Raw genomic sequence first — 57,671 nt, 5'->3', positions numbered from 1 at the left:
CATACCATAATAATTTAACATAGGTCAGCGTTCAGTGCAATAGTTTTAACATAACCTTTCAAGAAAAAAACCTTTACAGGCATTTATGCTGTATGAAACGTAAAAATAGAATACGCTTTCTTATACCATTGTGTCTAAACTAGACGAAGATGAACGTTTTCTTTTATAATCTCAGTTAGTGTAGTACAATATAAATTAGTCAAAAAGAGCCAAGGGGGCATTTCTATGTCAATTGAATTAAATAACGAATTCGGCCAAATTGATATTTCAACGGATGTACTTGCACAAATTGCTGGAGGCGCTGCTGTAGAATGTTACGGTATTGTCGGCATGGCATCTAAACATCAAATTCGCGACGGTCTAACTGATATTTTACGTAAAGAAAACTTTGCTAAAGGTGTTGTTATTCGACAACAAGCAGAAGATTTACATATTGATATGTATATAATCGTAAGTTACGGTACAAAAATTTCAGAAGTTGCGTATCAAGTGCAATCTAAAGTGAAATATACAGTGAACAAAACATTAGGTATGAGCGTGAAATCTGTCAATATTTTTGTACAGGGCGTTCGTGTAGCGAATGTGTAAGAGGAGGAACAAAATCGAATGCAGTCATTAGACGGATTAAAATTTGCTGAGATGGTGCAAATGGGTGCGCACCATTTGTACCAAAATGCAAATTATGTAGATTCATTAAATGTATTTCCAGTACCAGATGGAGATACAGGTACAAATATGAACTTATCGATGACTTCAGGTGCGAAGGAAACAGAACTTCAAGCATCAGAACATATCGGAAAAACGGCTCAAGCTTTATCAAAGGGCTTACTTATGGGGGCACGTGGAAACTCAGGCGTTATTTTATCGCAATTATTCCGCGGCTTCGGTAAATTTATTGAAAAAGAAGCAACAATTGATGCAAAGCGCTTTGCGGGTGCTTTCCAAGCAGGTGTAGATACGGCATATAAAGCGGTTATGAAGCCTGTAGAAGGAACAATTTTAACTGTAGCTCGAGAAGCGGCGAAAAAAGGCGTTGAAGTAGCTGAAACGGAAAATAACATCATTGCTGTTATGGAAGCATTTACTAAGGAAGCAAAGGCCTCACTTGATCGTACGCCAGAATTACTTCCTGTATTAAAAGAAGTTGGTGTAGTCGATAGTGGTGGTCAAGGTTTGCTATTTGTTTACGAAGGTTTCCTTGCTTCACTGAAAGGCGAACCACTACCTGAGAAAAATGATGCAACTTTAGATGATCTAATCAATGCGGAACATCACCGTGCACAAGACTTCATGAGTACAGCGGATATAGAATTCGGTTACTGTACTGAAATCATGGTACGTATTGAAGATGACAAAGAACCATTCGACGAAGAGAAATTCCGCAATGAATTAAATCCTCTGGGTGATTCTTTACTTGTTATTTCAGATGAGGAAGTTGCCAAAGTGCATATTCACTCAGAACAACCAGGTTCAGTATTAGCAATGGGTCAAAAATATGGTAGCCTAATTAAAATTAAAGTTGACAATATGCGCGAACAACATTCAGCGATTGTCGGTGAAGACCGTAAAGCATCTACTCCAGTGAAAAAAGCGGAAAAACATCCATATGCGGTAGTTACAATTGCAATGGGTGAGGGTGTAGCTGACTTACTACGCTCAATCGGTGCTTCTTACGTAATTGAAGGTGGACAAACGATGAACCCTTCTACAGAAGATATCGTTAAAGCAGTAAAAGCAATTGGTGCTGAAAAGGTATTAATTTTACCGAATAACAAAAATATTGTGATGGCGGCGGAACAAGCTGTTGAGCTTTTAGATATTGAAGCGGCAGTTGTACCGACAAAAACGATTCCTCAAGGGATGGCTGCGATTCTGTCCTTCAATCCAGAAGAAGCGGTTGAAACAAACCAAGCGAATATGACAGAAGCTTTTGCACACGTGAAAACTGGTCAAGTAACATTTGCAGTTCGTGATACATCGATTGATGGCGTTGAAATTCATAAAGATGACTTCATGGCACTTTCTGAAGGGAAAATTGTTCTTTCAACTCCAACATTAAAAGATGCAGCTGAAAAAGTAATCGTTGACCTAGTTGATGAAGATTCTGAAATCGTGACGATCATTTATGGTGAAAATACGACAGAAGAAAATGCAACTGAACTAGCAACATTTATCGAGGAGCGTTATCCAGACGTAGAAGTTGAAGTTTTTAACGGTAAACAAGGATTATATCCATATATTATTTCAGTAGAATAGTCTTTGCTACATTGTGAATAATAAGATTGAAGCAGTGCACAAATTGTGTACTGCTTTTGCTTGTTACTGAAGGAATGCTATCAATGGAAATATAAGTGGAAGTGCTAGTGAATGATATAAAAGTGTATTTATGCAGAAGACGATTTGAAAAGCAGACTATGTTTAATAGCTTTCTGAAATGACTGTATATTGAGGGCGGACAATATTTGAAACGTATTAAAAAGCAGGAAATTATAGTGGTGTAAATGTTCTGAAAATTGATGAGGTAGTGCTTTACTTTTATATCGTTTATCAAGCATGATATAACTAAAGCTCAATATTATTATTCAAATAGAATAGAGGGGATATAGTATGAAATTCACATCGGTATTTGATATTATCGGACCCGTAATGATTGGACCTTCTTCCTCTCATACGGCAGGTGCTGCACGGATTGGGCGTGTAGCGCGAGATTTATTTGGACGACAACCAAAATGGGCGAAAATTCACTTGTATGGATCCTTTGCAGAAACGTATAAAGGTCATGGTACGGATGTGGCGCTCGTTGGAGGATTATTAAATTATGATACATTTGATGAGCGTATTAAAACAGCCTTTGCAGATGCAAAAAAAGCGGGGTTAGACTATGAATTCATTCCAGAGACTGCTAATACGGAGCACCCAAACACAGCGCGTCTTGTAATTGGTGATGATGAGGGTGAAATGTCCGTTGTTGGAATTTCCATTGGTGGCGGTAAAATTGAAGTAAGTGAGGTCAATGGCTTCAAGTTACGTTTAACGGGTGGCATGCCAGCTATTCTTGTTGTGCATGATGACCGTGCAGGTTGTATTGCGAATGTAGCGAACTGTTTAGCGATGCATGAGGTCAATATCGGCCATATGGAAGTGTCTCGTATCGAACGTGGTTTAACGGCGTTAATGGTTATTGAAGTAGATCAAAATATTGAAGATAAAATACTGCAGCAAATTTCGTTAATTCCATATATTACAAAAGTGTCGAAAATTAATAATTAGGGAGGCGTGGCAATATGGATGTGTTATTTCACAATGTGCGTGAGCTCGTCGCGCGTGCAGAACAAGAAGGAAAGCAAATTTCAGAGTTAATGATTGAACAAGAAATGTTAATGAGTGGTCGCTCTCGGGAAGAAATAATGGCTCAGATGGACCATAATTTAACGATTATGGAGGCGGCAGTTGAGCGCGGTTTAAAAGGTGTACAGTCGGTTACTGGCTTAACGGGTGGCGATGCAGTATTGATTCAAAATTATATTGCGCAAGGGAAATCGCTGTCAGGTGATTTATTATTAGATGCTGTCAGTAAAGCGGTAGCTACGAATGAGGTAAATGCAGCCATGGGAACAATTTGTGCTACACCTACCGCTGGCTCGGCAGGTGTGGTGCCAGGTACTCTATTTGCAGTGAAAAATAAATTAAATCCAACACGTGAGCAAATGATCCGTTATTTATTTACGTCAGGCGCTTTTGGTTTTGTTGTAGCAAATAATGCTTCGATTTCGGGTGCAGAGGGTGGTTGTCAGGCGGAAGTTGGATCTGCAGCAGGGATGGCAGCAGCAGCCATTGTAGAAATGGCTGGCGGTACACCTCAGCAGTGTTCAGAGGCATTTGCAATAACGTTAAAAAATATGCTCGGCCTCGTTTGTGATCCTGTAGCTGGTTTAGTAGAAGTCCCTTGTGTTAAGCGTAATGCAATGGGCGCGGCAAATTCCCTTGTAGCTGCCGATATGGCACTAGCGGGTGTTACAAGTCGTATCCCTTGTGATGAAGTGATTGGTGCGATGTATCGTATTGGCTTGTCGATGAGTCCGAATCTAAAAGAAACGGCGCGTGGAGGCTTAGCTACGACACCTACAGGAAAGGCGCTAGCAGAAAAGATCTTTGGAGGAGCTGTCGTGCAAGGTGACTGAATTGAGTAGTCCAGTCTCCGAATTGAAGGGGATTGGGAAAGAAACAGCAGGACACCTGGAAGCATTGGGCATCAAATCAATTTCAGATTTATTATGGACATTTCCGCATCGGCATGAGGATTTTCGATTAAAAGATTTAACGCAAACGCCGCATAATGAACGTGTAACGGTTGAATGTAAAGTAGAACGTGAGCCAACTGTCCTATTTTTAGGACGCAATAAATCACGCCTACAAGTAACGGTTTTAGCAGGAAGACATTTAGTGAAAGTCGTTTTTTTCAATCAGAACTATTTAAAACAAAAATTAGTACCGGGATCGACCATTACAGTGACCGGCAAATGGGATCGTGGGAGACAGGTTATTAATGGGACGAGTGTGAATTTTGGTCCGAAAACCGATCAAGTAGATTTTGAGCCGGTCTACAGCTTGAAGGGTACAATTCCACAAAAACGTTTCCGCAAATATATGAGGCAGGCACTTGATGAATTTGGCGCGAATTTGCAGGACGCCATTCCAATGCATTTACAAACAGACTATAAGCTGGTATCGGTGTTAGAAGGACTAGAAGGAATTCACTTTCCCAAAGATGCCGGGCATGCCAAACAAGCGAGAAGACGTTTTGCTTATGAGGAATTATTAAACTTTCAATTACGTATTCAAGCATTGCGAAAAATACGAAAAGAGAGTGAGCAAGGGAATGTTGTGCAGTTTGACTTGGCGAAGGTCCGTGAGTTCATTGAATCGTTACCGTATGAATTAACAGGTGCGCAAAAACGTGTCGTCAACGAGATTTGTAAAGATTTAAAAGAACCGCACCGTATGAACCGCTTATTGCAAGGGGATGTAGGTTCAGGGAAAACAGTTGTTGCGGCGATTTGCTTGTATGCAGCTGTGACAGGTGGTTTCCAGGGTGCGTTAATGGCACCGACAGAAATATTGGCGGAGCAACACGCAGAAAATTTAATAGAGTGGTTTGAACCTTTTGGTGTACGCGTTGCCTTATTGTCGGGATCAACAAAAACGAAAGAACGCCGTTTATTGCTAGAAGCGTTGGGTAACGGCGACATAGATATACTAATCGGTACACATGCGCTTATTCAGCCGGATGTTGTCTTTAAGCGACTTGGTTTTGTTATTACGGATGAACAGCATCGCTTTGGAGTAGAACAGCGCCGTATTTTACGTGATAAAGGTGAAAATCCTGACGTTCTTTTTATGACAGCAACACCAATCCCGCGAACACTTGCAATTACAGCGTTCGGTGAAATGGATGTTTCTATGATTGATGAGATGCCGGCTGGGCGAAAAGAAATAGAGACTCATTGGATGAAAAAAGAACAATTAGGCTCAGTGCTATCTAAACTTGAATTAGAGTTAGCTGCAGGGCGACAAGCATATGCGATTTGTCCGCTTATTGAGGAATCGGATAAGCTTGATGTGCAAAATGCGGTAGAAATCTATGAACAGTTAGCGCTTCATTTTAATAATCGCTATAATGTAGGGTTAATGCACGGGCGACTACCGGCGAATGAAAAGGATGCCGTGATGCGTGCTTTTAGTGACGGTGAAATTCAGGTGCTTGTATCAACGACAGTAGTTGAAGTCGGGGTGAATGTTCCAAATGCGACGTTTATGGTCGTTTACGATGCAGAACGTTTTGGCTTAGCGCAACTTCATCAATTACGTGGACGTGTTGGGCGGGGTGAATATCAGTCTTACTGCGTGTTAATTGCAGATCCTAAATCGGACGAGGGAAAAGAGCGAATGCAGTCGATGACAGAAACGAATGATGGTTTCCGACTGGCAGAAAAAGATCTTGAATTACGTGGTCCAGGTGATTTCTTTGGTCGTAAGCAAAGTGGTCTGCCTGACTTTAAAGTGGCGGATTTAGTACATGATTATAGAACGCTTGATACTGCGAGAAAAGATGCGACCGCAATGATTGAAACAGAAGCTTTTTGGCATGATGAAGAATATAAAGGTTTACGAGAAATGCTTGAAGCTTCGGGTGTTTTACAAGGTGATCGTTTTGATTAATTTGATTCTAGTCAGATGTCGCCAAGCTGTAAATGATAGGAATGCAAGACTCGTTTTTTAAAACAGGTCTTGCATTCTTTTTTTAGTATCTATATACTGATGTTAGTACCAAGTGCTAATAACAACTAAAAGGGTGGCGAATGACGTTGAGACGGACGAAGAAAGAGCGACAGCGACAATTAACTGAAACGATTGCTGAAAATCCATTCGTCACAGATGAGCAGCTAGCAACTGAGTTTCAGGTAAGTGTCCAAACGATTCGCTTAGATCGCATGGAATTATCCATTCCGGAATTGCGTGAACGCATTAAAGACGTAGCTTCGAAAACATATGAAAATGAAGTAAAATCCTTACCGATTGATGAAGTTATCGGTGATATTATTGATATTGAATTAGATAAACGTGCATTATCTATTTTTGACGTAAAGGAAGAACATGTTTTTCAGCGAAACGGCATCGCACGGGGGCACCATTTATTTGCCCAGGCGAATTCATTAGCTGTAGCGGTGATTGACGATGAACTAGCCTTAACGGTTCATTCAAATATTACGTTTGTTAAACCTGTAAGGGCAGGAGATCGTGTCATTACGAAGGCGACAGTAATTGGACGTGACGATGAAAAACATCGTACAAAAGTAGAGGTGCTCTCTACAGTAAACGGTGAGACAGTCTTTGTCGGTGAATTTAGTATGTACCGTACGAAAGGTGAAGGTGAACAACAATGAAACTAGCACTCGATGGAATGGGTGGCGACAACGCACCAAAATCAGTTATTGAAGGTGCATATTTGGCACTAGACCAAATTCCAAACTTAGAGATTCAGCTATATGGACAACAAGAAAAGCTTGAACCTTTTTTAAAAACACATGATCGATTAACAGTCGTTCATTGTGAAGAAATAATTGAAGGAACAGATGACCCTGTACGAGCGGTCCGTCGAAAAAAAGACTCTTCAATGGCACGCATGTTAGAAGCAGTTACTGAAGGGAAAGCAGATGCATGTCTTTCTGCGGGTAATACCGGCGCGTTAATGGCAGGTGGGTTATTTAAAGTGGGACGTATTGAAGGTATTGCACGCCCTGCACTAGCAACAACGTTACCAACGTTAGATAGTAATGGGTTTCTAATGTTAGATTTAGGGGCGAATGCGGATGCACGTCCAGAGCATTTATTGCAATATGCGATTATGGGTGACATTTATGCGAAAAAGGTAGGCGGCCTGCAAAAACCGCGCATTGGCTTATTGAACATTGGGACAGAAGATAAAAAAGGCAATGACTTAACAAAAGCAGCTTTTGACTTATTGAAAGAGGCGGACCTAAACTTTGTCGGCAATGTAGAGGCACGAGATTTACTGAATGGGGTAGCTGACGTTGTTGTAACGGACGGTTTTACAGGGAATATGGTGCTTAAATCCATTGAAGGAACAGCGGACGCTATTTTCAAAATGCTAAAAGAGGCATTCATGTCTTCAACAAAAACGAAAATTTCAGCAGTGCTTATGAAAAATGATTTGCGGAGTTTAAAAGATAAAATGGACTATACCGAATACGGTGGTGCCGGTTTATTTGGCTTACAAGCACCCGTTATTAAAGCGCATGGTTCGTCGAATGCAAAGGCAATATTCAGTGCGATTCGCCAAGCGAACACAATGGTGGAACATGCAGTTGTATCGACGATTACTGAAACAGTACGTCACTTAGAAAACGACTAATAAAGTGATTTTTTTACACAAAGGGGATTTTAGAGAAATGACGAAAATTGCATTTATTTTTCCTGGGCAAGGTTCTCAAGTAGTTGGGATGGGGCAAGAATTTGTGAAAAATACAGCTGAGAGTAATGCATTTTACGAAAGTGCGGATAAGGCGTTAGGCTTTAAGCTATCGAAACTCATGTTAGAAGGGCCAGCGGAAGACTTAACGCTAACGTATCATGCGCAGCCTGCACTGTTAACGACAGGTGTGATGGTGGCTGAAAAATTGCGTGCTGAGGGCATTGTACCAGATTATGCAGCAGGTCATTCACTTGGAGAATACGGAGCATTAGTGATAGCAGGGGTGTTGTCATTTGAAGACGCAGTGGCGATTGTTCACAAACGTGGTTTATATATGAACGAAGCAGTACCGGCAGGACAAGGAGCAATGGCAGCGATTCTAGGGATGGAAATAGATGCATTGCGAAACGTAACAGATCAAGTAACTGCAGCAGGTGATGAAGTGCAGGTTGCCAACATAAACTGCCCTGGTCAAATTGTTATTTCTGGAACAAAGGACGGCGTAGAAAAGGCTTCTGTGGCAGCAAAAGAAGCGGGAGCTAAACGTGCAATTCCGTTAGTTGTGAGTGGACCGTTCCATTCGGAATTAATGCGCCCAACATCTGAACAATTACGCGTTGCATTAGAAGGTATTACTCTATCGATGCCGAAAATTCCAGTTATAGGTAATGTTATGGCGAATGTATTACAAGACGTGGCAGCGATAGAACAAGAATTAATAGAACAAGTATACAGTACTGTGCAGTGGGAAGCGTCTGTTCGTGAAATGATTGCACAAGGTGTAGATGTCTTTATTGAATGTGGACCAGGGAAAGTATTAAGTGGTTTAGTGAAAAAAATTGACCGTTCTGTTTCGACGTATTGTGTTTATGATGAAGCGTCACTCGAGGCGGTTGTAAAAGCGTCGAAGGGGTGGACAATAAATGCGTAAACTAGAAGGTAAAGTAGCGGTTGTGACAGGTGCGTCACGTGGAATCGGTCGTGCCATAGCGTTGAAACTTGCTGATGAAGGTGCAAAAGTGATAGTCAATTATAGTGGCTCACAAGCAAAAGCTGAGGAAGTTGTGGCTACAATCCAAGAAGCTGGTGGTGAAGCGCTTGCTGTACAGGCGAGTGTAGCGAAATCAGATGAGGTTGCTGCTTTAATGGACGCTGCTGTGAAAACATTTGGCTCGCTTGATATTTTAGTGAATAATGCCGGGATTACGCGCGATAATTTATTGATGCGTATGAAGGAAAACGAGTGGGACGAAGTGATGGACACGAATTTGAAAGGTGTATTCCTTTGTACAAAGGCTGTGACACGTCAAATGATGAAGCAACGTGCTGGACGCATCATTAATATTTCTTCAATTGTTGGTGTAGCCGGAAATGCTGGGCAAGCCAACTATGTAGCTGCAAAAGCAGGTGTCATTGGTTTAACAAAAACAACCGCAAAAGAATTAGCTTCACGCAATATTTTAGTTAATGCCATTGCGCCAGGTTTTATTGAAACAGAAATGACGGCAGAACTACCAGAAGATTTAAAACAAGGAATGCTAACGCAAATTCCGCTAGCGAAACTTGGGCAACCAGAAGACATTGCCAAAGCTGTTGCCTTTCTAGCTTCTGAAGATGCCAATTATATGACAGGGCAAACATTACATATTGATGGTGGTATGGTAATGTAATATTATTTGAATAATAATATTTGGTAGGAATGAAATCTGATTTTTTGTATAATCATTTGAGGGGAGGTGAACGATTTGACTACAGTATTAGAACGTGTAACAAAAGTAATCGTGGACCGTTTAGGTGTTGAAGAAAGTGAAGTAACATTAGAAGCTTCATTCCGTGATGATTTAGGTGCAGACTCATTAGACGTAGTTGAGCTTGTAATGGAGCTTGAAGACGAATTCGATATGGAAATTTCGGACGAGGACGCTGAAAAAATCTCTACGGTTGGAACTGCTATTTCATACATCGAAAGTAAATTAGGCTAATTTTAGTTATAGAAGGCACGGAGTGGTTCGTTATTCGGACTATGAACGTGCCTTTTTCATTTTAACCAAAGTCAGTATGCGCACATTTGTATTAGGTTAAAGTATCCGATAGTTGTGCAATTTGCAGAAAAATTACCAAAACGTCGTATTTACGCCTAAATACTTTTGCATAAACTACTTTAAAAAGGTAAACTAAGACGGTAGAAACTATTAGGAAGGCAGATTGTTCAATGGCTATGAGAAGAAAAGGAATTATGCAGAAATCAGGCGTACTTCCTGAAAAAGTACGCAATCAATTTGAATTGTTACAAGATGAATTGAACATCCAGTTTATTAACAAAAATTTATTGTATCAAGCATTTACACATTCATCTTATGTGAATGAGCATCGCCGTAAATTATTTACGGATAATGAGCGTCTAGAATTTTTAGGTGACGCTGTACTAGAACTATCTGTTTCTAAATATCTTTTTGAGAGATACCCACATATGAGCGAAGGTGAATTAACGAAGCTTCGTGCATCGATTGTTTGCGAGCCATCACTTGTTGTTTTTGCAAATGAGTTAGGTTTCGGTCGCTTTGTATTGCTTGGGAAAGGTGAAGAATTAACAGGTGGTCGGGAACGCCCAGCCCTCTTAGCGGATGTTTTTGAATCTTTTGTAGGGGCCCTTTATTTAGATCAGGATTTACAAACGGTCGTTACGTTTTTAGAACGAATCGTGTTCCCAAAAGTCGAAGTGGGTGCTTTTTCGCATGTGATGGATTTCAAAAGTCAATTGCAAGAAATGGTGCAACAAACGAACAATGGCCTTCTTCATTACGAAATTATCGATGAAAAGGGACCTGCTCATAACCGTACCTTCGTATCAAGCGTGCTGTTAAATGGGCAAGAACTTGGAGTAGGTCGTGGGAAATCGAAAAAAGAAGCCGAGCAGCAAGCTGCACAATGTGCTATGCACGCAATGCGAGTGCAAACTGCACAAGAGGAGGCTTAATTAGATGTTCCTAAAACGACTCGAAGTGATTGGTTTTAAATCTTTTGCGGAGCGCATAGGTATTGATTTTGTACCGGGCGTTACTGCTGTTGTCGGACCAAATGGTAGCGGGAAAAGTAATGTGACCGATGCTATTCGTTGGGTTCTTGGGGAGCAATCGGCAAAGTCGTTACGTGGGGCAAAGATGGAGGATATTATTTTTGCAGGGAGTGATTCCCGTAAGCCACTGAACTTTGCGGAAGTTACGTTGATTTTAGATAATACAGATGAGCGTATTGCTTTTCCATATACAGAAGTAAGTGTAACAAGACGCGTATACCGTTCAGGTGATAGTGAATATTTACTTAATAACCAGCAGTGTCGCCTGAAGGATATTACGGACTTGTTTATGGATTCGGGACTTGGGAAAGAAGCATTTTCGATTATTTCGCAAGGTCGCGTCGATGAAATTTTAAATAGCCGTCCCGATGATCGTCGTTCGATTTTTGAAGAGGCAGCGGGTGTGTTGAAATACAAACTACGCAAGAAAAAAGCGGAGCATAAACTTGTTGAAACAGATGAGAATTTATACCGCGTATTAGATATTTTACATGAGCTAGATAGTCGTTTGGAGCCGCTAGAAATGCAGGCTTCAAGCGCTAAAGATTATGTGGAAATGTCTACGGAGCTAAAGGATTTTGATATTGCGATACTTGTGCACGATTTAAATAATTGTGCACAATCTTTGCATGCACTCAAAAGTGAGTTTATGCAGTTGTCGGAAACTGGACAAAAACATGCGAACGACATGCATACTCTAGAAGCGCAAACCGAAGCGATTCGAAAGCGTTTAAAAGAACTGGATGACACATTAGATGCTGCGCAAGCTGAGCTTGTAGAAGCGACGATGGAAGTAGAACGGTGGGATGGACGTAAAGCGTTAATGACGGAGAAACGTCAAAATGCATCTAACCAATTACAGCAATTAGAAGCATCCTTACAAGAAGCTACAGAGGAAGTAACCTCTCTTGAAGCGCAGGAGATAGAGAAAAAGCAACAGTTTACAGAAAAGCAGCAAGAAGTACAGGCACTCAAGCAAATAATTAAACAATTAGAGCATTCGTTAAATCGTTCAGTTATAGAAATTGAGCATGAAATCGAAGAACAAAAAAACCGTTATATCGATGCCTTAAATGAAGAAGCAACGGTAAAAAATGAATTAAAAAATATTGAGCAACAACTTGTGCAGCAAAAGGAAATGGCAACCCGTATGACGGGGCAGTCCGATGAAATTGGGCAAGAACTTACTCGAATTGTAAGGGAGAAAGAACAGTTAGCCGTAACGTATGCTACAACTTCGGATACCCTACAAAGTAAACAGGAAAAATATGAAGTCATGCACACGCAGTTCAAAATGGCAAGTAAGTCATTTGATGACAAGCAAGCAATGCTTTTTAAAGCATATCAACATCAGCAACAATTGAAGGCTAGAAAAGAGACACTTGCCGAATTAGAGGCCGATTTCTCAGGATTCTTCCATGGCGTTAAAGAAGTATTACTAGCTCGTGATAAAGGACAGCTTCAAGGTATTGAAGGAGCTGTTGCCGAATTAATTCAAGTGAGTGGCAAGTATACACAAGCTATTGAAACGGCATTAGGTGCAGCTTCTCAGCATATTGTGACAACAAATGAACAACATGCGCAACAAGCGATTAGCTGGTTAAAGCAAAAACGAGTGGGACGTGCAACGTTTTTACCAAAAACAGTTATGAAGTCTCGTAAAATTAATCCATCGGCAATTCAACTTGCAATGGAGCACCCCGCATTTGTACAGATGGCAGATACACTTGTGACTTTCGATGAGACGAATCGTTCGATTGTAGAAAACTTACTGGGAAATGTACTGGTCGCGGCAAATTTAGAAGGGGCGAGTCAAATTGCCCGTCTTTGTGGTTTTAGATACCGTGTCGTTACACTTGAAGGGGATATTGTTAATGCGGGTGGTTCTTTAACAGGAGGAGCATCGAAGCAACAATCCTCACTATTTACAAGAAAAGCTGAGTTAGATAGCTTAACAGCGAATCTACAAGAATTAGATGCATCGATTTATGCAGCAGAACAGTCTGTAGCGGCTGAAAAAGAGAAGCTCGCGACTATGCGTGATACTTTAGAGCAATTGAAGCTTGAAAGTGAGCAACTAAGTAAAATTGAAATGCAACAAGCAAGTCGTATGCGTGAGCTAGAAGTTGCTGAGAAAAGCTTAGCCGCCCGCGTTTCATTTACTTCAAGTGAAACACAGGATGTGAAAACACGTGAGGAGACGCTACTTGCACAAAAAGAAGTGGCGACAAAGCGTTTAGTGACATTGACAACTGAACTTTCATCCATTAACGATGTAGTAGAGCAACTTGGAAAAGTGAAGCTACAAAGTGAAACGGAAAAAGATGCGCTGCGTGAGCAATCGGCAGAAAAACGCGCTCAACTAGCAGTTATGCAAGAGCAAATGTCTCAAGTGCAAATTGTGACAGCAGAAATCGCACTAAATTTAGTCAAAGCTCGCCAAAAGGTCGACAATATTTCTCAGGAAATATTGTGGCTACAAACTGATGAATCGACAAAAATGCTAAGTGATGAAGAAATTGAACAACAAATTGCATCGTGGAAAGAGAAGCGAGAAACGTTAAATACGACAATTTCACAGAAAAAAGTCGAAAAAACAACACTGCAACAACAACTCGTTACGCTAGAAGAACAGCTTAAAGAATTGCAACGTATACATAAAGGCTTCCTTGAAGCAATACGTGCAAATGAATTAAAACAAAGCCGTATCGAGTTTGAAATGAATAATTTAAATGAACAGCTTGAAGAAAATTATCAGCTAACTTATGAGGATGCTATGGAAGAAGCACTTCCTATTGATGATGAAGAGCATATGCGTCGTCGTGTAAAGCTATTGAAAAAATCAATCGAAGAGCTCGGTCCAGTCAATATAAGTGCGATTGAAGAGTATGAACGTGTGCTAGAGCGTCATTCATTCTTATCGGAGCAACGAAGTGATTTATTAGAAGCGCAGGAAACATTGCACGAAGCTATTAAAGAAATGGACGAGGAAATGACGATTCGTTTCAGTGATACGTTCTATGCGATACGCGAGCAGTTTAAACAGGTTTTCCGTGAATTATTTGGTGGTGGTCAAGCAGATTTAGTATTAATTAATCCTGAAAATATGCTTGATACAGGTATTGATATTGTGGCGCAGCCCCCAGGGAAGAAGCTTCAAAATTTAAGCTTGCTTTCAGGTGGGGAACGTGCACTTACTGCGATAGCCTTGCTATTCTCTATTTTAAATATTCGTCCTGTGCCTTTCTGTATTCTCGATGAAGTAGAGGCTGCACTAGACGAGGCAAATGTAGTGCGTTATAGTGAATATTTAAAGAAATTTAGCCGTGATACACAATTCATTGTTATTACACACCGTAAAGGGACAATGGAAGGTGCTGACGTACTATACGGCATTACGATGCAGGAATCCGGCGTATCGAAACTTGTATCAGTGAAGTTAGAAGATGAACCTGTACTTGCGGAGCAAAGGAGCGAATAAGCATGAGTTTTTTTAAACGTTTAAAAGATAAATTAATGGGAAATCCCGATGAAGAAGAAAAGGTAGTAGCTGTCAAAGGCGAAGAGTCTAGCGAGACAGTAGATGATGAAAAGCTGCAAATTGAAACAACTGTTAATGAAGAAGTAGTGGCTCAACCTCAAGTGAAAGAAGAACCCGTCATTGAAGAGCCGGTCTTTAAAGAGCCACAAGAACTAGTGGTAGAAGAAGTTGAGCAAGAAGAAGTTCGAGAAATTGCTATAGTAGAAGAACAGTCTGTAGAAGAACCTGTGGAAGAAAAGAAACCTTCTGCTTGGTCGATTACACAAAAATTTAAAGCCGGTCTCGAAAAAACACGTAACTCTTTCACATCAAAAGTGAATGACCTCGTGGCGCGTTACCGTAAAGTCGATGAAGACTTTTTCGAGGAATTAGAAGATTTACTATTACAAGCTGACGTTGGTATTGAAACAGTAATGGAACTAATGGATAAACTACGCTTTGAAGTACAACGCCAAAACATTAAAGATACACAAGGGATCCAAGCAATTATTTCAGAAAAGCTTGTGGAAATTTATGAACAAGGTGAAGAAGATTTAATCCATCTAAACATCCAGCCACAAGGTGAACTAACCGTTATTTTATTTGTCGGTGTAAACGGTGTTGGGAAAACGACAACAATTGGAAAATTAGCACATCGTCTGAAATTAGAAGGTAAAACGGTTATGTTAGCAGCAGGTGATACATTCCGTGCGGGTGCGATTGACCAATTGCAAGTGTGGGGCGACCGCGTTGGCTGTGAAGTCATTAGACAATCTGAAGGCTCAGATCCTGCAGCGGTAATGTATGATGCGATTCATGCTGCAAAAAAACGTGGTGCAGATGTCCTTATCTGTGATACGGCTGGTCGATTACAAAACAAAGTAAACTTAATGAATGAGCTTGAAAAAGTACATCGTGTTATTTCTCGTGAAGTGCCAAATGCACCGCATGAAGTGTTACTAGCACTTGATGCTACGACAGGTCAAAATGCACTTGTGCAAGCACAAACATTTAAAGAAGTAACGAATGTTACAGGGATTGTGTTAACGAAACTGGATGGTACAGCTAAAGGTGGTATTGTCCTTGCCATTCGTAACAAGCTCCATATCCCAGTGAAATTTATCGGATTAGGTGAAAAAATGGATGATTTACAACCGTTCGATGCAGAACGTTATGTTTATGGTTTATTTGCTGATGGTTTAGATAAGGAATTACAAAATAGCGAAGATTAATGATTAACAATAAGCGCTTGTCTACTCATTTAAAGGTCGACTCACAGTGTTTAAAAGGAAATTCTAGCGGAGGGTGAAAAACGCCTGTAATCAGCTAATAGAATACTTTTAGACAAGGAGATTACCTTGACAGAGGCAGGCGCTTTTCGTTATGATACAAATAACTAATGATCGGGGGAGAAATAATTTGATGCTACTTGAAAAAACAACACGCATGAATTTTCTCTTCGACTTTTATCAAGCACTATTAACAGATAAGCAAAGAAGTTATATGGAACTTTATTATTTAGACGATCACTCACTTGGGGAAATCGCTGAATCTTACGGGGTTTCACGCCAAGCTGTTTATGATAATATTCGTCGAACAGAAGCGATGCTTGAAGAATATGAAAACAAATTATGTTTATTGGGAAAATTCCAACAACGTACACAAATGCTAGCACAGCTAACTGCAGGTATTACTGAAAAAAGTATGCCAGTCGAGGAGCAACTTGCGCTTATTGAACAATTGAAAGAATGGGATTAGGAGGCGAAAGCATTGGCTTTTGAAGGATTAGCGGAACGACTCCAGGGAACAATCCAAAAGATTAAAGGCAAAGGGAAAGTATCGGAGCAAGACGTAAAGGAAATGATGCGTGAAGTCCGATTTGCTTTAATCGAGGCGGATGTTAACTTAAAAGTAGTAAAAGAATTTGTTAAAAAAGTTAGTGAACGTGCAGTTGGTGTGGACGTGATGCAAAGTTTAACGCCAGGCCAACAAGTTATTAAAATCGTTCAAGATGAGTTAACGCAATTAATGGGTGGCGAACAAAGCCCTATTAAATTCAATACAAAACCACCAACAGTTATTATGATGGTCGGCTTGCAAGGTGCTGGTAAAACAACGACTTCAGGGAAGCTTGCGAATGTTTTACGTAAAAAGTATAATCGTAAACCACTTCTAGTTGCAGCGGATGTATATAGACCTGCTGCAGTTCAGCAATTACAAACATTAGGGAAGCAATTATCGCTACCTGTTTTTGCGTTGGGCACAGATGTTTCACCTGTAGAAATTGCCCGTCAAGCACTAGAACATGCAAAAGAAGAGCATTATGATGTGGTCATTATCGATACAGCAGGTCGTCTGCATATCGATGAAACGTTAATGCAAGAATTAAAAGATATTCGCGCATTAAAAGAGCCTGATGAGGTGTTCTTAGTCGTGGATGCGATGACAGGTCAAGATGCTGTCAATGTTGCAGAAAGTTTTAATGAAGCTGTGGGCATTACAGGCGTTGTGTTGACAAAACTTGATGGCGATACACGTGGTGGTGCTGCGCTCTCTATCCGTTCTGTCACACAAAAACCGATTAAATTCGTCGGTATGGGTGAAAAATTGGATGCGCTTGAGGCGTTCCACCCAGAGCGTATGGCATCTCGTATTTTAGGGATGGGCGACGTATTATCACTGATCGAAAAAGCACAAGCAAATGTCGATGAAGCTAAGGCGAAAGAACTTGAAGAAAAATTCAAAACTCAAAGCTTTACATTCGATGATTTTGTCGAGCAATTACAACAAGTGAAAAAGATGGGTCCACTCGATGAAATTTTGAAAATGCTACCTGGTGCTAACAAAATCAAAGGCTTAGACAATGTCAAAGTAGATGATAAGCAAATGGGGCGCGTGGAAGCCATCATTTATTCAATGACACCTGCTGAAAAAACGAATCCTGAAATCATTAATGGCAGTCGTAAGAAACGCATTGCAAAAGGTTCAGGAACGTCTATTCAAGAGGTCAATCGTTTATTAAAGCAATTTGAAGAAATGAAGAAAATGATGAAACAAATGACAGGTATGGCAACTGGTAAAGGAAAGAAGAAAATGAAATTACCAGGTTTTGATTCATTATTTAAATAATATTTTTTAGGTGTTAAGAAAAAACACTTTACAAACATCACAAACATTGATAATATACTATCTTGTGTGAAACTTATTCGGAGGTGCTATTAAAATGGCAGTAAAAATTCGCTTAAAACGTATGGGAGCTAAAAAATCTCCTTTCTATCGTATCGTAGTTGCAGACGCTCGTTCACCACGTGACGGTCGTCAAATCGAAACAGTGGGTACTTACAATCCACTAACTCAACCAGCTACTGTAAACATTGATGAAGAGAAAGCTCTTAAATGGTTAGCTGACGGTGCAAAACCATCAGATACAGTGCGTAACTTGTTCTCAGAACAAGGTATTATGGAAAAATTCCATAACCAAAAATTCAATAAATAATCGGGGGAGACGTCTTTGAAGCAGCTGATTGAAGCAATCGTTTTACCGTTAGTCGATTATCCAGAAGAAGTCCGTGTTGAGACGGACGAAAATGCAAATCGAGTTGTTTATAAACTTTTTGTTCATCCAGAGGATCGAGGGAAAGTCATAGGCAAACAAGGGCGGGTTGCTAAAGCGATTCGTACAATTGTTTATTCAGCGGCAGGTAGTCACTATCAAAAAAAGACTTACGTCGATATATTGGATTGAAAAAGGAGGAGGGAGCTTGCTAGTTCCTTCCTTCCTTTTTTATATAGTCGAACATTGGATATACTATTCAATGTCTAGGCTAAAATGCCATCCCCTGAATGTTGCTTTAATCCCTCAGGCGAAAATGGAAGCGTGTCTACTTTCGTTTTGGGCTGTTTAGCACTGAACTAGGATGGACAAGCATTTTAGCACTTTTCTAACATGAGGTGATCAAAATGGAATGGTTTAATGTAGGCCGTATTGTTAATACGCACGGTGTTCGAGGTGAAGTGCGTATTTTATCCACAACAGATTTTGAAGAACAACGCTTTGTAGTGGGCAATAAGCTCGCAGCCTTTAAAAAGAACGATAAAAAACCGACCTGGGTAACGATTGAATCGGTACGCCGTCATAAAAACTTTATCTTATTAACATTTGAAGGTATGCACAATATTAACTTAGTTGAGCCTTTTAAAGAGGGTATGCTAAAAGTGACGCAAGATCAAATGGACGAAGATTTGTTAGAAGAAAACGAATACTTCTACCATGATATTATTGGTTGTTCTGTTGTTTCTGAAGAAGGCGAAACAATCGGCGAAATTAAAGATATTTTAGAAACAGGCGCAAATGATGTATGGGTAGTAAAAGGGACAAAAGGTAAAGAACATTACATTCCATACATTGAAGATGTTGTAAAAGACATTAATATAGATGAAAAAGTCATTACAATTCACGTAATGGAAGGGTTATTGTAATGAATATTCAAGTGTTGAGCCTTTTTCCGGATATGTTTACAGGTGTATTTGGGGCATCGATATTAAAAAAGGCGCAAGAAAAAGGTGCTGTGCAGCTCTCTGTCACAGACATCCGAGAGTATTCTGGCAATAAACATAAGCAAGTAGACGATTATCCGTACGGTGGTGGCGCAGGAATGGTGTTAAAGCCTGAGCCGATGTTTAGTGCGGTTGAAGCTATTACAGCTGGAAAGAAGCCGCGTATCATCCTAATGTGCCCACAAGGTGAGCGCTTCACGCAGAAGAAGGCAGAAGAGCTTGCTAAAGAGGAAGAATTAGTCTTTTTATGCGGTCATTACGAAGGCTATGATGAGCGTATTCGTGAGTATCTTGTTACGGATGAAATATCTATAGGAGATTTCGTTTTAACCGGTGGAGAACTCGGTGCGATGACTGTGATTGATAGCATTGTGCGTCTTTTACCAGGCGTTTTAGGACAAGAAGACTCACATATTCAAGATTCGTTTTCGACAGGCTTACTCGAGCATCCGCATTACACACGCCCTGCAGAATTCCGAGGCATGACAGTACCTGATGTTCTAATGTCAGGTAATCATGCGAAGATTGCCGAGTGGCGTGAGGAGCAATCGCTGAAACGAACGTTCGAGCGACGTCCAGATTTACTCGAGCATTATCCTTTAACAGATAAGCAAAAAGCGTATATTGAAAAATTAAGAAATGAACAATGAAGATGCTTGCGAGCATTGCCGATTTATGATAACATCATCTTTGTGCTTCTATAATGGAGTGCTGAATTACGATGTTCCGCTGTGGCATAAATTGCGTGCAAGAGCATCTGTCTAAGGAGAGAAAACAATGTCAAACATTATTACAGAGATTACTAAAGATCAGCTTCGTTCGGATCTACCAACTTTCCGCCCAGGTGACACAGTACGTGTACACGTGAAAGTAGTAGAGGGTACTCGTGAACGTATCCAAATGTACGAAGGTGTAGTTATCAAACGTCGTGGTGGCGGAATTAGCGAAACTTTCACAGTACGTAAAATTTCTTACGGTATTGGTGTTGAACGTACATTCCCTGTACACACACCAAAAATCGCTAACTTAGAAGTTATCCGTCGTGGTAAAGTACGTCGTGCTAAACTTTACTACCTACGTAACCTACGTGGTAAAGCTGCTCGTATTAAAGAACTTCGATAATTATGACTTAAAAGTGAGGAGCTTGTTTTGCAAGCTCCTTTTCTTTTTGCTTGTCATCTTAAATAGATTTCCTCTAAAATGAGGATAGACGAGGAGGCAATTCATATGGAGAAACAAGTAAAGGAAAAAAATGAGTTATGGGAATGGACGAAAGCACTTCTTATTGCATTTGCGATTGCGGCAGTTATTCGTTATTTTTTATTTACACCAATTGCAGTAGATGGTGAATCCATGATGCCAACCCTTGAAGATGGCGACCGTATGATTGTCAATAAAATCGGCTATAAAATTGGAGAACCAGAGCGTTTTGATATTGTCGTCTTCCACGCACCAGAACAAAAAAATTACATTAAACGTGTGATTGGATTACCTGGAGAAACGTTGGAGTATAAAGACGATCAATTGTACATTAACGGAGAACCAATTGATGAACCTTATTTAGATGCTTACAAAGCACAAATTACTGAGGGTACTTTAACGGAAGATTTCACGTTAGAGGATATTGGTGTCAACCAGAATACAATTCCTGAGGGCTATGTCTTTGTAATGGGGGATAATCGCCGCTATAGTAAAGATAGTCGACATATTGGTTTAATCGAACAAAAAGAAATAATCGGCAATACAAGCCTGATTTTCTGGCCATTTAGTGATATTAAAATTGTGAAATAGTCTTATTTAAGGGGAGCGGACAACACTCCCTTTTTCTTTTGATTAGGAGGTACATGTATGACAATCCAGTGGTTTCCGGGGCATATGGCAAAAGCTCGTCGCCAAGTAACGGAAAATCTAAAGCTAGTAGATATTATTTTTGAATTAGTTGATGCACGTTTGCCGCTATCATCACGTAATCCGATGATTGACGAGGTAATTAGTCAAAAAACACGCCTACTTATTTTAAATAAGGCGGATATGGCAGACGAGCAAGAAACGCGTAAATGGGTGCAATATTTTGCTGCTCATGGACATAAAGCGGTTGCTATTAATTCTCTTGAAGGTAAAGGTTTACAACAGGTAACAAAAGCAGCGCAGGAATTACTACAAGAAAAGTTTGATCGTATGAAATCGCGCGGCATGAAGCCACGAGCAATTCGGGCGATGATTGTTGGTATTCCGAATGTTGGGAAATCGACATTGATTAACCGTTTGGCCAAGAAAAACATTGCAAGAACGGGTAATACACCAGGTGTTACAAAAGCACAGCAATGGATTAAATTCGGTAAAGAATTAGAGTTACTCGATACACCGGGGATTTTATGGCCTAAATTTGAGGACCAAGAAGTTGGTTATAAGCTTGCGTTAACAGGTGCCATTAAAGACACGATTATGAATATGGAAGACTTAGCGGTATACGGCTTACGTTTCCTATCTGAACACTATCCAACGCGCATGGCAGAACGGTATGGCTTCCAGTCTATGCACGAGGATTTAGTTGAAACATTTGATCATATCGGTAAATTACGACGCGTATTTGGAGCGGGCGGTGAAATTGACTATGATCAGGTTTCACTACTAATTGTACGAGATATTCGCGGACAGCAATTAGGTAAATTAACGTTCGATTTTGTCAATGAACAACTCGAAAAAGAAGCTGAAAACGAGCAATGAAATATTAAGCTGCCAATGTCACGCAAGAAATTGTGACATTGGCAGTTTTTCTTTTAGAAACTAATAAATTTGCCGATAAAAAGGTAGAGTGAAATAAAGGGGTTTAGATGTTGTGAAAACTATTAAAGAAATTACTACAGCGTTAAAAGAAGCAGAAGAATGGCAGGATTGGATGCAGGATATTGTAACTGATGAACGTGCCGGTGTACAGAAAGTATGGCAAAGCTGGAAAAAGCGTCAAGAAAAGAAACAACAGTTACTACGAGAGCACCAAGCAAAAATAGACTTTGATCGAAGCTACGGAGTGGAGGGAGCACTGATTGCAGGTGTGGACGAGGCAGGTCGTGGTCCACTAGCAGGTCCCGTTGTAACGGCGGCTGTCATTTTACCAGAAAATTGCATGGAACTCGTTGGTTTAAATGACTCTAAACAGCTTTCAAAAGAAAAACGCAATGCTTTTGCGGTGCTCGTAAAAACACATGCACTCAGTTATTCAGTACATTTTCAATCGGCTGAAATCATAGATAAATTGAATATATACGAAGCGACGAAGCAATCAATGAAGTGCAGTGTTGAGGCATTATCTATTAAACCAGATTATGTGCTCGTGGACGCGATGACATTACCAATCGCAATACCCCAAGATTCAATTATTAAAGGAGATGCAAAAAGTTTAGCAATTGCCGCAGCTTCTATTTTGGCGAAAACAGCACGTGATGATTATATGGAGGAACTCGACAAAGCGTTTCCGATGTACGGCTTTGCCAAGCATGCTGGATACGGTACGAAACAGCATTTAGAGGCACTTGAAACATACGGAGCGACAATACATCATCGAAAATCGTTTGAACCAATTAAATCAATGCTTTAGAGGAAGGAGAGTATGTATGACATCTACATCTTTTAATCCGATACAAATACAGCAAACAGCCGCAATTCCATCAAATCAGCCCCTTGCCTTAAAGCAAGGGCAAGTGTTTCATGGAACAATTACAAAATTATATCCCGATCAAATGGCAGAAGTACAAGTAGGCAATCAAAAATTAATTGCCCAACTAGAGGTGCCATTAAAAGCTGGAGATGCACATTTCTTTCAAGTATCAGGTACTAGCCCTCAAACGGAGTTAAAAGTTGTCACAGGTCCGATGGCACAATCTACATCTCCTACACAGCAGATGAATCAGCTATTAGAATCGATGAACTTACCAAAAACGACTGAAATGCAGCAAGTACTATCGCATTTCATGAAGGCGCAAATACCGATTTCGAAAGAACAGCTCGTGCAAGCAGAAGCATGGATGAAGGCGTTACCAGAAGGTGTGATGAAAGCGGATGCCTTACAAGCAATGCAAAAAATGGTAGAGTTGAAAATGCCTTTTACGAATGATGTATTTCAGGCGCTTCTTAGTGGGCAAAAAACAGTAGGCATGACGTCTACAATGAATAATTTTGCACAATTGCTGATGATAGACACTACGCTACCCCAGGGAGTAAAGCAAAATTTAATGCAACAGGTGCAAGCGATTGCGAAGCCGTTTGAGGCTGAGACAGGTGGATTAGTACTCGCAAAATCAGTGCAAATTCTAAATAATAATGCAGCACCTATTAGTGATCGTTTACAAGCACTGAATATGTTAAAAGAAGCAGGTGTAGTACCACAAAATGCGACTTTGCAGAATTGGTCTTCAGTACAGCCAACAACAACGCAACCACCTCAAATGCAGCAGGCCGGACAAATTGTACAAACGATACTTGCGACAAAGCCAGAAAATGCAGCGCAGCTAATTGAACAATTAAAGGCTTGGACAACGGGCCAAAACTTACTGACAAATGAGCAAAAGCAACAATTAACACAACTAATTGAACGTTTTACTCAATTACCACCCAGTAAGCAAACGTTAGAGATTTTTGCAAAGCAAGTCCAAGAGCAACTCATTAAGGCATTTACGCAAAGTATACCTGAACGTTTGTTTACGCAAGATACAAATAGCTTATCATCAAAGGATCATTTATTATCACTATTAAAACCTGAAACGGCAACGCTTGTACAAAATGAGGCATTGATGCGTAATCTTGTGAAGGTAGGTAGTGAATCATCGCAGCCAATCATTCAACAACTAATGACGCAAGCGGATGCACAAGTGCAAAGCTCGATGGATAGTAAGGCAATGGAACACGCGTTAAAAACCGTGCTAAAGGGCTTAGGTATTAGCTATGAGGCAGCGCTAAATAATAAGTCGGCTGATTTACAGGCGATTGCCCATCAGTTAAAGCCGCAGCTGCACGCATTACTTCAAGATGCGCAAATAACACCGCAACTTAAAGAAGCGGCAGAAATGTTGATGACGCGTATGAATGGTATGCAACTTTCATCCGGAGAAAATGGACATCAACACCAGCTTATTATGCAAGTGCCACTTGAATTTTTTGGCAAAAAAATGGATGCGACGTTGCAATGGAATGGGCGTATGAAAGATAATGGTAAAATTGATGCCAACTACGCACGTGTTCTATTCTATTTGCAAATGGAGTCGATGCAGGAAACTGTGATTGACATGCAGGTGCAAAATCGAGTGGTCACGGTCACGGTATTTAACGAAAATCCAGATGTCATTCCACTAGCGGAGCCATTGAAGGCGGCACTTAAAGCGGGTTTAGCTGAAAAAGACTATCAGTTATCTGCCGTGTTTATTAAGCCATTTGAGAAGGCAGTACCAGTAAAAGAAACAATCACAACTGAACCTCAAGAAGAACATAGTGGGGTGGACTTCCGCGTATGAATGATGAAAAAAAAATTCGAAAAGAAGCGATTGCTCTTACGTATAAGCCGGGACAGTACAATAGTCCAACCGTTGTGGCAAAAGGGAAAGGAAAAATTGCAGAAAATATTTTGGCGCGTGCAACTGAACATGATGTGCCCATCCATGAAGATCCTAACTTAGTGCAATTACTTGGACAACTCGATTTAAATGAGTCAATTCCAGAAGAATTATATCAAGCGGTGGCAGAAGTGTTTGCATTTATTTATCGTTTAGATCAGCAACATGGAAAAAATAGATAACAGGAAAGCACTCTCGTATTTTTGAGGTGCTTTTTTTATATGAATAAAGTACCCAAATATGTAATAAAAGGATGTTAAAATGTAACCTAAAGGATTTCAAAAAATTTCAGCACATAAGAAAAATAAAGACATTCCACGTGCTAGTGACCAAAATATTCCGGTTTTTATTTTAATCACTTTATGATTAGGTCATGAAAGTATTTGAAATTACGCATAAATACTTGGTTGCAGATTTAAAATTTAAAGAAGCAGCTGTATATAAATTTCATGAGCCTAATGAAAAGGGAAAAGAATATCAGATGCGAAACCGGAGATATTTTTCAGTTTTGAATTCATTATAATGTGCTGAGAAAGCCGAAAAAGACATTATTTAAATGCCTTTTTAATGCTTTAAGCACATAACAAAAGTCAGCACACAATTTCGATTATGTTCTTAAACACATAATCGAAAAAACTGGCTTTTTTCTGTGAGTGAAGCTGGTACTAAAGCCAATGCTATCTGTTTAAGCTTGGCTGAAACAGCCAAGGCAAACGATATTGATTTTTATCAATATTTGGTGAAGGTGATAACAGAACTGCCTAATTTACCAATACATCAACAACCTGAGATTTTACATAAATACATGCCTTGGTCATAAAATATTTAGGCTACATGTGCAAAATAGCCAACTATCCGAAAAATATCAGATAGTTGGCCATTCATCGTGCGTACCGTAAAAGTGCGCTATTTTTTATTTCGGGCTTACAATTCAAGTATATAAAAAAGAGTAATTTTGTGCTTTTTTTGTGCATGAAATTGTATGAACACCCCAACAAATATTTTAGAGCCTTTAAAAGTGGAAAAAGAGTACGATTTTCTAATCGTACTCTCAGATTCGTTTTTAGAATTAATCTTAAACTAATCATAATTTCTAGACTACAAAAAATAACAAATTAATTAAATCTTTATAGATATTTTATTTATCTTCTACATTCATTAAATCATATGTGTCTCTAGCAATCATTACTTCTTCGTTTGTTGGAATAATTAATAATTTTACTGGAGAATGAGGATAACTAATAAATGTCTCTTCTCCACGCACATTATTTAAACTTGGGTCAAAATAAACACCCATAAATTCTAATCCAGTAGCAACACGAGCACGAACAATATCGCTATTTTCACCAATACCGGCAGTGAAAATAATAGCATCTACTCCACGCATTCTTGCAGCATAAGAACCGATGTATTTGTGGATTCTGCTTGCGAATACTTCTAATGCTAAATTAGCACGCTCGTCCCCTTTATCAGCAGCTTCTTCAATATCACGAAGATCACTAGAAATTCCTGATAGAGCTAACAATCCACTCTTTTTATTTAAAATTTCTACTACCTCATCTGCAGACTTCTCCGTTTTTTCCATAATGTATGGAATTAAAGCTGGATCAATATCTCCAGAGCGTGTACCCATTGTTAAACCTGCTAAAGGTGTAAAGCCCATTGTTGTATCGATTGACTTACCATATTCAATAGCAGCAATTGAAGAACCATTGCCTAGATGACAAGAAATTAATCGTAATTGTTCTAAAGGTTTACGTAACATAACGGCTGCGCGTTGAGCAACATATTTATGTGATGTACCATGGAAACCATATTTTCTTATACCGAAGTTTTCATAGTATTCAAATGGTAAACTATAAAGATAAGAGCTTTTTGGCATCGTTTGATGAAACGCTGTATCAAATACTGCTACGGCATGAATATTTGGTAATACTTTGAAAAATGCTTTAATTGCAGCTAAATTGGCAGGATTGTGAAGGGGAGCCAAATCTGATAAAGAGTCAATCTTCTCAATTACATCATCATTAATTATTGCAGATTCTGCAAATAATTCTCCACCGTGAGTTACACGATGACCTACTCCATGTAATTCATCTAAAGATTTTAATACTTTTGTTTCGACTAATTCTCGTAAAACAATTTCTACTGCTACATCATGATTTGGAATAGGTAATTCTTTTTTTATCTTTTCCCCGTTTACAGTTAAAACTAGTTGGGATTTCTCTTGTCCAATTCTTTCAAGTAGACCTTTTAATAATACTTCTTCTTGTGGCATGTTAAATAATTGGAATTTCAAGGATGAACTTCCTGCATTTACAGCTAATACTTTTGTCATTTACTATCTCTCCTTAACGTATTCAAAACAATTAATAATGAATTGTAGATATCTATATCACTTAGATATTCTCGATAAGTCTTATTATGTCTAGAAAATAACATTATTTAGTTGTCATGTATTATTGACGTATAACATAATAGCAAAAAAACTGATACTGTCAATAATCCGCACTTGCATTCTAACGAATGTGGAAGTGGGTGCTTATAAAAGCTCTTATTGTCTAGTCCAAGTTCTGAGAGAACTACGTCATTTTCGTTATCATACCCAAAAATCCAAAAATGATCCCCTAGTTATTGGCTCAATGCTGGCTCTGTAAACAGTCCTGATGGGTAGGGACAGTCAACCAAATGTGTAAGTCACACTTACAAGCGATCATAACATAGACGAAGGGAAACAAAATCTTAGGAGGGAATATATTTTAGTTGTATTCAGATGAAAAAAAGAAGTCTTATTTCTTGTTTTTTGAGGTGGGAGACTTCTTTCAGAAATTAGTTAAAAAGTAAAAAATGACAGGGGTAAGTAACTTGACAATCTATCGCTTAAAAAAGTTATAATATAAAAAGAAATTCTAATCACTTGTAGTAAGCATGCTTACAAATATAATCTGAAATGGAAAAAGAGGTTATAAGAAATGGCAGATATTTTAGATATTCTAAAAGATCAATTAAAAGAAAAAAAAATAAAAATTGTATTACCTGAAAGTAATGACGAAAGAATTTTTGAAGCTGCAGTTAAGTTAGCAAAGGAAAAAATAGTTGTACCTGTTTTATTAGGTAATAAAGAGAAACTAGAAATGAAGCTAACAGCTGCAAATGTAGATTTAGCTGATTGTATTGTTTATTCAATGGAGGATGCAGAAACTACTTCTAAACTTGCTACAAAGTTTGTAGAAATTAGAAAGGGCAAAGCTACAGAAGAACAAGCAGCTAACTTAATGAAACAAGTAAATTATTTCGGAACGATGTTAGTAAAAGAAGGTTTAGCAGATGGGTTAGTAAGTGGTGCGATTCACTCTACTGCTGATACCGTTAGACCAGCATTACAAATCATTAAAACAAAACCAGGCATATCTAAAACAAGTGGTGTTTTTATTATGGTACGTAAGGATGAAAAATATATTATGGCTGATTGTGCAATTAATATTGCACCTACAAGTCAAGATTTAGCAGAGATTGCTATTGAATCTGCAAAAACTGCTAAGGCATTCGGTATTGAACCAAAAGTAGCAATGTTAAGTTTCTCAACAAAAGGTTCAGCTGTTTCTGATGAAACATTAAAAGTGAGTAAAGCAGTAGAAATTGCAAACGAATTAGATCCTTCTATTGTATTAGATGGTGAGTTCCAATTTGATGCAGCATTCGTTCCAAGTGTTGCAAAACAAAAAGCTCCAAATTCAGTTATTCAAGGGGATGCAAATGTATTTATTTTCCCAAGCTTAGAAGCAGGAAACATCGGTTACAAAATTGCTCAACGTTTAGGCAATTTCCAAGCAATTGGTCCAATTTTACAAGGACTAAACTCACCTATAAATGATTTGTCACGTGGTTGTTCAAGTGATGATGTTTATAAATTATCTATTATTACAGCGGCGCAATGTTTATAATCTAAAATGGATATTTTTAGTCTGTAGACAAGCTTATTCAAGTTTAGCTACAGGCTTTTTTTAAGCATCTGATGATGTTACACTTGAATACTATCATAATCAAAAAGTATTTGAAGATAGCATTGAGTAATTAATCATTGTTTTGAAGTAAGCCCGTAATCAAATAACGCATATAAAACTCCAGGCACCTCCGGTACGATAAACGTATCAATCAAAGGAGGTGCCATTTCTATGTCCACAAATAAAGTAACCATCGTCCCAGTTAAACTTGATCCCCTTCCAACTGAATCTACCACGTTTCGTTCTTCTTATGATATAGCTTCACCGAGTTGTGTTATTAAAACAGCTGTAGCTGAAATAGCTTTCTTTAATGGCGTAGATGAACGCATCATCCAAACCATTATGAAGGAGTTGAAAAGTCGATGAACCATAATTTTACGAGCGTGCAAAATATCTATATTATTTGTGGGAAGACGGATATGCGTAAAGGCATCGATGGTCTTGCAACAATCATTCAAGATTCTTTCGAATTAGATCCGTATAGCGATTCGATATTTCTCTTCTCAGGTTGGAGTAAGGACCGTTATAAATGTTTGTATTTTGATGGAGATGGCTTCGCTATGCTATACAAGAGATTGGATAATGGCAAGCTTCAATGGCCGAAAGATGAAAATGAGGTGCGAAGTCTTTCACAACAGGAGCTGCGCCGGCTATTAGAAGGACTATCCTTACAACAGTCGAAGGCTATTGCAAAATCTGTAAAAGGCATCTTTTAACTACACTGTTTAAAGTGGTATAATTATCTATATAAAAAATTGAACGGAATATGGTGAAGCTAATGGCGGAATTACCTAATGTACCGTTTCATCAACAACCTAAAATTTTACATAATCACATGCCTTGGTCAAAAAATATTCAAGCCACATGTGCAAAATAGCCAGCTAGTCGAAAAAATTTTCAGCTAGCTGGCCATTCGTCTTGCGTACCGTAAAGGTGCGCTATTTTTTATATTTCGGGCTTACCATAGACACAGTAGACTTTGTCAGAATCTTTAGTTAGAATAGATTATGTTAGTAAAACAATTCTATGTATATGTTTGATTGGAGGATGTATTATGAATATCCATGAATATCAAGGGAAAGAAATACTTAGGAAATATGGCGTTGCAGTACCGAGTGGAAAAGTAGCTTTTTCTCCTGATGAAGCAGTAAAGGTAGCAAAGGAGCTTGGCTCTAATGTTACAGTGGTAAAGGCGCAAATTCATGCAGGTGGACGCGGAAAAGCGGGCGGTGTTAAAATCGCGAAAAACCTTGATGAGGTGCGTACGTACGCTAAAGAGATACTTGGTAAAACTTTAGTCACACATCAAACAGGTCCAGAGGGTAAAGTAGTAAAGCGACTATACATTGAAGAAGGCTCTGACATTCAAAAAGAATATTATTTAAGTCTGGTACTAGACCGCGCGACATCACGTGTTACAGTGATGGGTTCAGAAGAGGGCGGCATGGATATTGAAGAAGTAGCAGAAGCTCATCCAGAGAAAATCTTCAAAGAAATTGTAGATCCGGTTGTAGGATTAACAAGCTTCCAAGCACGTCGTTTGGCGTTTAATATGAACATTCCAGCAAACCTTGTAGGGAAAGCTGTTAAATTAATGTTAGGCTTGTATCAAGCATTTATCGATAAAGATGCTTCTATCGTAGAGATTAACCCACTTGTTGTCACTGGACAAGGTGAGGTTTTAGCGTTAGATGCAAAATTCAATTTTGATTCAAATGCCTTATATCGACACAAAGATATCGTAGAATTACGCGATTTTGATGAAGAAGACCCAAAAGAAATTGAAGCATCTAAATATGACCTAAGCTATATTTCATTGGATGGTAATATTGGCTGTATGGTAAATGGTGCGGGTTTAGCGATGGCAACAATGGATACGATTAGTTACTATGGCGGCAGTCCCGCTAACTTCCTTGACGTTGGGGGCGGCGCGACAGCTGAAAAAGTAACAGAAGCATTTAAAATTATCTTATCTGACCCACACGTAAAAGGGATTTTTGTCAACATTTTCGGTGGTATCATGAAGTGCGATATTATTGCTGAAGGTGTAGTGACAGCAGCGAAAGAAATCGGTTTAGAAGTACCACTGGTTGTGCGCTTAGAAGGTACAAATGTAGATTTAGGAAAAGAAATCTTAAATGCATCTGGCTTAAATATCGTAGCGGCAGACTCAATGGCTGATGGTGCGCAAAAAATTGTGGAATTAGTAGGCTAAGGAAGGCAGGGAGTATAATGGCTGTATTTATTAACAAAGATACAAAAGTAATTGTACAAGGAATCACGGGCGAAACTGCTCTATTCCATACAAAGCAAATGTTAGACTATGGTACACAAATTGTAGCAGGGGTAACACCAGGTAAAGGTGGTCTTGAAATTGAAGGCGTACCAGTGTTCAATACTGTAGCAGAAGCTGTAGCAGCAACAGGTGCGACTGTATCGGTTATTTACGTGCCAGCACCATTCGCAGCAGATGCAATTTTAGAAGCGGTTGATGCGGAATTAGATTTAACAATTTGTATTACTGAGCATATACCTGTCCTTGATATGGTAAAAGTAAAACGTTATATGGAAGGCAAGAAAACGCGCCTAATCGGACCAAACTGTCCAGGTGTGATTACTGCAGATGAATGTAAAATTGGTATTATGCCAGGGTACATTCATACAAAAGGACATGTAGGCGTTGTATCTCGTTCAGGGACATTAACTTACGAAGCTGTACACCAATTAACACAAGAAGGTATTGGTCAAACAACAGCAGTTGGTATTGGTGGAGATCCAGTGAATGGTACAAACTTCATCGATGTATTGGAAGCGTTTAATAATGACCCTGAAACGTATGCAGTTGTCATGATTGGTGAAATCGGCGGTACAGCTGAAGAAGAAGCAGCTGAATGGATTAAGGCGAATATGACGAAACCAGTAGTGGGCTTCATCGGTGGTCAAACAGCTCCTCCAGGAAAACGTATGGGACACGCAGGTGCCATTATTTCTGGAGGTAAAGGAACAGCCGCTGAAAAAATTAAAGCGATGAATGCTGCAGGTATCGAAGTAGCACCAACACCATCTGTTATTGGTGAAACGTTAATTAAAGTTATTAAAGAAAAAGGGCTATACGAAAAATGTAAAACCCATTAAAATGGAAGATGTAGCACATTGTGCTACATCTTTTTTCTATTGTGTTGTGATGAAATGAAAGATGCGGTCATTTAATTTCTTCTATATAAAACGAGGGGGTTTTTAAATGATTTTTTCAGTTGATACACACAGGCTATTAGCTCTACATTATGTTTATCCTTTGCCACTCCAAAAACTTCAACAGTTACTATTCCCGGTAGATGTATTAAGTCATTTTGAAAATGCAAAACCGAATGAAATTGCGCAGGCATTACAAATACCACTTCCGAAAGCTGCCCAGATTTTACAAGGATTTTTGCGAGCGTATAATATGCCACTTGAAGAAGCATATGCCAGTGCTGATATTTTCCCCATTCCATTCAATCATTCTTTTTATCCAGTGCATTTATTTGAATTACCAAGTCCACCTACTGTATTGTATATAAAAGGTCAATATTCACTGCTAGGCGGCAAACATATCGCTATTATCGGTTCTAGGAAGGCTACAGTCTACACAAAGACAGCGATGGACTTAATTGTTCCACCACTTGTTGAACATGAGTATACAATCGTGAGTGGGCTTGCAAGAGGTGCGGATACACTAGCGCATGAAGCAACGATGAAATACGGTGGTAAGACGATTGCTGTACTCGGACATGGTTTCCATCATGTATATCCAAGAGAAAACCAGCTACTAGCAGAGAAGATGGCGGAAGAGCAGTTGCTCATTACGGAGTATCCGCCGTATATGAGGCCGGAAAAATGGCATTTCCCAATGCGTAATCGTATTATTAGTGGCTTATCAAGCGCCCTAGTTGTGACAGAAGCTGCGCTAAAAAGTGGCACACTTATTACGACAGAATGTGCCCTTGAACAAGGGAAAGATGTGTTTGTTGTACCAGGACCAATCGATGCGGAGCAGTCAAAAGGAACTAATAAATTGCTCTTTGAAGGTGCGATTCCTGTATGCAATGGTTATCAAATCGTTGAAATTCTGGAACTGTTTTCTAATAAATGTTGAAAAAAAGTTGCATTATCTTAAAAACTGTTATACATTTTGCAACAGGTAACATAAAAAAATTTAGCAATGAACCTCTCTAAGGGGGAGACATAGATGGCGGATTATTTAGTGATTGTAGAATCACCAGCAAAAGCAAAAACAATTGAACGTTATTTAGGGAAAAAATACAAAGTGAAAGCGTCAGTCGGCCATGTTCGTGACCTACCACGCAGTCAAATGGGCATTGATACTGAAAATAACTACGAACCAAAATATATTACGATTCGCGGAAAAGGACCTGTTTTACAGGAATTAAAATCTGCAGCTAAAAAAGTGAAAAAAATCTATCTAGCGGCCGATCCAGATCGCGAGGGAGAGGCAATTGCCTGGCACCTTGCGACAGCGTTAAATATTGATGTTGAATCGGATTGTCGAGTTGTGTTCAATGAGATTACGAAAGATGCGATTTTAGAATCATTTAAACATCCTCGTTCTATTAATATGGATTTGGTGGATGCACAACAAGCACGTCGTATGTTAGACCGCCTAGTAGGCTATAATATTAGCCCGATTCTTTGGAAAAAAGTGAAAAAGGGCTTATCAGCAGGACGTGTACAATCAGTTGCATTACGTATGATTATTGATCGTGAAAATGAAATTAAAAATTTCCAACCTGAAGAATACTGGACGATTGAAGGTTCGTTTGAAAAAGGTAAAAAAACGTTTGACGCACTGTATTACGGTGATGGCAAAGAAAAAATCAAATTAACGAATGAAGACCAGGTAAAAGCGATATTAAAAAATGTAAAAGGTACAGAGTTTAAGGTTGTCAATGTGACAAAGAAAGAGCGTAGACGTAACGCAGCACCTGCTTTTACAACCTCTTCTCTTCAACAAGAAGCAGCACGTAAATTAAACTTCCGTGCAAAGAAAACAATGATGCTTGCACAGCAACTTTATGAAGGTATTGATATTGGTAAAAAAGAAGGTACCGTTGGATTAATTACGTATATGCGTACCGATTCTACGCGTATTTCAGAAACAGCCAAAACAGAAGCGGTTTCTTATATCGAAACAAAGTACGGTAAGGAATATATTGCAACAGAAGTAAAGCAAGCGAAAAAAGCTTCTAATTCACAAGATGCCCATGAAGCAATTCGTCCGACAAGTACAATGCGTACGCCAGACGAACTAAAAACTGTGCTTAGTCGTGACCAATTACGCCTATATCGCTTAATCTGGGAGCGATTTATTGCAAGTCAAATGGCGCCAGCTGTATTAGATACAGTTGCGGTAGATTTACAAAATAGTGATGTTTTATTCCGCGCAAACGGGTCACAGGTGAAATTCGCAGGCTTTATGAAATTATATATAGAAGGTACAGATGACCAAACAGAAGAAACAACAAAGTTACTACCTGAAATGGAAATTGGTGATAAAGTAAAATCACTTGATATCGAACCAAAGCAACATTTCACACAGCCACCCCCACGTTTTTCAGAAGCACGTTTAGTAAAAACGATGGAAGAAATCGGAATAGGGCGCCCATCAACTTACGCACCGACGTTAGATACATTACAACGACGTGGTTATGTTGTATTAGATGCCAAACGTTTTATGCCGACAGAGCTAGGTGAAATTGTGCATCAGCTCGTACTTGAATTTTTCCCAGATATTCTCAATGTTGAGTTTACTGCAAAAATGGAACAAGATTTAGATGATGTTGAAGAAGGTAGTCGTAAATGGGTAGAGGTTATTGATGACTTCTATAAAGACTTTGAAGTACATGTGAAGCATGCAGATGCAGAAATGGAAAAAGTCGTGATTAAAGACGAGCCAGCGGGTGAGGACTGCGAAAAATGTGGTTCACCAATGGTCTATAAATTAGGTCGTTACGGCAAATTTATGGCTTGTTCAAACTTCCCTGATTGCCGTAATACTAAAGCAATTATGAAACCTATTGGTGTAAAATGTCCTTCATGTGAAAATGGTGAAATTGTAGAACGTAAAAGTAAAACAAAGCGTTTATTCTACGGTTGCAATCAATATCCTGAGTGTGAATTTGTATCGTGGGATAAGCCAATAAGTAGACCATGTCCGAAATGTAATGAATTATTAGTAGAGAAAAAATTGAAAAAAGGTGTTCAAATTCAGTGCACAAAATGTGACTATGAAGAAACGCCAACTATAGTGTAGAAAGATGGTAAGAACATGACTGAACAAGTAGTAAATGTAATTGGTGCTGGCCTTGCAGGTAGTGAAGCTGCATGGCAAATAGCAAAGCGTGGCGTAAAAGTACGCTTATATGAAATGCGTCCAGTAAAGCAAACACCTGCTCACCATACAGATAAATTTGCGGAGCTAGTATGCTCTAACTCTCTTCGTGCAAATACATTAACAAATGCTGTTGGTGTCATTAAGGAAGAAATGCGTACGTTAGATTCTGTTATTTTAAAGGCAGCAGATGCATGTTCAGTGCCTGCGGGTGGTGCACTTGCAGTAGATCGACATGAGTTTGCTAGTTATGTAACTGAAGCGGTGAAAAATCATCCGCTAGTAGAAGTAATCCATGAAGAAGTAACTGAAATTCCAGAAGGTATAACAATTATTGCAACAGGTCCACTTACGTCAAAAGCATTAGCAGAAAAAATTCAAGGGTTAACAGGTCTAGATTATTTATACTTCTATGATGCAGCGGCACCTATTATCGAAAAAGATAGCATTGATATGGATAAAGTATATTTAAAATCTCGTTATGATAAAGGGGAAGCGGCATATTTAAACTGTCCGATGACAAAAGAAGAATTTAACCGTTTCCGTCAAGCGTTGATTGAAGCAGAAGTGGTACCTTTAAAAGAATTCGAAAAAGAAATTTATTTTGAAGGTTGTATGCCAATTGAAGTAATGGCAGCTCGTGGCGAAAAAACAATGCTGTTTGGCCCAATGAAGCCAGTGGGTCTAGAAGATCCGAAAACTGGTAAACGTCCGTATGCAGTTGTTCAATTACGCCAAGATGATGCAGCTGGTACACTTTATAATATCGTAGGCTTCCAAACGCATTTAAAATGGGGACCACAAAAAGAAGTATTGCAATTAATTCCTGGTTTAGAAAATGTAGAAATTGTTCGATATGGCGTAATGCATCGTAATACTTTCATAAATTCGCCGAAAGTGTTAGAAAAAACATATCAGTTACGTGAAAACAAAAATATTTTCTTTGCTGGCCAAATGACGGGTGTAGAAGGCTACGTGGAATCAGCAGGTAGTGGGTTAATCGCTGGGATTAACGCAGCACGTTTAGCTCTTGGACAAGAGCTGTTAATCTTCCCATTTGAAACGGCACTAGGAAGTATGGCGCGTTATATTACAGAAGCGCAATCGAAAAACTTCCAACCGATGAATGTAAACTTTGGTATTTTCCCTGAATTACCACCGGGGCGTCGTTCAAAACCAGAGCGAGCAGAGATGCATGCAACGCGCGCATTAGAATCAATTCAAAATTTTGTGAATTCACAGAAAATTTAATTGCAAAAAGCCCCTGAAAGTTGGTATACTTTTAGAGGCTTTTTGTTTTCTAAAGTTGCAAAGTACTTACTCACACGAAAATTACTATTTTACATGATGTTTTTTTCATAATGTAATGTTTTTTACTTGCTATATTACGTATATAGGTATAGTGTCAATATGTATGTTTTTTGGCGAGTCCTGTAGAAATTATTATGGAGAGTTTTTATGAATAACAGTCGTTATTCATGATAAAATCTTGATGCCATGTTTTACTTGAGTGAAGTTTGCGAATAATCACAATGGTGGTGAAAGTTCCATGTTAGTTTCGTCCCAACAAGCACTTGAACAGTTTATGCTATATATCCAAGTGGAGAAAAATTTCTCTGTTCATACAGTGCGAGAATATGAATCAGACTTATTAGATTTTTTAGCGTTTTTGCAAGCAGAGAATGTTAATGATTTGACTAGTGTTGAGTATATACATGCACGTCTTTATGTAACGAAGTTGTACGATGAAATGAAAGCAAGGTCTTCGGTTTCAAGGAAGATTTCATCGATTCGTTCTTTTTTTCGTTTTTTAAACAAACAGTATGGAATGGATGACGCGGCATTTCGTTCGCTCTATCATCCCAAAAAGGAATCTCGTTTACCAAGCTTTTTCTATGAAGAGGAATTAACGCAGCTTTTTGAAGCAAACATAGGGGAAGACCTGAAATCATTGCGCAATATGGCGATTTTAGAATTACTTTATGCAACAGGCATTCGTGTTAGTGAGTTAACAACAATTACAATGAATGATGTTGATTTTCATTATTCCATCGTTCGAGTAATGGGGAAAGGTCGTAAAGAGCGTATCATTCCGTTTGGGCAGTACGCCAGCGAAGCGATGTTGTATTACATAGAGCGAGCGCGACCGATGCTTACGAAAAATACGAATCATCAACAATTGTTTGTCAATATGCGCGGAGGGGAACTTACACCTCGTGGCGTGCGTTATATTTTAAATGAAATGATTGAAAAAGCTTCACTTCATACGAAGATATATCCACATATGTTGCGCCATACATTTGCAACTCATTTACTTAATAATGGTGCAGATTTACGAACGGTGCAGGAGTTACTGGGCCACGCACATTTATCTTCAACGCAAGTTTATACGCATGTTACGAAGGAACATCTTCGCCAAACATATATGAATGCTCATCCGCGAGCATAGAAATAAAGGCTAAGGAGGACAAGACGTATGGGACAAATCCACGCGACAACGATATTCGCAATTCATCATAATGGTGCTTGTGCGATGGCAGGTGATGGGCAAGTGACATTAGGAAATGCTGTTGTTATGAAGAGCACTGCTAGAAAGGTCAGACGTCTGTTTAATGGGCAGGTTTTAGCTGGCTTTGCTGGTTCAGTAGCCGATGCTTTCACACTTTTTGAAATGTTCGAAGCGAAACTTAATGAATATAACGGAAATTTACAACGCGCTGCAGTCGAGGTAGCAAAACAATGGCGAGGCGATAAAATGTTACGCCAACTTGAGGCTATGTTACTTGTGATGGATAAGAGTACGTTGTTGCTTGTATCAGGAACTGGTGAAGTCATAGAGCCCGATGATGGTATTATAGCGATTGGTTCAGGTGGGAACTATGCATTATCAGCTGGTCGTGCACTGAAAAAACATGCAGGTAATACAATGGTCGCTCGTGAAATCGCAAAAGCGGCTCTTGAGACAGCAGCTGAAATTTGTGTGTTTACGAATCATAATATTATCGTGGAGGCGCTTGACTAATGACTAAACAAAATTTAACGCCAAGACAAATTGCGGAGCATTTGGATCGTTATATTGTCGGACAAAATGAAGCGAAACGTGCTGTAGCGATTGCACTTAGAAATCGCTATCGTCGATCACTATTAAGTGACGAAATGAAAGCAGAAGTTAATCCGAAAAATATTTTAATGATTGGACCAACTGGTGTTGGGAAGACTGAGATTGCGAGAAGAATCGCGAAACTGACGAATGCGCCATTTGTAAAAGTTGAAGCAACAAAGTTTACAGAAGTAGGTTATGTTGGTCGTGATGTAGAGTCGATGGTGCGTGATTTGGTTGAGTCATCTCATCGCCTTGTGAAAGAAGAAATGATGGAATCTGTGCAAGAACAAGCTGAAGAGCTAGCGAATGCTGCAATTGTGAAACTGCTTGTACCATCTTTACGAAAAAAACAGGCGATGCAAAATCCTTTTGAGATGCTGTTTGGTGGCGGAAAAGAGCAACAATCACATGAAGATACATCTTCTGATGAAACAGAAGTGCGTTCAAAGCGAGCACAAATTGCAATCGATTTACGAAATGGTAAATTAGAAGAAGAATGGGTAACTGTCGAAGTTACCGAACAAACCCCATCAATTTTCGATGCGTTGCAAGGTACGGGTATGGATATGTCAGGAAACAGTGGCATGCAAGATATGCTATCAAACCTAATGCCGAAAAAACAAAAGAAACGCCGTGTGCAAGTTAAGGATGCGCGACGTATTTTAACCATTGAAGAAGCAAATAAATTGATTGATTCTGATGAAGTAGCACAAGAGGCAATTCATCGAGCAGAACAGTCAGGTATTATTTTTATCGATGAAATTGATAAAGTTGCAAGCAAAAATAATAACACTTCTGCAAATGTATCACGTGAAGGTGTGCAACGAGATATTTTACCGATTGTGGAAGGCTCTACTGTAACAACAAAGTATGGTGCTGTGAAAACGGATTATATGTTGTTTATCGCTGCAGGTGCATTCCATATGTCGAAACCGTCTGACTTAATCCCTGAGTTGCAAGGGCGTTTCCCGATCCGCGTCGAACTCGAAAAATTAACGAAACAAGATTTTGTGCGAATTTTACAAGAACCGGATCAATCACTTATTTTGCAGTATAAAGCTCTATTGGCAACTGAGGGTGTGGAAATTGAGTTTGCTGAAGATGCAATTGAACGCATAGCGGAAATTGCAACAGAAGTAAACCAAGAAACTGATAATATTGGTGCGCGCCGCTTGCATACAATTTTAGAACGTTTACTTGAAGAATTATCTTTTGAAGCGTCTGAAATTTCACCAGCACATATTGCGATTACGGCTGCTTATGTCGATCGGAAATTAGCTGGAATCGTTAAAAACAAAGATTTATCGCAGTTTATTTTGTAAAATAAGACTGTTTAATATCAATGAATTGTGGAAACCTTTAGAATATTAAGAAAATAATCTTTAGGCTATTTATAGGAGGAACAAATAATGAATTTATTAGAAAAAACGCGTAAAATTAACTCAATGCTCCAAGCATCTGCTGGTAAACCAGTAAATTTTAAAGAAATGGCAGATACTTTAGGTGATACGATTGATAGCAATGTTTATATTGTAAGTCGTAAAGGTAAACTTTTAGGAATTTCAATTCATCAACAAATTGAAAATGAACGCATTAAAAAAATGTTTGAAGAACGTCAATTCCCAGAAGAATACACGCAAAACTTATTTTCAATTATAGAAACATCGTCTAATCTAGACATAAATAACCCACACACTGCATTCCCAGTAGAGAATAAAGAAATTTTCCAAAATGCTGTAACAACAATTGTGCCAATTGTTGGTGGTGGCGAACGTTTAGGTACTTTAATTTTAGCGCGTTTATCTGCTCAATTTGAGGACGATGATTTAATTTTAGCTGAATACGGCGCAACTGTAGTTGGTATGGAAATTTTACGTGAAAAATCAGAAGAAATTGAAGAGGAAGCACGTAGTAAAGCGGTCGTTCAAATGGCGATTAATTCACTGTCTTATAGCGAATTAGAAGCAATTGAACATATTTTTGAAGAGCTTGATGGTAACGAAGGTTTACTTGTAGCTTCTAAAATTGCGGACCGAGTTGGAATTACGCGTTCAGTTATCGTAAACGCATTACGTAAACTAGAATCAGCAGGTGTAATTGAATCTCGTTCACTTGGTATGAAAGGTACTTACATTAAAGTACTAAATGATAAATTTTTAAATGCATTAGCAGAAATTAAAATGAAGTAAGTAATAATATAACTTGTGAAGGATAGGTTCCATTTCGATGGAACCTATTTTTTTTGGATTCGGGGCTATCGTAAGTCGGATTAGAATGAGTGTTTTAGAATATTTGTTCGTAGTGAATTGTGTCGAATTTGGTAACGGTAAAGTGTAGGGGAGTTTCCTGGGACTATTTTAGTAAACACTATATATTTGTTGTTTACCTAGAGAAAAAAGAAGAAATACAGCAAAAACAGGATTGACAATTCATGTGGATGATTTATCCCGGGTTTTTTTAGAAAAAAATAGGGCGGATAGACTATTAGAAAATGACAAAAGACAATAGACACTAGGTAGCATCTTAATTACAATTGTATTATTGGATGAATAATGTATTTCATGTTTGAAATTAAAAATGAGGTGAATGGTTTTGAATTTATTTGGAGGAACTATTAGTAGCCTGGAAAATGGACTTTCCTATGCAACACTAAATCAGAAAACAATTGCAAATAATATTGCGAATGTCGATACGCCTAATTACAAGGCGAAAAATGTAAATTTTAAGAATATGTTGGAAGAAGAGAAGCAGAGTTCGATATCTGCATATCGAACAGATAATAGACATTACGATTTTTCGATTACACAATCTACACCTGGTGTTAGCGATATCGACAATTTACGATATCGAAACAATGGTAATGCTGTCGATATGGATGAGCAACAAGCGAAAATGGCTGAAAATCAGATTTACTACAATGCTTTAATTGATCGTGTCAATGGAAAGTTGAATACATTAAATACAGTCATTAAGGGAGGTAGGTAATAAATGTCTATTTTTCACGGAATGAATACTACTGCCTCAGCATTAACGGCGCAGCGTTTACGTATGGATGTTATTTCATCAAATATGGCAAATGTTGACACTACTCGGGCTAAACAAGTGAATGGCGAGTGGGTTCCTTACCAACGTAAATCTGTGACACTTTCTGCGCAGGAAGGGCAATTTTCTAAATTTCTAAATGTCGCAATGGGCTCGAATTCAAAAAGTGCCGTAGGGAACGGTGTTAAAGTAACAGAAATAAAAGATGATACAGAAACTCCTTTCAAACTTGTATATGATCCGACACATCCAGATGCGAATGAAGACGGCTATGTCAATATGCCGAATGTAGACCCATTAAAAGAAATGGTCGACTTAATGTCTGCTACACGTTCATATGAAGCAAACGTGACAGTGTTTAATGCAAACAAAGCGATGTTAACAAAGGCTTTAGAAATCGGTAAATAATACAATTTAGAAAGGATGATACATAATGGCGATTTCGTCGGTTTCACTAATGATGCCTACTCAGGTTGTAAATGAAACAAATAAATTAAATCCAACACCTTATGAAGCGCAACAAAGTTTTGCTAATTCATTAAAAGAGGCTATTGCGAAGGTGAACGATCAGCAAATGGCTTCTGATAATGCTACTCAAAAGCTAATAACTGGTGGAGATATAGAGTTGCATGAGGTGATGATTGCATCACAAAAAGCAAGTATTACGTTAAATGCAACAATTGAAGTTCGCAATAAGGTGATTGAAGCTTACCAAGAAATAATGCGTATGAGTGTCTAACTCTATTTAGCGGCTGAGTACACTGTTACCGCGAATTATTGATTGCTAGGTTATTCACTATAACCGGAGGATTCATAATGAATGAACGACTGACGAGAATGAAAACCGACGCCAGCCAATTTTGGACAAGTCGGAGTAAAAAACAAAAGGGTGCAATGATTGGCACAGTTATCGGCGTTATAGTATTGGCTGCTGTCATTACAATTTTTGCAACCCGTACTACATATGCAACTTTATACAAAGATCTATCACCTAGTGAGATTGGACAAATAAAAGAAGCACTTGATACACAAGGCGTAAAATATGAAATTGCACCAGGTGGCACTGCGATTTCAGTGCCAGAAGAACAAGTAGATTCACTTTTAGTACAATTAGGTGCAGAAGGCTATCCACAAACTGGCGCAATTGATTACTCATTTGCGAACAGCTCAGGTTTTGGGATGACTGATAATGAATTTAACGTTTTAAAACTAGCAGCAACAGAAACGGCGATTGCAAACCTTTTTAAAAATCTTGAGGGTGTCAAAGATGCCAAGGTTATGATTACGCAGCCTAAAGAAGGCGTATTTGTAACGGATACGCAAGGTGAAGCGAGTGCTGCGATAATCCTTAATACCGAGCCAGGTTATAAATTTACAGAACAACAAATTTCTACAATGTATAACTTAGTATCAAAAAGTATTCCAGATTTAAGCACTGACAATATCGCGATCTCTAACCAATTTTCTGAGTTCTTCGACTTAAACGCTACAACAACTGATGCTACATCAACAACGACAGCAGCTGGTCAATTGCAGATGAAGAAAATGGTAGAGCGTGATTTGCAACGCCAAGTACAAACGATGCTTGGTACTTTAATGGGTCAAGACAAAGTAATGGTTTCTGTGACAACAGATATTGACTTTAAAAAAGAAAATCGTGAAGAAGATCTCGTAAGACCTGTTGACGAAGAAACTGGGGAAGGTATTGCAATTAGCTCCCAACGTATTTCCGAAACCTATTCAGGTGCAGGTGCGAATGCTGCTACCGGTACACCTGAAGCTGGGACAACAACGGATAATTTCACTACTTATGGTGAAGGTGCTGGGGGTGACGGAGAATACGAAAAAACGGAAGAGACAATTAATAACGACGTCAACCGTATTCGTAAAGATATTCAAGAAGCACCTTATAAAATTCAAGATATCGGTATTCAAGTCGTAGTAGAACCACCTACTGCTGATGATGCAGCATCATTACCAGAGGGTGTACGTGAAGATATCGAGAAAATTTTAAGTACAATCGTTCGCACGACGATTTCAAAAGATGTAACAGCAGAGTTAACACAAGAACAAATTGATGAAAAGGTAGCTGTTTCAATCCAACCGTTATATGGAAAAGCAACAGAAGTGGCTAACGAAAAATCAATTATTCCTTGGTGGGTTTGGGTAGTTGGCGGTATTTTATTAGCTGTTATATTATTGCTAGCATTCTTCATTATACGTTCACGTAAGCGTGCGAAGGAAGAAGAAGAACTTAGCATTCTTGAAGAACAAGAAGAGCTTATTGTCGATGACATTAATGATGAAATTGAAACGGAAGCTACAGTACGTCGTAAGCAGCTTGAAAAAATGGCTAAAGATAAGCCAGATGATTTTGCGAAGTTATTGCGTAGTTGGATTGCTGAAGAATAACTAGGAGGTTCGGCTGTGTCCAAGAAAGATAAGGAATTAACGGGAAAACAAAAGGCCGCTCTCTTGTTAATTTCACTAGGGCCTGAGGTTTCAGCTTCTGTCTATAAACATTTATCTGAAGAAGAAATTGAACGTTTAACGTTAGAGATTTCTGGGGTTAAAAGGGTAGAAGCGAATGTGAAAGAAGAAATTATTGAAGAATTCCATAATATTGCACTTGCGCAAGATTATATTACGCAAGGTGGTATTGGGTATGCGAAAACAGTTTTAGAAAAAGCGTTGGGGATGGAACAGGCACAAACGATTATTAATCGTTTAACGTCTTCTCTGCAAGTACGTCCTTTTGACTTTGCGAGAAGGGCAGATCCAACACAAATATTCAACTTCATTCAGAATGAACATCCGCAAACAATCGCCCTTATTCTATCTTATTTAGAAGCAGGGCAAGCAGGTGTCATCTTATCTTCTCTACCACAGGAAGTACAAGCTGATATTGCAAAACGTATTGCGATGATGGAATCGACTTCACCAGAAGTAATTAGCGAAATCGAATCTGTATTAGAACGCAAGTTATCATCTACTGTGACGCAAGATTACACAGAAACGGGCGGTATTGATGCAGTTGTTGAAGTATTAAATGGTGTTGACCGTCAAACAGAAAAAACAATTCTCGATGCACTTGAAATCCAAGATCCAGAACTTGCTGAAGAAATCAAAAAACGCATGTTTGTATTCGAAGATATCGTAACGCTTGACAATCGTTCGATTCAGCGCGTAATTCGTGATTGTGAAAATGAAGATTTACTTCTTTCTATGAAAGTTTCAAGTGAAGAAGTGAAAGATATTATTTTCCGTAATATGTCGCAACGTATGGCTGAAACATTTAGAGAAGAGATGGAAATTATGGGACCTGTACGTTTACGTGATGTAGAGGAAGCGCAATCTCGAATTGTTGCTGTTATTCGTCGTTTAGAGGACGCTGGTGAGATTATTATCGCACGCGGTGGAGGAGATGACGTTATTGTCTAGAATCATCCGTTCAATTAATACACAGTCCAGGAATGAAAAGATAAAAGAAATCCAGATTCGTGATATGTTTGAAAAACTTGAAGTAGAAAATGATGAAGTACCGGAAGTCAAGGTTACGATGGAAGATATTATGATAGAGCGTAATCGTTTACTTGCTGAGGCAAGAGCAACATTACAAGCTGAACGTGATGCATTTGAACTCGAGAAACAAGTCCATTTTCAAGAGGTTGAACAATTGAAAATTTCTTGGGAAGAGGAGCGACCTACACGAGTACAAGAAGCTTATGATGAAGGCTTCGGTCAAGGATATGAGGATGGGGCAAACAAAGTGAATGAGGCAATGGCAGAATCGCTGAAAACGGCGAATGAAGTGATTATTCATGCACAAGAAAATGCAAGAAAATATATCGAAGATCAAGAAGCGGTTGTTTTAGAATTAGGATTAACTGCTGCAGAACGTATCCTAGGCGCTTCTTTAGAGCGGAATGATCAATTATTCGTTTCAATCGTAAGAAGAGGCTTAAAAGAAGCGCGAGAGATGAAAGAAATTAAAATCTATGTATCACCAACTTATTATGGGTTGATTACAACAAATCGTGATGAACTAGCAGAGATGTTCCCGACAGATGTTCCATTTATGGTTTTTGTAAATGAAGATTTGGAAAATGATACAGATTGCTTTATCGAAACAAATCATGGCCGCATTGTTGTAAGCATTGACGAACAACTTAACGAATTGCGGTTAAAGCTAAACGAAATATTAGAAAGTAAGGAATGATCTAGATGAAAACGGCTCAATTAATCGAACAAATTCCTAATATACCAACTTTTAAAAAGTTTGGTAGAGTAACGAGAGTTGTCGGCCTGATGATTGAGTCGCAAGGTCCAGATAGTTCCATTGGTGATGTTTGTAAGATTCATGTGGATACAGTGAAAAGCGGTCGTCAAATTATTTTGGCGGAGGTAGTCGGTTTCAAGGATGAAATAGTGGTATTAATGCCATTTACATCTTTGCGCGAAATCTCAATTGGCTGTTTAGTAGAAGGTACGGGTATGCCATTGGAAGTAAAGGTAGGGCCTGAGTTAATCGGAAAAGTGCTCGATTCAATGGGCAACCCAATTGACGGAACACTTTTACCAAAGGGGTTAATGACGGTACCGACTGAGCAAGATCCACCAAATCCGTTAACACGACCACCCATTAATGAAAGGCTAGAAGTGGGCGTAAAAGCTATTGACGGGATGTTAACGGTAGGCAATGGTCAACGCGTCGGTATTTTCGCCGGTTCAGGGGTCGGAAAAAGTACGTTACTTGGCATGATTGCACGCAATACACAGGCTGATTTAAACGTCATTGCTCTTGTTGGAGAGCGTGGTCGTGAGGTGCGAGAATTCATTGAGCGAGACTTAGGGGCAGAGGGCTTGAGTCGTTCCATTGTTGTAGCAGCTACTTCTGATCAGCCAGCTTTGATGCGAATCAAAGGTGCATTTACAGCTACAGCTATTGCAGAATATTTTAGAAATCGCGGACTAAATGTCATGCTTATGATGGACTCGGTTACGCGTGTTGCAATGGCCCAACGAGAAATTGGACTTGCTACAGGGGAACCACCTGCACAAAAGGGGTATACACCATCTGTGTTTGCCATTTTACCGAAGCTTTTAGAACGTACTGGTACGAATGAAAAAGGTTCAATTACCGCGTTTTATACGGTCTTAGTAGATGGAGACGATATGAATGAGCCAATTGCGGATACTGTACGAGGAATTTTAGATGGCCATATTGTGCTCGACCGAAATCTTGCAAATAAAGGGCAGTATCCAGCTATTAATGTACTAAAAAGTGTCAGTCGTTTAATGAATCATGTAGCAGAGCCAGCACATAAACAAGCTGCTGAGCGCTTACGTGAGCTGTATTATACGTATGACAAGTCCGAAGATTTAATTAATATTGGTGCATATAAACGTGGTACATCGAAAGAAATTGATGAAGCCATATATTATGAGCCACTTATTACCGCTTATTTGAAGCAAGGGTATTTAGATAAAGTGACACTTGAGGAAAGTATGAACGAGTTGATTACATTATCGAACGGCGGTGGCAAATAGATGGTTAAATACCAATATCGTTTTGAAAAAGTACTAATCATTCGGGAGCAAGAAAAGACTGAAACAGAAATTGCATATAAAGAATCTGTCCGTTCGTTTGAAGAAGTGGCAAATAAACTTTATGAATTGCTAAAGAAAAAAGAAAAGCTAGTAGAATTTCGACAAGAGCGATTAGCTATAGGTTCTTCCATTGAAGAAATTCATCATTATGCACGCTTCATGGATAGCTTGGAAAAAACGATTGCTGATGTACAACAAAAAGTTGTTCAAGCTCGTGCAAAAATGAACTGGCATGAAGAAAAATTATTAGAAAAAAACTTGGAAGTACGTAAATTTGAAAAAATGCGTGAAAAAGATTTTAAAGCATATCAACAAGAGGAAGACCGTGTTGAGAGCATTTTTTTAGACGAAATTTCATCACTTACGTATTACAAGAAAGAAATCAGGTGATTTCATGGCGAAAAAAGAAAATCGAATTGCAACTGAATTAGTGGAACAACAACCAAAGCGTAAATCGGGTATTTTTCAAAAGTTATTTATATGGATATTAATACCGCTGATGTTTGTCGTAGCAATTTTACTTGTTGTTTCAACGCTATTAAATACGAATGTCTTCGATTTAGGACAGAAGGCTATGGAAAGCTTGCCGTTCGTAGAATCTGAAAAAGATAAGGCAATAGAAGCAGTAGCTAGCAATGATTCCAAGGTTGTGAGCTTGCGAGCTGAAATTCAAGAAAAAGAAGCAGAAATTTCGCAACTACAAAAAAAATTGGATTCCTCAACTACTGAAAAAGAAACGCTAGTAATCGAGCAAGAAAAATTACTCTTTGAAATTGAAAAATTAAAAAGAGAGCAAGATGATGTGAAACGAGATTTCGGTGATATTTTATCGACGTTCGACAAAATGTCTGCTAAAGCAGCTGCACCTATTCTCATTAAAATGAGTGATGCAGAAGCTCTTCGTATTTTGACGAATTTAAAACCAGATAAGTTAGCGGCAATTTTAGAGAAAATGGACCCGCAAGATGCGGCGAAATATACGGAAATGATGTCTAAACAGTAAAGTTTAGTAAGGGAAAGGAGGTGAGTATATGAATATCGCAATGATGCAAATGATGGCTACTAAAAGTGTGACACCTAAGCAATCTTCTGTGGCAACTTCAAACACTAATAAAAATACAAATGCTCAAATAGATACCGTAACTTCTAAAGATGGATTATCTAAATTTGGCTCTGTATTTGGACAAGTGATTTCATCAACAAACCAAGCAAATCAGACAACACAGCAAACAAGTACAGATGATGAAGCAGGTTTAGCTGAATTAGCTGCTATATTAAACGTAGAATCAATTGAAGAGTTATTAAATTTACTTGATATTCCACATGATGATGGGCTATTAATGCTTCAAGTTGGAGAAGACGGTAAGGCTGTTGCTTTGGATGAAATGTTAAATCTTGAGGATTTAATGGCTGCACTTAATATCGACGCGGAGCAATTATTGCAAGTTGTCCAACAATTATTAGGTGAGGATCAACAAGCAAGCGATGTTTGGGAATTATTAACGTTAGTAGGCGAACAAGCACCATTATTGCAATCACAAATTATTTCGGCATTACAAGGGGAAGAACAAGTAACGCCAAAAGAAGCGAATCAATTACTACAGTTGCTGAAGTTAGCAGAGTTAGTTAGTCAAAAAACGGATTTAACAGCACCACAAGAAAATTTACTTACGACTGCTAAAAACTTCCTTGCGACAATGCAAACTCAAGTAGAAACAATTTTAACTGCGCAACAAGTAACAACAAAAACAACTATGACATTACCGTTACATGGCTTTCAACAAGTAACAGCACAAGTGACGCAAACTTCGCAGCAGACAGATACAAATGCGAACGAAATGGTAACAGCTAATACTGTACAAACAAAAGCAGATACGTTCCAAGTAACATTACCAGCGGCTAAGCCAGCACAATCTGAAGCCTTACTAAAAGAAATGCAAGCAATCATTAATAGGGTACAACTCTCAAATGCACAAGGTATCACACGTTTAACATTGAAGTTATATCCTGAAAATCTTGGAACAATTCGTATCGAGCTTGTGCAAAATGATGGCGTATTAACAGCGCGCTTACTTGCTTCAACAGCACATGGCCGAGAGTTACTTGATAGTCAAGCACATCAGTTAAAACAAGCTTTTGTTCAACAAAATATTCAGGTAGATCGTCTTGATATTGCTCAATCATTACAAGATGCAGATCGTCAGCAACGTGATCAAAGCTTCTTTAATAACTTCTTTAAGCAACAACAAGAGCAAGAAGAACAAGGAAATAACCATGACGAAGAAGAAGAAACCATGTCATTTAGTGACTATTTAATAAATGAGGAGGTGTAAGTAATGGCAGATGCTACAACAAGTACAAAAGTAACGGATGATCTTTACTATTCAAACTATCAAAAGCCAACAAAACAAACTGGTAATAGTGAACTTGGTAAAGATGCATTCTTACAATTGTTAATTACACAATTGGCAAATCAAGATCCAACAAACCCAATGGATGACCGTGAATTTATTGCACAAATGGCGCAATTCTCTTCTTTAGAGCAAATGCAAAATATGACAAAAGCGATGGAGTCTTTATTAGCCTCTCAACAGCAAACTCAGCTCATGAGCTACACGTCATTTGTTGGTAAGGAAGTTAAATGGCATGAGGTGACAGAAAAACTGGATGAAGCGGGTAAGCCAATTATAAATGAAGGAACAGGCAAAATCGAATCACTGAAATTTGTAGAAGGTGATGTGGTATTCGTATTAGCTGACGGTAAGGAGATATCCCCTGGTAATATTTCAGCTATTTTAGGTGGGGCAGAAAGTAATACAGGCAATGGTTCCACTATTGATAAAGAACCACCATTAGTTCAAGCTAGCATGCTGATTGGAAAAAATGTAACTTATAAAGATGGTGAACAGGAAGTACAAGGTCGGATCGTTTCTGTTTCAAATAAAGATGGTATTATCCATTATGTACTAGAAAACGGTAATAAGTTAACGGGTAAGGACTTTACTGTAGTTAGCGAATAAAGGCGGAGGATAAAGATGGACAAATTTGCGATTCATCGTGTACCACTGCAGCCACTTATCCGTCAAACTCAATCGACACCTATTAAGTCACAACAATCGTTTTTAACGCATTTACAAGAAGCGACGAAGCAGCAAGAGCTTAAAGTGAGTAAGCATGCGAATGAACGATTAGTTGAGCGTAATATTGCTATCTCAGATCAAGAATGGCAAGTAGTATCAGACAAAGTGTTTGAAGCTCGTTCAAAGGGTGTTAACCAACCATTAGTCTTGATGGATCAAGCGGCTTTAATAGTCAGCGCTAAAAATGCGACTGTCATTACAGCAATGGATCGCACGGAAGCAAAACAACAAATATTTACAAATATTGATGGCACAATCGTGCTATAAGGCTGGACCTTCTGATGTAAGGAAGCCTACGTGTTGCTGACTGATTGAAGCACACACATTGTTAAATTCAGCACAGCTGAATTTAACAACATGCCTCCGGCAGATGTCACAGATTTTGTAAAGGTGTTAATCGTGTATGCACGATTAAAATCTGGACTCAAATATGCCAAGGCAAATTTGAAAAAGAGAAGGGAGAACGACAACTTATGTTACGTTCTATGTATTCAGGTATTTCAGGTCTAAAAAACTTCCAAACGAAGCTAGATGTTATCGGTAATAATATTGCTAATGTTAATACACATGGTTTCAAAAAAGGTCGAGTAATTTTCAAAGACTTAATGTCTCAAACTCAAGCAGGTGCTTCAGGTCCGAGTTTGACAGCGGGGGGGACGAATGCTCAACAAGTAGGTTTAGGTTCAAGTTTAGCAACTATTGATACTATTCATGGTTCTGGATCTCGCCAAAATACTGGACGAGTTTTAGATATCGCTGTTGAGGGTGAAGGCTTCTTTATGGTTGCCAAATACAATCCTAATGGAGACAGTGAAACAATCGCTGGTGAAAGCTTTGATAATGTAGCTTATACACGTGCTGGGAATTTCTATATGGACCAAGAAGGATTTTTAGTAGATGCATCAGGTAATTATGTGGTTGGTATGCAAGGTTGGGAAGGACTTGCTGAAGATGATCAAGATTTACCATTAGTAGAGGAGGATGGTACCGCATTAGAGTATGAATCTGAAGAGTGGGAAGAACTTCAAACTGAAGTAGTGGGTACACGCATAAGAATCCCAACTGATGCTAAATCAATGTCTATTGGTGCAGATGGTAAAGTTACATTTACTGATAGTGAGGGTCTTAAATTTGCTGGTCAAATTGTTATGGCTAAATTTCCTAACGCGGAAGGGTTAACGAAAATAGGGAATAACTATTATGAAGAAAGTGCTAACTCTGGAGCTGTTCAAATCGGCGTAGGTAATACGTATGGTATCGGTAAAACTGTTTCTGGTTCTCTTGAAATGTCCAACGTTGACTTATCTGAAGAATTCACAGAAATGATTGTTGCACAACGTGGTTTCCAAGCGAACACACGTATTATTACAACGTCAGATGAAATTCTACAAGAATTAGTAAACTTAAAACGATAATTTTTTTATTGTAACATAGTACATTAAATTCAATATATGAGGGAGGGTCGGGCCGGCTCTCAAGTATAGACCCGGCCCTATTTCAATGATTGAACTAACACGTCTAAATGGCAAAGCTTTCACTTTGAATGCTTTATACATAGAAACCGTAGAGTCGTTTCCGGATACAACTATCACGTTAACGACAGGAACGAAAATCATAGTATTACAGAGTGAAGATGAGGTGCGACAAAAGGTATCAGCCTTTTATAAAAATATACAAGTATTATCAAACCCGCATCTACGAGGTGATGAAGATGAAGAATAATAAACTATTAACCATTTTACTCATTGTATTAGTATTAGTACTTTTAGTTGGGATAGTAGCTTTTGTGTTGGTCACGCAATTTAACAAGCCGACAGCAACACTTGAGCCGCCTATCGATGAGATTGTAGAAGCTTCTATTGATGTTCCCGAAATTATGACAAACCTTGCTGATAAACGAGTTGTGAAAGTGGCACTAAAGATCCAAACATCAAGTAAGGATGCAGCTGAAGAGTTAGGAAAGCGTAATTTTCAAATAAATAACATTGTTATTGAAGAGCTTTCTGAAATGACGCAAGAGAATTTAGAGGGCAAGCAAGGGAAGCAAATGTTCAAAAAGGCGGTAAAAACAAAATTAAATGAATTGATGCAAGAGGGAGAAATACAGGAATTGTATATAACCTCCTACATTACTAATTAGAAACAGAAACAGCTTGAAATGGAGGTGGGCAAATGGCAGGAGATGTGTTATCCCAATCCGAGATAGATGCGCTTCTTTCCGCAATATCAACCGGAGAAATGTCAGCGGATGACATTAAAAAAGAAGATGAAGTACGTAAGGTAAAAGTGTATGACTTTAAACGAGCGCTTCGCTTCTCAAAAGATCAAATCCGAAGTTTGACCCGAATACATGAAAACTTTGCACGATTACTGACTACCTTTTTCTCAGCACAACTTAGAAGTTATGTGCAAATTACAGTAGCATCAGTAGATCAAATACCATTTGAAGAGTTTGTACGTTCGATTCCGAATATGACACTCATTAATGTATTTGAAGTGCCGCCACTTGATGGTAATATATTAATGGAAATTAACCCAAACATTGCGTACTCTATGTTAGACCGTTTAATGGGCGGTAGTGGGGCGAGTCATAGTAATGTCGATAACTTAACGGAAATCGAAACGAAAATTATGACAAACCTTTTTGAACGTTCATTCGACAACTTACGTGAGGCCTGGGAAAATATTGCTGAAATCGATCCGATTTTAGTTGAGCTTGAGGTGAATCCTCAGTTCTTACAAATGATTTCTCCAAATGAAACGGTTGTCGTTATTTCACTAAATACGATTATTGGAGAGACAAGCGGTATGATTAATATTTGTATACCACATGTTGTATTGGAGCCAATTGTACCAAACCTTTCAGTGCGTTACTGGATGCAAACGAATACTAAAGAAATGTCACCAGAACAAACGAAAATGCTGGAAACACGCGTAAAACAAGCACAATTACCTCTTTCCGTGGAACTTGGAATTACAGACATTACAATTGAAGATTTCCTTCTAATGCAAATTGGGGATGTCATTCAATTAGATCAAAAAATCGAAGACCCACTACTGTTAAGAGTAGGAACTTTACCGAAATTTACAGTACAACCCGGAAAAAAAGGTAAAAAATTAGCAATCCAGATTATCGACCCTTTGAAAGGAGGAGACGAAGATGAGTGATGAAATGCTCTCCCAAGAAGAAATTGAGGCTTTATTAAGGGGCGAGACGTTGGAAGATAGAAATGACACCAATGAAGCTTCTGCAAATGATGAAAACGATGAAATACGAGTTGAAGATTACCTTGATCTATTTGCGCAAGATGCGCTAGGAGAGGTAGGGAATATCTCTTTCGGTAGCTCAGCTACTGCACTTTCGGCGCTCTTAGGTCAGAAAGTTGATATTACAACACCTAGTATTTCGATGATTAACCGTAACAAATTAGAGGAGGAATTCCCTCATCCATATGTAGCTGTACAAGTTGAATATACAGTTGGATTAATTGGTATGAATTTACTAGTTATCAAACAATCCGATGCTGCAATTATTGCTGATTTAATGTTAGGTGGGGATGGATTAAATCCTAAACCAGATCTAGGAGAAATTCAGTTAAGTGCTGTGCAAGAAGCAATGAACCAAATGATGGGTTCAGCTGCAACATCAATGTCAACGGTATTTAATAAAAAGGTGGATATTTCTCCTCCTTCTATTGATCTAATGAACATCTCCCGCGACGAAGGTCGAGATAATATTCCGGAAGATGATTTACTTGTAAAAGTATCTTTCCGCTTAAGAATTGGTAGTTTAATTGATTCTAATTTAATGCAGTTATTACCGCTTAAATTTAGTCAAAACATTGTAAAATCGCTTTTGGGTGAACTGGAAGCTATTGAAGAACCTGTCGCGGCAACTATGCAAGCTCCACCTGTGGCGCCACCGCCACCGGTTGCTCAGCCAGCAGCACCGGTACAACCTGCTTATCAGCAACCGGCACCACCAATGCAACAGCCAGTATATCAAGAGCAACAAACAATCCAAACGTCTGCTAGAGCGGCGCAACCCGTAAATGTTCAACAAGCACAATTTGCTAGCTTTGATACAAATGTTATTACAGAATCTGAAGCCAGAAATTTGAATATGCTACTTGATATTCCATTACAGGTTACGGTAGAGTTAGGACGTACGAAACGTTCTGTAAAAGAAATTTTAGACCTTTCAAGTGGCTCGATTATTGAATTAGATAAATTGGCAGGTGAACCTGTTGATATTTTAGTCAATAGTCGCTTAATTGCTAAGGGTGAAGTTGTTGTTATTGATGAAAACTTTGGTGTACGAATTACAGATGTTTTAAGTCAAGCAGAGCGTTTAAATAATTTAAGATAGTTTCAATTGGAGGAGTTAACCATGTCTAAAAGAATTTTGATTGTAGACGATGCAGCTTTTATGCGCATGATGATTAAGGATATTTTATCAAAGAATGGATTTGAAGTCGTAGGAGAGGCTGCAGATGGGTTACAAGCAGTTGAAAAGTACAACGAGTTAAAGCCAGACTTAGTAACAATGGATATTACAATGCCTGAAATGGATGGTATTGCTGCATTAAAAGCAATCAAAGGCACTCATCCAAATGCTACTGTTATCATGTGTTCAGCTATGGGACAACAAGCTATGGTAATCGATGCAATTCAAGCTGGAGCGAAAGATTTTATTGTGAAACCATTCCAAGCAGACCGCGTAATTGAAGCAATTCAAAAAGCGCTAGGTTGATAGAATGCAAGTGTATAAATCATTTCAATTCTCGATGATTTTTGCATTTCTTGTAACATTTTTGTTTTTATACCCAATGCCGACTTCTGTTTATGCAAATTCTGATACGAATAGTATCGAGTATTGCATGAAAAACCCAGAAGCGTGTAATGATGACACCGAACCAGCTGCTGAGAAAGATACAGTCGTCTCAGCAGCTGGAGACGTGTCTGCTTGGGAGTACATAAAAATGATTTTGGCGCTTATTTTTGTTGTGGTGTTATTTTATGCATTGATGAAATTTTTAAATAAGAAAAATTTAAAATACCAGCATAATCAAATGGTACAAAACTTAGGTGGCATATCATTGGGGGCACAAAAATCAGTACAACTTCTGCAAGTAGGTAAATCGCTATATTTAGTTGGTGTCGGTGAAGATGTACAGCTATTACGTGAAATTACTGACCCGCAAGAAGTCGAACAGCTATTAGCGCTTTACAATGAACGACAAGAATATGCATCATCATCACCATATATTGCCGAATTACTGTCCAAATTCAAAAAAAACCCTCAAAATGATTCATCGAATGTTGACAATCATCAAGATACATTTGGCGAACTATTCGAGAAAAGAATTACTGAAATTAAACAAGAGCGTAGTGATGAATTAGAGAAATGGAAGAAAAAGGAGAATGATGATTAATGCAGGATATCCTCAACTCTTTTTCGGGTAGTGATCCGACCAATGTCTCTACTTCCGTTAAGCTCATGCTATTATTAACGGTTTTGTCTTTAGCACCAAGTATATTAATTTTAATGACATCGTTTGCGCGTATTGTCATCGTGTTGTCATTTGTGCGAACAGCACTTGCGACACAGCAAATGCCGCCAAACCAGGTCATTGTCGGGCTTGCATTATTTTTAACATTCTTTATTATGGCGCCTACTTTCCAAGAGGTGAATAAAGAAGCATTGCAGCCACTATTCGCTGAAGAAATCGGTCTTGAGGAAGCCTATGACCGTGCTAGTGAGCCGTTTAAAGAATTTATGAGTAAGCACACGCGACAAAAGGATTTAGATTTATTTTTAAAGTATAACCAAGCAGAAAAGCCTGCATCTGTGGAAGAAATCCCACTTACAATGCTCGTACCTGCTTTTGCGTTAAGTGAAATTAAGACAGCGTTCCAAATCGGTTTTATGATTTTCATTCCGTTTCTAGTGATCGATATGATTGTTGCAAGTACATTGATGTCGATGGGGATGATGATGTTACCGCCAGTTATGATTTCATTACCGTTTAAAATTTTACTATTTGTACTTGTAGATGGTTGGTATCTCGTGATGAAATCATTACTACAAAGTTTTTAGGGGATGAGACAATATGACAGGTGAAATGGTTATTTCAATAGCAGAGCGTGCCATAATGATTATCCTTCTAACGAGCGGACCGCTATTATTAGTGGCTTTGATTTCAGGTTTAGCGGTTAGTATTTTCCAAGCGACGACCTCAATACAAGAGCAAACATTAGCGTTCGTACCAAAAATAGTCGCTGTTTTAGTGGCTATTGTATTTTTTGGACCTTGGATGTTATCACAAGTAACGAGCTATGCGAGAGATATTTTTGAGAATTTAACGCGTTATATAGGGTGAGTACATGAATGAATTAATTCCACAAATTACGGTTTTCTTATTAGTACTTGTGCGTGTAACTGCTTTTTTTGTAACTGTACCATTTTTCTCGTACAGAACAATTCCACAGCAAGTACGAATAACTCTCGCATTCGTTTTAGCTTGGATGATGTATTACACGATTGATATTGAACCATTTATTTTAAATGGAGATTACATACTTTTAATAATAAAAGAAGCGCTTATTGGGCTTTTACTTGGACTACTTGGCTATATTATTATGTCGGCAATACAAATTGCTGGTAGTTTTATCGATTTCCAAATGGGCTTTGCAATTGCCAACATTATTGACCCTCAAACGGGGGCTCAAAGTCCATTAATTGGTCAGTTCTTTAACATGTTATCTCTATTGTTTTTACTAGCAATTGATGGCCATCATATGATTTTAGACGGTATTTATTATAGCTATCAGTTTTTACCAATCGATCAAGGGTTTCCTAATTTTGTAAATGAAGATTATATTGAATTTATTATGACCACTTTCACGGCTGTCTTTGCCATTGCATTCCAAATGGCGGCACCTGTTATAGCTACTTTATTTTTAGTGGATCTAGCTTTGGGAATTACCGCAAAGACGGTACCACAATTAAACATTTTCGTGGTCGGTTTTCCTATTAAAATAGGTGTTAGTTTTTTAATTCTATTTACGATGATGGCTGTCATGATACAAGTAATACAAAAACTTATTACCATTATGATTTATGGTATGCGCGATTTAATGGCAATTTTAGGTGGTGGATAATATGTTGCTACTACTAGATTTAGATTTACAATTTTTCGCGGGTGAAAAAACGGAAAAAGCGACGCCTAAAAAACGCCAAGATGCGCGTAAAAAAGGACAAGTCGTTAAGAGTCAGGACATTTCAAGTGCGATCGTCATGCTCATGGTATTTATCTTTTTATTATTCTTTGCAGGCTCATTAGGCGACAATTTATTGGCCTTCTTTAAACAAACGTTTATTCATAATATGCATGTTGAAACAATCACAATAGATAGTGTGATGCAATTATTTACAGAAATGCTTGTAGAGATGGCTTATATTATCGTACCGATTATGGCCATTGCCTTTGTCGGTGCTCTAGCCGCTAACTTTTTTCAATTCGGCTTTCTCTTCACGATGGAACCGATGAAATTTGATTTAAAAAAAATGGATCCGATTAAAGGATTAAAAAAAATATTTTCTGTGAAAGCCATCGTGGAGCTTTTAAA

At 38.6% G+C, this 57,671-nt stretch carries 61 protein-coding genes and 1 pseudogene (1 of these 62 running past the window's edge); 61 read left to right on the top strand and 1 reads right to left on the bottom strand.

Annotated elements, in window-relative coordinates; all coding sequences use genetic code 11:
• Nucleotides 1-225 precede the first annotated feature (225 nt).
• From AEA09_RS13650 to AEA09_RS20510, 26 genes and pseudogenes are all read left to right on the top strand, one after another.
• A complete protein-coding gene (locus AEA09_RS13650; protein ID WP_053584384.1) occupies nt 226-588 on the top strand; it encodes an Asp23/Gls24 family envelope stress response protein in 363 nt (120 codons plus the stop codon).
• An 18-nt stretch (nt 589-606) separates the two neighbouring features.
• Nucleotides 607-2,256 carry a DAK2 domain-containing protein gene (locus AEA09_RS13645; protein ID WP_053584383.1) on the top strand — a complete coding sequence of 550 codons (1,650 nt, stop codon included), beginning with the start codon at nt 607-609 and terminating at the stop codon, nt 2,254-2,256.
• 351 nt (nt 2,257-2,607) lie between these two features.
• Nucleotides 2,608-3,270, top strand: a complete 663-nt coding sequence (gene sdaAB, locus AEA09_RS13640) for an L-serine ammonia-lyase, iron-sulfur-dependent subunit beta (RefSeq protein ID WP_053584382.1) — start codon at nt 2,608-2,610, stop codon at nt 3,268-3,270.
• A 14-nt stretch (nt 3,271-3,284) separates the two neighbouring features.
• Complete coding sequence (gene sdaAA, locus AEA09_RS13635; protein WP_053584381.1) at nt 3,285-4,181, top strand: L-serine ammonia-lyase, iron-sulfur-dependent, subunit alpha; 897 nt, start codon at nt 3,285-3,287, stop codon at nt 4,179-4,181.
• Nucleotides 4,174-6,219, top strand: a complete 2,046-nt coding sequence (recG, locus tag AEA09_RS13630) for an ATP-dependent DNA helicase RecG (RefSeq protein ID WP_053584380.1) — start codon at nt 4,174-4,176, stop codon at nt 6,217-6,219. Before sdaAA ends, recG begins: the two co-directional genes overlap by 8 nt.
• A 146-nt stretch (nt 6,220-6,365) precedes the next feature.
• Nucleotides 6,366-6,944 carry a transcription factor FapR gene (gene fapR, locus AEA09_RS13625; protein WP_053584379.1) on the top strand — a complete coding sequence of 193 codons (579 nt, stop codon included), beginning with the start codon at nt 6,366-6,368 and terminating at the stop codon, nt 6,942-6,944.
• Nucleotides 6,941-7,933 carry a phosphate acyltransferase PlsX gene (gene plsX / locus AEA09_RS13620; protein WP_053584378.1) on the top strand — a complete coding sequence of 331 codons (993 nt, stop codon included), beginning with the start codon at nt 6,941-6,943 and terminating at the stop codon, nt 7,931-7,933. Before fapR ends, plsX begins: the two co-directional genes overlap by 4 nt.
• Nucleotides 7,934-7,970: 37 nt before the next feature.
• A complete protein-coding gene (gene fabD / locus AEA09_RS13615; RefSeq protein WP_053584377.1) occupies nt 7,971-8,924 on the top strand; it encodes an ACP S-malonyltransferase in 954 nt (317 codons plus the stop codon).
• A complete protein-coding gene (fabG, locus tag AEA09_RS13610; RefSeq protein WP_053584376.1) occupies nt 8,917-9,663 on the top strand; it encodes a 3-oxoacyl-[acyl-carrier-protein] reductase in 747 nt (248 codons plus the stop codon). Before fabD ends, fabG begins: the two co-directional genes overlap by 8 nt.
• 75 nt (nt 9,664-9,738) lie before the next feature.
• Nucleotides 9,739-9,975: an acyl carrier protein gene (gene acpP, locus AEA09_RS13605; protein ID WP_053584375.1), complete on the top strand. Its 237-nt coding sequence runs from the start codon at nt 9,739-9,741 to the stop codon at nt 9,973-9,975.
• A 230-nt stretch (nt 9,976-10,205) separates the two neighbouring features.
• Complete coding sequence (gene rnc / locus AEA09_RS13600; RefSeq protein WP_053584374.1) at nt 10,206-10,970, top strand: ribonuclease III; 765 nt, start codon at nt 10,206-10,208, stop codon at nt 10,968-10,970.
• A gap of 4 nt (nt 10,971-10,974) precedes the next feature.
• Nucleotides 10,975-14,550, top strand: a complete 3,576-nt coding sequence (gene smc, locus AEA09_RS13595; RefSeq protein WP_053584373.1) for a chromosome segregation protein SMC — start codon at nt 10,975-10,977, stop codon at nt 14,548-14,550.
• A gap of 2 nt (nt 14,551-14,552) precedes the next feature.
• Nucleotides 14,553-15,821, top strand: a complete 1,269-nt coding sequence (ftsY, locus tag AEA09_RS13590; protein WP_053584372.1) for a signal recognition particle-docking protein FtsY — start codon at nt 14,553-14,555, stop codon at nt 15,819-15,821.
• Nucleotides 15,822-16,011: 190 nt separating this feature from the next.
• Entirely contained in the window at nt 16,012-16,347 is a 336-nt protein-coding gene (locus AEA09_RS13585) for a putative DNA-binding protein (RefSeq protein ID WP_053584371.1), read from the top strand.
• Nucleotides 16,348-16,359: 12 nt separating this feature from the next.
• The gene (gene ffh, locus AEA09_RS13580) at nt 16,360-17,718 is read left to right on the top strand and encodes a signal recognition particle protein (RefSeq protein ID WP_053584370.1); all 1,359 of its coding nucleotides are present in this window, start codon (nt 16,360-16,362) and stop codon (nt 17,716-17,718) included.
• A 94-nt stretch (nt 17,719-17,812) separates the two neighbouring features.
• Nucleotides 17,813-18,085, top strand: coding sequence for a 30S ribosomal protein S16 (gene rpsP / locus AEA09_RS13575; RefSeq protein WP_053584369.1), 273 nt, complete (start codon nt 17,813-17,815; stop codon nt 18,083-18,085).
• 15 nt (nt 18,086-18,100) lie between these two features.
• On the top strand, nt 18,101-18,334 hold the full coding sequence (locus AEA09_RS13570; RefSeq protein WP_053584368.1) for a KH domain-containing protein: 234 nt from the start codon (nt 18,101-18,103) through the stop codon (nt 18,332-18,334).
• Between the two features lie 215 nt (nt 18,335-18,549).
• Nucleotides 18,550-19,068 (top strand): ribosome maturation factor RimM, encoded by a 519-nt coding sequence (rimM, locus tag AEA09_RS13565; RefSeq protein WP_053584367.1) that lies wholly within the window; start codon nt 18,550-18,552, stop codon nt 19,066-19,068.
• Nucleotides 19,068-19,796 (top strand): tRNA (guanosine(37)-N1)-methyltransferase TrmD, encoded by a 729-nt coding sequence (trmD, locus tag AEA09_RS13560; RefSeq protein WP_053584366.1) that lies wholly within the window; start codon nt 19,068-19,070, stop codon nt 19,794-19,796. Before rimM ends, trmD begins: the two co-directional genes overlap by 1 nt.
• Before the next feature lie 127 nt (nt 19,797-19,923).
• A complete protein-coding gene (gene rplS, locus AEA09_RS13555) occupies nt 19,924-20,268 on the top strand; it encodes a 50S ribosomal protein L19 (RefSeq protein ID WP_053584365.1) in 345 nt (114 codons plus the stop codon).
• Nucleotides 20,269-20,373: 105 nt separating this feature from the next.
• Entirely contained in the window at nt 20,374-20,937 is a 564-nt protein-coding gene (gene lepB, locus AEA09_RS13550; RefSeq protein WP_053584364.1) for a signal peptidase I, read from the top strand.
• A gap of 57 nt (nt 20,938-20,994) precedes the next feature.
• Nucleotides 20,995-21,873 (top strand): ribosome biogenesis GTPase YlqF, encoded by an 879-nt coding sequence (ylqF, locus tag AEA09_RS13545; protein ID WP_053584363.1) that lies wholly within the window; start codon nt 20,995-20,997, stop codon nt 21,871-21,873.
• 112 nt (nt 21,874-21,985) lie between these two features.
• Nucleotides 21,986-22,744, top strand: coding sequence for a ribonuclease HII (locus AEA09_RS13540; RefSeq protein WP_053584362.1), 759 nt, complete (start codon nt 21,986-21,988; stop codon nt 22,742-22,744).
• 16 nt (nt 22,745-22,760) lie between these two features.
• Entirely contained in the window at nt 22,761-24,653 is a 1,893-nt protein-coding gene (locus AEA09_RS13535) for a hypothetical protein (RefSeq protein WP_053584361.1), read from the top strand.
• Nucleotides 24,650-24,934, top strand: coding sequence for an EscU/YscU/HrcU family type III secretion system export apparatus switch protein (locus AEA09_RS13530; RefSeq protein WP_053584360.1), 285 nt, complete (start codon nt 24,650-24,652; stop codon nt 24,932-24,934). Before AEA09_RS13535 ends, AEA09_RS13530 begins: the two co-directional genes overlap by 4 nt.
• Before the next feature lie 446 nt (nt 24,935-25,380).
• Nucleotides 25,381-25,572: pseudogene (locus tag AEA09_RS20510) on the top strand (transposase domain-containing protein); the annotation flags it as partial.
• A 318-nt stretch (nt 25,573-25,890) separates the two neighbouring features.
• On the opposite strand, the gene AEA09_RS13525 reads toward AEA09_RS20510, so the two are convergent.
• Nucleotides 25,891-27,090 (bottom strand): acetate kinase, encoded by a 1,200-nt coding sequence (locus AEA09_RS13525; protein WP_053584359.1) that lies wholly within the window; start codon nt 27,088-27,090, stop codon nt 25,891-25,893.
• A 634-nt stretch (nt 27,091-27,724) separates the two neighbouring features.
• Here AEA09_RS13525 and pta point away from each other — a divergent pair.
• The 35 genes from pta to flhB all read left to right on the top strand — a co-directional run.
• On the top strand, nt 27,725-28,696 hold the full coding sequence (gene pta / locus AEA09_RS13520) for a phosphate acetyltransferase (protein ID WP_053584358.1): 972 nt from the start codon (nt 27,725-27,727) through the stop codon (nt 28,694-28,696).
• Nucleotides 28,697-28,927: 231 nt separating this feature from the next.
• Nucleotides 28,928-29,122 (top strand): hypothetical protein, encoded by a 195-nt coding sequence (locus AEA09_RS13515; protein WP_053584357.1) that lies wholly within the window; start codon nt 28,928-28,930, stop codon nt 29,120-29,122.
• Nucleotides 29,119-29,472, top strand: a complete 354-nt coding sequence (gene tnpB, locus AEA09_RS13510; protein ID WP_053584356.1) for an IS66 family insertion sequence element accessory protein TnpB — start codon at nt 29,119-29,121, stop codon at nt 29,470-29,472. Before AEA09_RS13515 ends, tnpB begins: the two co-directional genes overlap by 4 nt.
• Nucleotides 29,473-29,810: 338 nt before the next feature.
• Nucleotides 29,811-30,971, top strand: coding sequence for an ADP-forming succinate--CoA ligase subunit beta (gene sucC, locus AEA09_RS13505; protein ID WP_053584355.1), 1,161 nt, complete (start codon nt 29,811-29,813; stop codon nt 30,969-30,971).
• Between the two features lie 17 nt (nt 30,972-30,988).
• Nucleotides 30,989-31,891 (top strand): succinate--CoA ligase subunit alpha, encoded by a 903-nt coding sequence (sucD, locus tag AEA09_RS13500; RefSeq protein ID WP_053584354.1) that lies wholly within the window; start codon nt 30,989-30,991, stop codon nt 31,889-31,891.
• A gap of 106 nt (nt 31,892-31,997) precedes the next feature.
• Complete coding sequence (dprA, locus tag AEA09_RS13495; RefSeq protein ID WP_053584353.1) at nt 31,998-32,891, top strand: DNA-processing protein DprA; 894 nt, start codon at nt 31,998-32,000, stop codon at nt 32,889-32,891.
• Between the two features lie 93 nt (nt 32,892-32,984).
• Nucleotides 32,985-35,066: a type I DNA topoisomerase gene (gene topA, locus AEA09_RS13490; protein ID WP_053584352.1), complete on the top strand. Its 2,082-nt coding sequence runs from the start codon at nt 32,985-32,987 to the stop codon at nt 35,064-35,066.
• Nucleotides 35,067-35,081: 15 nt separating this feature from the next.
• On the top strand, nt 35,082-36,395 hold the full coding sequence (trmFO, locus tag AEA09_RS13485) for an FADH(2)-oxidizing methylenetetrahydrofolate--tRNA-(uracil(54)-C(5))-methyltransferase TrmFO (protein WP_053584351.1): 1,314 nt from the start codon (nt 35,082-35,084) through the stop codon (nt 36,393-36,395).
• A 298-nt stretch (nt 36,396-36,693) separates the two neighbouring features.
• On the top strand, nt 36,694-37,593 hold the full coding sequence (gene xerC, locus AEA09_RS13480) for a tyrosine recombinase XerC (protein ID WP_053584350.1): 900 nt from the start codon (nt 36,694-36,696) through the stop codon (nt 37,591-37,593).
• Between the two features lie 27 nt (nt 37,594-37,620).
• Complete coding sequence (gene hslV / locus AEA09_RS13475; protein WP_053584349.1) at nt 37,621-38,166, top strand: ATP-dependent protease subunit HslV; 546 nt, start codon at nt 37,621-37,623, stop codon at nt 38,164-38,166.
• A complete protein-coding gene (gene hslU / locus AEA09_RS13470; protein ID WP_053584348.1) occupies nt 38,166-39,569 on the top strand; it encodes an ATP-dependent protease ATPase subunit HslU in 1,404 nt (467 codons plus the stop codon). The genes hslV and hslU overlap by 1 nt, the downstream gene beginning before the upstream one ends.
• 87 nt (nt 39,570-39,656) lie before the next feature.
• Nucleotides 39,657-40,436 (top strand): GTP-sensing pleiotropic transcriptional regulator CodY, encoded by a 780-nt coding sequence (gene codY / locus AEA09_RS13465; protein ID WP_053584347.1) that lies wholly within the window; start codon nt 39,657-39,659, stop codon nt 40,434-40,436.
• Nucleotides 40,437-40,839: 403 nt separating this feature from the next.
• Nucleotides 40,840-41,232, top strand: a complete 393-nt coding sequence (gene flgB, locus AEA09_RS13460) for a flagellar basal body rod protein FlgB (RefSeq protein WP_053584346.1) — start codon at nt 40,840-40,842, stop codon at nt 41,230-41,232.
• Between the two features lie 3 nt (nt 41,233-41,235).
• Nucleotides 41,236-41,697, top strand: a complete 462-nt coding sequence (gene flgC, locus AEA09_RS13455; RefSeq protein WP_053584345.1) for a flagellar basal body rod protein FlgC — start codon at nt 41,236-41,238, stop codon at nt 41,695-41,697.
• A 25-nt stretch (nt 41,698-41,722) separates the two neighbouring features.
• Nucleotides 41,723-42,028 (top strand): flagellar hook-basal body complex protein FliE, encoded by a 306-nt coding sequence (gene fliE / locus AEA09_RS13450; protein ID WP_053584344.1) that lies wholly within the window; start codon nt 41,723-41,725, stop codon nt 42,026-42,028.
• Nucleotides 42,029-42,105: 77 nt separating this feature from the next.
• Entirely contained in the window at nt 42,106-43,701 is a 1,596-nt protein-coding gene (fliF, locus tag AEA09_RS13445; RefSeq protein WP_053584343.1) for a flagellar basal-body MS-ring/collar protein FliF, read from the top strand.
• Between the two features lie 15 nt (nt 43,702-43,716).
• Entirely contained in the window at nt 43,717-44,730 is a 1,014-nt protein-coding gene (gene fliG, locus AEA09_RS13440; protein WP_053584342.1) for a flagellar motor switch protein FliG, read from the top strand.
• Nucleotides 44,723-45,508 (top strand): flagellar assembly protein FliH, encoded by a 786-nt coding sequence (gene fliH / locus AEA09_RS13435; protein ID WP_053584341.1) that lies wholly within the window; start codon nt 44,723-44,725, stop codon nt 45,506-45,508. Before fliG ends, fliH begins: the two co-directional genes overlap by 8 nt.
• A 5-nt stretch (nt 45,509-45,513) precedes the next feature.
• Complete coding sequence (gene fliI, locus AEA09_RS13430; RefSeq protein ID WP_053584340.1) at nt 45,514-46,839, top strand: flagellar protein export ATPase FliI; 1,326 nt, start codon at nt 45,514-45,516, stop codon at nt 46,837-46,839.
• Nucleotides 46,840-47,289 (top strand): flagellar export protein FliJ, encoded by a 450-nt coding sequence (gene fliJ / locus AEA09_RS13425; protein WP_053584339.1) that lies wholly within the window; start codon nt 46,840-46,842, stop codon nt 47,287-47,289.
• A 4-nt stretch (nt 47,290-47,293) separates the two neighbouring features.
• The gene (locus AEA09_RS13420; RefSeq protein ID WP_053584338.1) at nt 47,294-47,902 is read left to right on the top strand and encodes a MotE family protein; all 609 of its coding nucleotides are present in this window, start codon (nt 47,294-47,296) and stop codon (nt 47,900-47,902) included.
• Between the two features lie 28 nt (nt 47,903-47,930).
• Nucleotides 47,931-49,232 carry a flagellar hook-length control protein FliK gene (locus AEA09_RS13415; RefSeq protein WP_053584337.1) on the top strand — a complete coding sequence of 434 codons (1,302 nt, stop codon included), beginning with the start codon at nt 47,931-47,933 and terminating at the stop codon, nt 49,230-49,232.
• Between the two features lie 3 nt (nt 49,233-49,235).
• A complete protein-coding gene (gene flgD / locus AEA09_RS13410) occupies nt 49,236-49,919 on the top strand; it encodes a flagellar hook assembly protein FlgD (protein ID WP_053584336.1) in 684 nt (227 codons plus the stop codon).
• A 15-nt stretch (nt 49,920-49,934) separates the two neighbouring features.
• The gene (locus tag AEA09_RS13405; RefSeq protein WP_053584335.1) at nt 49,935-50,306 is read left to right on the top strand and encodes a TIGR02530 family flagellar biosynthesis protein; all 372 of its coding nucleotides are present in this window, start codon (nt 49,935-49,937) and stop codon (nt 50,304-50,306) included.
• 206 nt (nt 50,307-50,512) lie between these two features.
• Nucleotides 50,513-51,454, top strand: coding sequence for a flagellar basal body rod protein FlgG (gene flgG, locus AEA09_RS13400; protein ID WP_053584334.1), 942 nt, complete (start codon nt 50,513-50,515; stop codon nt 51,452-51,454).
• Nucleotides 51,455-51,539: 85 nt separating this feature from the next.
• Nucleotides 51,540-51,761, top strand: a complete 222-nt coding sequence (locus AEA09_RS13395) for a flagellar FlbD family protein (protein ID WP_053584333.1) — start codon at nt 51,540-51,542, stop codon at nt 51,759-51,761.
• Nucleotides 51,751-52,179, top strand: a complete 429-nt coding sequence (fliL, locus tag AEA09_RS13390; RefSeq protein WP_053584332.1) for a flagellar basal body-associated protein FliL — start codon at nt 51,751-51,753, stop codon at nt 52,177-52,179. Before AEA09_RS13395 ends, fliL begins: the two co-directional genes overlap by 11 nt.
• A gap of 32 nt (nt 52,180-52,211) precedes the next feature.
• Nucleotides 52,212-53,207, top strand: a complete 996-nt coding sequence (gene fliM / locus AEA09_RS13385; RefSeq protein WP_053584331.1) for a flagellar motor switch protein FliM — start codon at nt 52,212-52,214, stop codon at nt 53,205-53,207.
• Nucleotides 53,200-54,408, top strand: coding sequence for a flagellar motor switch phosphatase FliY (fliY, locus tag AEA09_RS13380; RefSeq protein ID WP_053584330.1), 1,209 nt, complete (start codon nt 53,200-53,202; stop codon nt 54,406-54,408). Before fliM ends, fliY begins: the two co-directional genes overlap by 8 nt.
• A 21-nt stretch (nt 54,409-54,429) precedes the next feature.
• Nucleotides 54,430-54,792, top strand: coding sequence for a response regulator (locus tag AEA09_RS13375; RefSeq protein WP_053584329.1), 363 nt, complete (start codon nt 54,430-54,432; stop codon nt 54,790-54,792).
• Nucleotides 54,793-54,796: 4 nt separating this feature from the next.
• Nucleotides 54,797-55,474: a flagellar biosynthetic protein FliO gene (locus tag AEA09_RS13370; protein ID WP_053584328.1), complete on the top strand. Its 678-nt coding sequence runs from the start codon at nt 54,797-54,799 to the stop codon at nt 55,472-55,474.
• Nucleotides 55,474-56,139 carry a flagellar type III secretion system pore protein FliP gene (gene fliP / locus AEA09_RS13365; protein WP_053584327.1) on the top strand — a complete coding sequence of 222 codons (666 nt, stop codon included), beginning with the start codon at nt 55,474-55,476 and terminating at the stop codon, nt 56,137-56,139. The genes AEA09_RS13370 and fliP overlap by 1 nt, the downstream gene beginning before the upstream one ends.
• Nucleotides 56,140-56,152: 13 nt before the next feature.
• Nucleotides 56,153-56,422, top strand: a complete 270-nt coding sequence (gene fliQ, locus AEA09_RS13360; RefSeq protein WP_024362021.1) for a flagellar biosynthesis protein FliQ — start codon at nt 56,153-56,155, stop codon at nt 56,420-56,422.
• Nucleotides 56,423-56,426: 4 nt separating this feature from the next.
• Nucleotides 56,427-57,203 (top strand): flagellar biosynthetic protein FliR, encoded by a 777-nt coding sequence (fliR, locus tag AEA09_RS13355; protein ID WP_053584326.1) that lies wholly within the window; start codon nt 56,427-56,429, stop codon nt 57,201-57,203.
• A gap of 1 nt (nt 57,204) precedes the next feature.
• A protein-coding gene (gene flhB, locus AEA09_RS13350) for a flagellar biosynthesis protein FlhB (protein WP_053584325.1) crosses the window boundary here: on the top strand, nt 57,205-57,671 show its 5' end (the start). It continues 622 nt past the right edge of the window; the window shows 467 of its 1,089 coding nt (coding positions 1-467); it begins with the start codon at nt 57,205-57,207; its stop codon lies off the right edge, out of view.

The sequence above is a fragment of the Lysinibacillus contaminans genome (assembly GCF_001278945.1).
Taxonomy (GTDB): domain Bacteria; phylum Bacillota; class Bacilli; order Bacillales_A; family Planococcaceae; genus Lysinibacillus; species Lysinibacillus contaminans.
Note: the sequence above shows the minus strand (reverse complement) of the source record. Positions and strands in the feature narration are given on the sequence as shown.

Coding starts and splice junctions, on each gene's coding strand:
- AEA09_RS13650 (WP_053584384.1), top strand. CDS start 226: ATGTCAATTGAATTAAATAACGAATTCGGCCAAATTGATATTTCAACG.
- AEA09_RS13645 (WP_053584383.1), top strand. CDS start 607: ATGCAGTCATTAGACGGATTAAAATTTGCTGAGATGGTGCAAATGGGT.
- sdaAB (WP_053584382.1), top strand. CDS start 2,608: ATGAAATTCACATCGGTATTTGATATTATCGGACCCGTAATGATTGGA.
- sdaAA (WP_053584381.1), top strand. CDS start 3,285: ATGGATGTGTTATTTCACAATGTGCGTGAGCTCGTCGCGCGTGCAGAA.
- plsX (WP_053584378.1), top strand. CDS start 6,941: ATGAAACTAGCACTCGATGGAATGGGTGGCGACAACGCACCAAAATCA.
- fabD (WP_053584377.1), top strand. CDS start 7,971: ATGACGAAAATTGCATTTATTTTTCCTGGGCAAGGTTCTCAAGTAGTT.
- fabG (WP_053584376.1), top strand. CDS start 8,917: ATGCGTAAACTAGAAGGTAAAGTAGCGGTTGTGACAGGTGCGTCACGT.
- rnc (WP_053584374.1), top strand. CDS start 10,206: ATGGCTATGAGAAGAAAAGGAATTATGCAGAAATCAGGCGTACTTCCT.
- smc (WP_053584373.1), top strand. CDS start 10,975: ATGTTCCTAAAACGACTCGAAGTGATTGGTTTTAAATCTTTTGCGGAG.
- ftsY (WP_053584372.1), top strand. CDS start 14,553: ATGAGTTTTTTTAAACGTTTAAAAGATAAATTAATGGGAAATCCCGAT.
- AEA09_RS13585 (WP_053584371.1), top strand. CDS start 16,012: ATGCTACTTGAAAAAACAACACGCATGAATTTTCTCTTCGACTTTTAT.
- rpsP (WP_053584369.1), top strand. CDS start 17,813: ATGGCAGTAAAAATTCGCTTAAAACGTATGGGAGCTAAAAAATCTCCT.
- rimM (WP_053584367.1), top strand. CDS start 18,550: ATGGAATGGTTTAATGTAGGCCGTATTGTTAATACGCACGGTGTTCGA.
- trmD (WP_053584366.1), top strand. CDS start 19,068: ATGAATATTCAAGTGTTGAGCCTTTTTCCGGATATGTTTACAGGTGTA.
- rplS (WP_053584365.1), top strand. CDS start 19,924: ATGTCAAACATTATTACAGAGATTACTAAAGATCAGCTTCGTTCGGAT.
- lepB (WP_053584364.1), top strand. CDS start 20,374: ATGGAGAAACAAGTAAAGGAAAAAAATGAGTTATGGGAATGGACGAAA.
- ylqF (WP_053584363.1), top strand. CDS start 20,995: ATGACAATCCAGTGGTTTCCGGGGCATATGGCAAAAGCTCGTCGCCAA.
- AEA09_RS13535 (WP_053584361.1), top strand. CDS start 22,761: ATGACATCTACATCTTTTAATCCGATACAAATACAGCAAACAGCCGCA.
- AEA09_RS13530 (WP_053584360.1), top strand. CDS start 24,650: ATGAATGATGAAAAAAAAATTCGAAAAGAAGCGATTGCTCTTACGTAT.
- AEA09_RS13525 (WP_053584359.1), bottom strand. CDS start 27,090: ATGACAAAAGTATTAGCTGTAAATGCAGGAAGTTCATCCTTGAAATTC.
- pta (WP_053584358.1), top strand. CDS start 27,725: ATGGCAGATATTTTAGATATTCTAAAAGATCAATTAAAAGAAAAAAAA.
- AEA09_RS13515 (WP_053584357.1), top strand. CDS start 28,928: ATGTCCACAAATAAAGTAACCATCGTCCCAGTTAAACTTGATCCCCTT.
- tnpB (WP_053584356.1), top strand. CDS start 29,119: ATGAACCATAATTTTACGAGCGTGCAAAATATCTATATTATTTGTGGG.
- sucC (WP_053584355.1), top strand. CDS start 29,811: ATGAATATCCATGAATATCAAGGGAAAGAAATACTTAGGAAATATGGC.
- sucD (WP_053584354.1), top strand. CDS start 30,989: ATGGCTGTATTTATTAACAAAGATACAAAAGTAATTGTACAAGGAATC.
- dprA (WP_053584353.1), top strand. CDS start 31,998: ATGATTTTTTCAGTTGATACACACAGGCTATTAGCTCTACATTATGTT.
- topA (WP_053584352.1), top strand. CDS start 32,985: ATGGCGGATTATTTAGTGATTGTAGAATCACCAGCAAAAGCAAAAACA.
- trmFO (WP_053584351.1), top strand. CDS start 35,082: ATGACTGAACAAGTAGTAAATGTAATTGGTGCTGGCCTTGCAGGTAGT.
- xerC (WP_053584350.1), top strand. CDS start 36,694: ATGTTAGTTTCGTCCCAACAAGCACTTGAACAGTTTATGCTATATATC.
- hslV (WP_053584349.1), top strand. CDS start 37,621: ATGGGACAAATCCACGCGACAACGATATTCGCAATTCATCATAATGGT.
- hslU (WP_053584348.1), top strand. CDS start 38,166: ATGACTAAACAAAATTTAACGCCAAGACAAATTGCGGAGCATTTGGAT.
- codY (WP_053584347.1), top strand. CDS start 39,657: ATGAATTTATTAGAAAAAACGCGTAAAATTAACTCAATGCTCCAAGCA.
- flgC (WP_053584345.1), top strand. CDS start 41,236: ATGTCTATTTTTCACGGAATGAATACTACTGCCTCAGCATTAACGGCG.
- fliE (WP_053584344.1), top strand. CDS start 41,723: ATGGCGATTTCGTCGGTTTCACTAATGATGCCTACTCAGGTTGTAAAT.
- fliF (WP_053584343.1), top strand. CDS start 42,106: ATGAATGAACGACTGACGAGAATGAAAACCGACGCCAGCCAATTTTGG.
- fliI (WP_053584340.1), top strand. CDS start 45,514: ATGAAAACGGCTCAATTAATCGAACAAATTCCTAATATACCAACTTTT.
- fliJ (WP_053584339.1), top strand. CDS start 46,840: ATGGTTAAATACCAATATCGTTTTGAAAAAGTACTAATCATTCGGGAG.
- AEA09_RS13420 (WP_053584338.1), top strand. CDS start 47,294: ATGGCGAAAAAAGAAAATCGAATTGCAACTGAATTAGTGGAACAACAA.
- AEA09_RS13415 (WP_053584337.1), top strand. CDS start 47,931: ATGAATATCGCAATGATGCAAATGATGGCTACTAAAAGTGTGACACCT.
- flgD (WP_053584336.1), top strand. CDS start 49,236: ATGGCAGATGCTACAACAAGTACAAAAGTAACGGATGATCTTTACTAT.
- AEA09_RS13405 (WP_053584335.1), top strand. CDS start 49,935: ATGGACAAATTTGCGATTCATCGTGTACCACTGCAGCCACTTATCCGT.
- flgG (WP_053584334.1), top strand. CDS start 50,513: ATGTTACGTTCTATGTATTCAGGTATTTCAGGTCTAAAAAACTTCCAA.
- AEA09_RS13395 (WP_053584333.1), top strand. CDS start 51,540: ATGATTGAACTAACACGTCTAAATGGCAAAGCTTTCACTTTGAATGCT.
- fliL (WP_053584332.1), top strand. CDS start 51,751: ATGAAGAATAATAAACTATTAACCATTTTACTCATTGTATTAGTATTA.
- fliM (WP_053584331.1), top strand. CDS start 52,212: ATGGCAGGAGATGTGTTATCCCAATCCGAGATAGATGCGCTTCTTTCC.
- fliY (WP_053584330.1), top strand. CDS start 53,200: ATGAGTGATGAAATGCTCTCCCAAGAAGAAATTGAGGCTTTATTAAGG.
- AEA09_RS13375 (WP_053584329.1), top strand. CDS start 54,430: ATGTCTAAAAGAATTTTGATTGTAGACGATGCAGCTTTTATGCGCATG.
- AEA09_RS13370 (WP_053584328.1), top strand. CDS start 54,797: ATGCAAGTGTATAAATCATTTCAATTCTCGATGATTTTTGCATTTCTT.
- fliP (WP_053584327.1), top strand. CDS start 55,474: ATGCAGGATATCCTCAACTCTTTTTCGGGTAGTGATCCGACCAATGTC.
- fliQ (WP_024362021.1), top strand. CDS start 56,153: ATGACAGGTGAAATGGTTATTTCAATAGCAGAGCGTGCCATAATGATT.
- fliR (WP_053584326.1), top strand. CDS start 56,427: ATGAATGAATTAATTCCACAAATTACGGTTTTCTTATTAGTACTTGTG.